At 72.7% G+C, this 57049-nt stretch carries 49 protein-coding genes, 1 tRNA gene, 1 pseudogene and 1 riboswitch (1 of these 52 cut by a window edge); of the genes and pseudogenes, 17 read left to right on the forward strand and 34 right to left on the reverse strand.

All coding sequences use genetic code 11. The features are described 5' to 3' along the window. Positions 1 to 83: 83 nt before the first annotated feature. Positions 84 to 1031 (reverse strand): TraR/DksA family transcriptional regulator, encoded by a 948-nt coding sequence (locus ACS04_RS38785; RefSeq protein WP_342449604.1) that lies wholly within the window; start codon positions 1029 to 1031, stop codon positions 84 to 86. Between the two features lie 747 nt (positions 1032 to 1778). Here ACS04_RS38785 and ileS point away from each other — a divergent pair. After that, positions 1779 to 4937 carry an isoleucine--tRNA ligase gene (gene ileS / locus ACS04_RS32605; protein ID WP_048480479.1) on the forward strand — a complete coding sequence of 1053 codons (3159 nt, stop codon included), beginning with the start codon at positions 1779 to 1781 and terminating at the stop codon, positions 4935 to 4937. 65 nt (positions 4938 to 5002) lie between these two features. On the opposite strand, the gene ACS04_RS32610 is transcribed toward ileS, so the two are convergent. From ACS04_RS32610 to rsmH, 17 genes and pseudogenes are all read right to left on the reverse strand, one after another. After that, positions 5003 to 5076: transfer RNA gene (locus ACS04_RS32610), tRNA-OTHER, on the reverse strand. Positions 5077 to 5178: 102 nt separating this feature from the next. Beyond that, positions 5179 to 6438 (reverse strand): DivIVA domain-containing protein, encoded by a 1260-nt coding sequence (locus ACS04_RS32615; protein ID WP_048480480.1) that lies wholly within the window; start codon positions 6436 to 6438, stop codon positions 5179 to 5181. A gap of 82 nt (positions 6439 to 6520) precedes the next feature. After that, a complete protein-coding gene (locus ACS04_RS32620; protein WP_048480481.1) occupies positions 6521 to 6817 on the reverse strand; it encodes a YggT family protein in 297 nt (98 codons plus the stop codon). 60 nt (positions 6818 to 6877) lie between these two features. Then, a complete protein-coding gene (locus tag ACS04_RS32625) occupies positions 6878 to 7486 on the reverse strand; it encodes a cell division protein SepF (protein ID WP_048480482.1) in 609 nt (202 codons plus the stop codon). A gap of 149 nt (positions 7487 to 7635) precedes the next feature. Next, entirely contained in the window at positions 7636 to 8355 is a 720-nt protein-coding gene (locus tag ACS04_RS32630) for a YggS family pyridoxal phosphate-dependent enzyme (RefSeq protein WP_048480483.1), read from the reverse strand. Next, positions 8342 to 9130: a peptidoglycan editing factor PgeF gene (gene pgeF, locus ACS04_RS32635; protein ID WP_048480484.1), complete on the reverse strand. Its 789-nt coding sequence runs from the start codon at positions 9128 to 9130 to the stop codon at positions 8342 to 8344. The genes ACS04_RS32630 and pgeF overlap by 14 nt, the downstream gene beginning before the upstream one ends. Further along, on the reverse strand, positions 9127 to 10332 hold the full coding sequence (ftsZ, locus tag ACS04_RS32640) for a cell division protein FtsZ (RefSeq protein WP_048480485.1): 1206 nt from the start codon (positions 10330 to 10332) through the stop codon (positions 9127 to 9129). The genes pgeF and ftsZ overlap by 4 nt, the downstream gene beginning before the upstream one ends. Before the next feature lie 280 nt (positions 10333 to 10612). Beyond that, a complete protein-coding gene (locus tag ACS04_RS32645; protein ID WP_048480486.1) occupies positions 10613 to 11464 on the reverse strand; it encodes a cell division protein FtsQ/DivIB in 852 nt (283 codons plus the stop codon). Positions 11465 to 11480: 16 nt separating this feature from the next. After that, on the reverse strand, positions 11481 to 12575 hold the full coding sequence (gene murG / locus ACS04_RS32650; protein WP_030291900.1) for an undecaprenyldiphospho-muramoylpentapeptide beta-N-acetylglucosaminyltransferase: 1095 nt from the start codon (positions 12573 to 12575) through the stop codon (positions 11481 to 11483). A 6-nt stretch (positions 12576 to 12581) separates the two neighbouring features. Continuing rightward, complete coding sequence (gene ftsW, locus ACS04_RS32655; protein WP_048480487.1) at positions 12582 to 13988, reverse strand: putative lipid II flippase FtsW; 1407 nt, start codon at positions 13986 to 13988, stop codon at positions 12582 to 12584. 80 nt (positions 13989 to 14068) lie between these two features. After that, complete coding sequence (gene murD / locus ACS04_RS32660) at positions 14069 to 15496, reverse strand: UDP-N-acetylmuramoyl-L-alanine--D-glutamate ligase (protein ID WP_048480488.1); 1428 nt, start codon at positions 15494 to 15496, stop codon at positions 14069 to 14071. Next, complete coding sequence (gene mraY / locus ACS04_RS32665; protein WP_048480489.1) at positions 15478 to 16548, reverse strand: phospho-N-acetylmuramoyl-pentapeptide-transferase; 1071 nt, start codon at positions 16546 to 16548, stop codon at positions 15478 to 15480. Before mraY ends, murD begins: the two co-directional genes overlap by 19 nt. Next, the gene (locus tag ACS04_RS32670; RefSeq protein ID WP_048480490.1) at positions 16545 to 17969 is read right to left on the reverse strand and encodes a UDP-N-acetylmuramoyl-tripeptide--D-alanyl-D-alanine ligase; all 1425 of its coding nucleotides are present in this window, start codon (positions 17967 to 17969) and stop codon (positions 16545 to 16547) included. Before ACS04_RS32670 ends, mraY begins: the two co-directional genes overlap by 4 nt. Continuing rightward, positions 17966 to 19690, reverse strand: coding sequence for a UDP-N-acetylmuramoyl-L-alanyl-D-glutamate--2,6-diaminopimelate ligase (locus tag ACS04_RS32675; RefSeq protein ID WP_048480491.1), 1725 nt, complete (start codon positions 19688 to 19690; stop codon positions 17966 to 17968). Before ACS04_RS32675 ends, ACS04_RS32670 begins: the two co-directional genes overlap by 4 nt. A gap of 111 nt (positions 19691 to 19801) precedes the next feature. After that, positions 19802 to 21742: pseudogene (locus ACS04_RS32680) on the reverse strand (peptidoglycan D,D-transpeptidase FtsI family protein); the annotation flags it as partial. Between the two features lie 114 nt (positions 21743 to 21856). Beyond that, complete coding sequence (gene ftsL / locus ACS04_RS39875; RefSeq protein WP_048480492.1) at positions 21857 to 22468, reverse strand: cell division protein FtsL; 612 nt, start codon at positions 22466 to 22468, stop codon at positions 21857 to 21859. After that, positions 22465 to 23394, reverse strand: a complete 930-nt coding sequence (gene rsmH, locus ACS04_RS32690; protein ID WP_048480543.1) for a 16S rRNA (cytosine(1402)-N(4))-methyltransferase RsmH — start codon at positions 23392 to 23394, stop codon at positions 22465 to 22467. Before rsmH ends, ftsL begins: the two co-directional genes overlap by 4 nt. 341 nt (positions 23395 to 23735) lie before the next feature. On the opposite strand from rsmH, the gene ACS04_RS32695 reads away from it, so the two are divergent. The 4 genes from ACS04_RS32695 to ACS04_RS32710 all read left to right on the forward strand — a co-directional run bounded on the left by ACS04_RS32695 (position 23736) and on the right by ACS04_RS32710 (position 29277). Next, the gene (locus ACS04_RS32695; RefSeq protein WP_048480493.1) at positions 23736 to 24287 is read left to right on the forward strand and encodes a beta-class carbonic anhydrase; all 552 of its coding nucleotides are present in this window, start codon (positions 23736 to 23738) and stop codon (positions 24285 to 24287) included. A gap of 135 nt (positions 24288 to 24422) precedes the next feature. Beyond that, on the forward strand, positions 24423 to 25466 hold the full coding sequence (locus tag ACS04_RS32700; RefSeq protein WP_048480494.1) for an AAA family ATPase: 1044 nt from the start codon (positions 24423 to 24425) through the stop codon (positions 25464 to 25466). Beyond that, the gene (locus tag ACS04_RS32705; protein ID WP_048480495.1) at positions 25466 to 26839 is read left to right on the forward strand and encodes a DUF58 domain-containing protein; all 1374 of its coding nucleotides are present in this window, start codon (positions 25466 to 25468) and stop codon (positions 26837 to 26839) included. The genes ACS04_RS32700 and ACS04_RS32705 overlap by 1 nt, the downstream gene beginning before the upstream one ends. Further along, positions 26836 to 29277, forward strand: a complete 2442-nt coding sequence (locus tag ACS04_RS32710; RefSeq protein WP_048480496.1) for a transglutaminase TgpA family protein — start codon at positions 26836 to 26838, stop codon at positions 29275 to 29277. The genes ACS04_RS32705 and ACS04_RS32710 overlap by 4 nt, the downstream gene beginning before the upstream one ends. A gap of 394 nt (positions 29278 to 29671) precedes the next feature. On the opposite strand, the gene ACS04_RS32715 is transcribed toward ACS04_RS32710, so the two are convergent. Genes ACS04_RS32715 through ACS04_RS32725 form a run of 3 tightly spaced genes read right to left on the reverse strand, consistent with a single transcriptional unit; the run spans position 29672 to position 33307 of the window. Continuing rightward, complete coding sequence (locus ACS04_RS32715) at positions 29672 to 30298, reverse strand: TetR/AcrR family transcriptional regulator (RefSeq protein ID WP_048480497.1); 627 nt, start codon at positions 30296 to 30298, stop codon at positions 29672 to 29674. Positions 30299 to 30342: 44 nt separating this feature from the next. Continuing rightward, on the reverse strand, positions 30343 to 32430 hold the full coding sequence (locus tag ACS04_RS32720) for a YhgE/Pip family protein (protein WP_048480498.1): 2088 nt from the start codon (positions 32428 to 32430) through the stop codon (positions 30343 to 30345). Then, positions 32402 to 33307 carry an ATP-binding cassette domain-containing protein gene (locus ACS04_RS32725; RefSeq protein ID WP_048480499.1) on the reverse strand — a complete coding sequence of 302 codons (906 nt, stop codon included), beginning with the start codon at positions 33305 to 33307 and terminating at the stop codon, positions 32402 to 32404. The genes ACS04_RS32720 and ACS04_RS32725 overlap by 29 nt, the downstream gene beginning before the upstream one ends. A gap of 194 nt (positions 33308 to 33501) precedes the next feature. On the opposite strand from ACS04_RS32725, the gene ACS04_RS32730 reads away from it, so the two are divergent. The 5 genes from ACS04_RS32730 to ACS04_RS32750 all read left to right on the forward strand — a co-directional run bounded on the left by ACS04_RS32730 (position 33502) and on the right by ACS04_RS32750 (position 37829). Continuing rightward, positions 33502 to 33984, forward strand: a complete 483-nt coding sequence (locus tag ACS04_RS32730; RefSeq protein ID WP_048480500.1) for an SAV_6107 family HEPN domain-containing protein — start codon at positions 33502 to 33504, stop codon at positions 33982 to 33984. Positions 33985 to 34072: 88 nt separating this feature from the next. After that, the gene (locus ACS04_RS32735) at positions 34073 to 34846 is read left to right on the forward strand and encodes a methyltransferase (protein WP_048480501.1); all 774 of its coding nucleotides are present in this window, start codon (positions 34073 to 34075) and stop codon (positions 34844 to 34846) included. Positions 34847 to 35152: 306 nt separating this feature from the next. Then, a complete protein-coding gene (locus tag ACS04_RS32740; RefSeq protein ID WP_048480502.1) occupies positions 35153 to 35554 on the forward strand; it encodes a DUF3040 domain-containing protein in 402 nt (133 codons plus the stop codon). A 165-nt stretch (positions 35555 to 35719) separates the two neighbouring features. Then, entirely contained in the window at positions 35720 to 36355 is a 636-nt protein-coding gene (locus tag ACS04_RS32745) for a DUF4126 domain-containing protein (RefSeq protein WP_048480503.1), read from the forward strand. Positions 36356 to 36416: 61 nt separating this feature from the next. Further along, a complete protein-coding gene (locus tag ACS04_RS32750; RefSeq protein ID WP_209441832.1) occupies positions 36417 to 37829 on the forward strand; it encodes a phytoene desaturase family protein in 1413 nt (470 codons plus the stop codon). A gap of 63 nt (positions 37830 to 37892) precedes the next feature. Here the strand turns inward: ACS04_RS32750 and ACS04_RS32755 are convergent, their stop codons facing one another. The 5 genes from ACS04_RS32755 to ACS04_RS32775 form a co-directional block, all read right to left on the reverse strand. After that, positions 37893 to 38855, reverse strand: a complete 963-nt coding sequence (locus ACS04_RS32755; RefSeq protein ID WP_048480505.1) for a hypothetical protein — start codon at positions 38853 to 38855, stop codon at positions 37893 to 37895. A 51-nt stretch (positions 38856 to 38906) separates the two neighbouring features. Further along, positions 38907 to 39824 (reverse strand): methylenetetrahydrofolate reductase [NAD(P)H], encoded by a 918-nt coding sequence (metF, locus tag ACS04_RS32760; protein WP_048480506.1) that lies wholly within the window; start codon positions 39822 to 39824, stop codon positions 38907 to 38909. Positions 39825 to 39916: 92 nt separating this feature from the next. Continuing rightward, positions 39917 to 40558, reverse strand: coding sequence for a thiamine phosphate synthase (gene thiE / locus ACS04_RS32765; RefSeq protein ID WP_048480507.1), 642 nt, complete (start codon positions 40556 to 40558; stop codon positions 39917 to 39919). 64 nt (positions 40559 to 40622) lie between these two features. Continuing rightward, positions 40623 to 40988: an Rv2175c family DNA-binding protein gene (locus ACS04_RS32770; RefSeq protein ID WP_030863625.1), complete on the reverse strand. Its 366-nt coding sequence runs from the start codon at positions 40986 to 40988 to the stop codon at positions 40623 to 40625. Positions 40989 to 41191: 203 nt separating this feature from the next. After that, a complete protein-coding gene (locus ACS04_RS32775) occupies positions 41192 to 42412 on the reverse strand; it encodes an NAD(P)/FAD-dependent oxidoreductase (protein WP_048480508.1) in 1221 nt (406 codons plus the stop codon). A 104-nt stretch (positions 42413 to 42516) separates the two neighbouring features. After that, positions 42517 to 42629, forward strand: a riboswitch (TPP riboswitch). Between ACS04_RS32775 and thiO the strand changes: the two genes are divergently transcribed. From thiO to ACS04_RS32800, 5 genes are all read left to right on the forward strand, one after another. Next, a complete protein-coding gene (gene thiO / locus ACS04_RS32780; RefSeq protein WP_048480509.1) occupies positions 42627 to 43808 on the forward strand; it encodes a glycine oxidase ThiO in 1182 nt (393 codons plus the stop codon). (Overlaps the previous riboswitch by 3 nt.) After that, complete coding sequence (gene thiS, locus ACS04_RS32785) at positions 43805 to 44005, forward strand: sulfur carrier protein ThiS (RefSeq protein ID WP_030156043.1); 201 nt, start codon at positions 43805 to 43807, stop codon at positions 44003 to 44005. The genes thiO and thiS overlap by 4 nt, the downstream gene beginning before the upstream one ends. Before the next feature lie 5 nt (positions 44006 to 44010). Continuing rightward, complete coding sequence (locus ACS04_RS32790; RefSeq protein WP_048480510.1) at positions 44011 to 44805, forward strand: thiazole synthase; 795 nt, start codon at positions 44011 to 44013, stop codon at positions 44803 to 44805. 125 nt (positions 44806 to 44930) lie between these two features. Next, positions 44931 to 46886: a Stk1 family PASTA domain-containing Ser/Thr kinase gene (gene pknB, locus ACS04_RS32795; protein ID WP_048480511.1), complete on the forward strand. Its 1956-nt coding sequence runs from the start codon at positions 44931 to 44933 to the stop codon at positions 46884 to 46886. Positions 46887 to 46902: 16 nt separating this feature from the next. After that, the gene (locus tag ACS04_RS32800) at positions 46903 to 47760 is read left to right on the forward strand and encodes a deoxyribonuclease IV (RefSeq protein ID WP_048480544.1); all 858 of its coding nucleotides are present in this window, start codon (positions 46903 to 46905) and stop codon (positions 47758 to 47760) included. Positions 47761 to 47871: 111 nt separating this feature from the next. Here ACS04_RS32800 and ACS04_RS32805 read toward each other — a convergent pair whose 3' ends face one another. After that, complete coding sequence (locus ACS04_RS32805) at positions 47872 to 48504, reverse strand: sulfite oxidase-like oxidoreductase (RefSeq protein WP_048480512.1); 633 nt, start codon at positions 48502 to 48504, stop codon at positions 47872 to 47874. Between the two features lie 212 nt (positions 48505 to 48716). Between ACS04_RS32805 and bfr the strand changes: the two genes are divergently transcribed. Next, the gene (gene bfr, locus ACS04_RS32810) at positions 48717 to 49196 is read left to right on the forward strand and encodes a bacterioferritin (protein ID WP_048480513.1); all 480 of its coding nucleotides are present in this window, start codon (positions 48717 to 48719) and stop codon (positions 49194 to 49196) included. Positions 49197 to 49206: 10 nt separating this feature from the next. Here bfr and ACS04_RS32815 read toward each other — a convergent pair whose 3' ends face one another. Together ACS04_RS32815 and ACS04_RS32820 are read right to left on the reverse strand one after the other, a co-directional pair. Next, complete coding sequence (locus ACS04_RS32815) at positions 49207 to 49446, reverse strand: (2Fe-2S)-binding protein (RefSeq protein WP_078865612.1); 240 nt, start codon at positions 49444 to 49446, stop codon at positions 49207 to 49209. A gap of 184 nt (positions 49447 to 49630) precedes the next feature. Next, a complete protein-coding gene (locus ACS04_RS32820; protein ID WP_398025350.1) occupies positions 49631 to 50995 on the reverse strand; it encodes a class II 3-deoxy-7-phosphoheptulonate synthase in 1365 nt (454 codons plus the stop codon). Positions 50996 to 51272: 277 nt separating this feature from the next. Between ACS04_RS32820 and ACS04_RS32825 the strand changes: the two genes are divergently transcribed. Beyond that, a complete protein-coding gene (locus ACS04_RS32825) occupies positions 51273 to 53243 on the forward strand; it encodes an anthranilate synthase family protein (protein ID WP_048480515.1) in 1971 nt (656 codons plus the stop codon). Between the two features lie 33 nt (positions 53244 to 53276). On the opposite strand, the gene ACS04_RS32830 is transcribed toward ACS04_RS32825, so the two are convergent. From ACS04_RS32830 to macS, 5 genes are all read right to left on the reverse strand, one after another. Continuing rightward, a complete protein-coding gene (locus ACS04_RS32830) occupies positions 53277 to 53561 on the reverse strand; it encodes a hypothetical protein (protein ID WP_048480516.1) in 285 nt (94 codons plus the stop codon). A 79-nt stretch (positions 53562 to 53640) separates the two neighbouring features. Further along, a complete protein-coding gene (locus tag ACS04_RS32835; RefSeq protein WP_048480517.1) occupies positions 53641 to 54639 on the reverse strand; it encodes a 2-hydroxyacid dehydrogenase in 999 nt (332 codons plus the stop codon). 98 nt (positions 54640 to 54737) lie between these two features. Further along, positions 54738 to 55766 (reverse strand): 6-phosphofructokinase, encoded by a 1029-nt coding sequence (locus ACS04_RS32840; protein ID WP_048480518.1) that lies wholly within the window; start codon positions 55764 to 55766, stop codon positions 54738 to 54740. 187 nt (positions 55767 to 55953) lie between these two features. Beyond that, the gene (locus tag ACS04_RS32845; protein ID WP_048480546.1) at positions 55954 to 56598 is read right to left on the reverse strand and encodes a response regulator; all 645 of its coding nucleotides are present in this window, start codon (positions 56596 to 56598) and stop codon (positions 55954 to 55956) included. 56 nt (positions 56599 to 56654) lie between these two features. Beyond that, on the reverse strand, positions 56655 to 57049 hold the 3' portion of the coding sequence (gene macS / locus ACS04_RS32850) for a MacS family sensor histidine kinase (RefSeq protein ID WP_048480547.1). The gene runs 817 nt beyond the window's last position; 395 of the gene's 1212 nt are visible here — the last part of the coding sequence; the start codon falls outside the window, past its right edge — the gene reads right to left on this strand; the stop codon is at positions 56655 to 56657.

Consider the following 57049-nt stretch of genomic DNA (forward strand, 5'->3'; position numbering starts at 1 on the left):
TCGCGAGGGTCTCCAGGTTTGTCGTCACACACAAACCAACGAGACCCTCGCTTCATGCGCCCAAGGACTTCGGACTTACTCGTCTAGTGCCGCCGCTCCTGCTTCTGCTTGCAGTCCACGCACAGGGTCGCGCGCGGGAAGGCCTGCATCCTGGCCTTGCCGATGGGCTGGCCGCAGTTCTCGCAGAGGCCGTACGTGCCCGCGTCCAGCCGCTCCAGGGCCCGCTCGGTCTGTTCGAGCATCTCGCGGGCGTTCGCGGCGAGGGCCAGTTCGGACTCGCGGGTGATGTTCTTGGTGCCCGTGTCGGCCTGGTCGTCGCCCGCGCCGTCACCCGAGTCCCGCATCAGGCCCGAGATGGCCTCGTCGGAGGCCTGGAGCTCGTCGCGCAGCCGCAGCACCTCGCTCTGGAGCTCGGCGCGGGCCTCGGCCACCTCCGCGGGGGTCCAGGGGTCCTCACCGGGCCGTACGGCCAGCTCGCCCGGCGCCAGGCCCGCTGCTGCCGTGGCCCTCGCCTTCGGCAGCCCGCTGGTGGCGGCCGCGGCCGTCTTCCTGGCCGTGCCGGTGCTCTTCTTGGCAACCACTTTCCGGGCTCCCGTCTGTTGCGCGGCCTGCGCCGCCCCCTCGCCCGCGGCCGCCTTGGCCGTGGTCTTCCTCGCGGTCGTCTTCCCGACGCCGGTCGCCTTCCCGTCGGCCGCCTTCGGCGCGGCCGCCGTCTTCACGGCCGGGGACTTCTTGGCCGGGGACTTCCCGGCGGCGGTCTTCCCGGCCGCCGCCCTCTTGGCGGGCGCCCGCTCGGCGTCCGCCGCTCTGGCGGGCGCCTTCTTGGCGTCCGCCTTTTTGACGGGCGCCTTCTTGGCCGGCGCCTTCTTGGCCGGCGCCTTCTCGGCCGGAGCCTTCTCGGCCAGCGCCTTTTTGACGGGCGCCTTCTTGGCCGGAGCCTTCTCGGCCGCCGGCTTCACCGCAGTCTCGGCGGCCTTCTCGGCCGGGGCCCTGGCCGCCGCTTTCGCCGGCCCCTTCGTCACGGAGTTCACGGCCGCCCTTTTCCCGGCGGCAGTCGTCCTCTTCCGGGCCGGAGCCGCGTCCACGGCCGTCACGACCTTCCCGGCGGCCTTTCCGACAGCCTTCTCGGCAGTTCTCCCGGCGGTCTTCTTCGCCACCATGGCCGCGGCCCCTTCACATACTGTGATCTTGCGCGCGAATCGTGCCGGAACGATAAATCGACTCCGGGCTCGCGGCAACGGGGCACGCGTCCATCGATGCCAACCTGCATCCGTTGTGCCCAGCGGGGAGCCCGGTAATCCGCCCCTCACGTCCCACCGGATCCCGAACCGGCCCGTCGGCCCGTTCGGGTCACTCCGCGGCCCGCCCGGCCCCACCGCGCGGCCTGCCCCGGAACCGTCGCCGAGCCCCTCCCGAACCCCCGCGCCGACCCCCCGTAAACCGGTCTGCCGAGCACGCCCCCGCCCCGTACACTGGGCGCAGCGAAAGGCATGGACGGGGACGAGTAGCTTCGGACGCAGCCATGAGCGACCCGGGGACGGTGAGAGCCCGGGGGCGAGCGCGATGCGAAGGATCACCCCTGAGCCGCCGGAAGAAAGCCGCACGGATCCCCGTGGGGCCAGTAGACCCGGCTTCGCACCCCAATGAGGGGGCTACCGGATCCCGTGTCCGGCGGCCAAGGAGGGTGGTACCGCGGGAGCAGCGCGGCCTCGGCGACGAGGACGGCTCTCGTCCCTCCGGACGGAAGTGACACCCCGCCGGAGGAAGAGTTCAGCCTCATGACCACACCGCCGCAGTACCGCCCGGTACCCGCCCAGGTCGACCTGCCTGCCCTCGAGCACGCGGTCCTCGACTTCTGGCGGGAGAGCAAGACCTTCGCCAAGACCCTGGAGCAGTCCGAGGGCCGCCCCGAGTGGGTGTTCTACGAGGGCCCGCCCACCGCCAACGGCATGCCCGGCGCGCACCACATCGAGGCCCGCGTCTTCAAGGACGTCTTCCCGCGCTTCCGCACCATGCGCGGCTACCACGTGGCCCGCAAGGCCGGCTGGGACTGCCACGGCCTGCCCGTCGAGCTCGCCGTCGAGAAGGAGCTCGGCTTCAACGGCAAGCAGGACATCGAGGCGTACGGCATCGCCGAGTTCAACGCCAAGTGCCGCGAGTCCGTGACCCGCCACACCGACGCGTTCGCCGAGCTCACCACCCGCATGGGCTACTGGGTCGACCTGGACGACGCGTACCGGACCATGGACCCCGAGTACGTCGAGTCCGTGTGGTGGTCGCTGAAGGAGATCTTCAACAAGGGCCTGCTCACCCAGGACCACCGCGTCGCCCCCTGGTGCCCGCGCTGCGGCACCGGCCTCTCGGACCACGAGCTGGCCCAGGGCTACGAGACGGTCGTCGACCCCTCCGTCTACGTCCGCTTCCCGCTGACCTCCGGCCCGCTGGCCGGCGAGGCCGCGCTGCTGGTCTGGACGACGACCCCGTGGACCCTGGTGTCCAACACGGCGGTCGCGGCCCACCCCGAGGTCACGTACGTCGTCGCGCGCCGCACCGGCGTCGAGGACTCGGAGAAGCTGGTCGTCGCCCAGCCCCTGCTGGAGAAGTCCCTGGGCGAGGGCTGGGAGGCCACCGGCCAGTCCTTCACGGGCAAGGAGATGGAGCGCTGGACGTACGAGCGTCCCTTCGACCTCGTCGAGTTCCCCGCGCCCGCCCACTACGTCGTGAACGCCGAGTACGTCACGACCGAGGACGGCACCGGTCTGGTCCACCAGTCCCCCGCCTTCGGCGCCGACGACCTCGCGGTCTGCCGCGCGTACGGCCTGCCCGTCGTGAACCCGGTCCGCCCCGACGGCACCTTCGAGGAGGACGTCCCGCTGGTCGGCGGCGTCTTCTTCAAGAAGGCCGACGAGAAGCTGACCGCCGACCTCGACGCGCGCGGCCTGCTCTTCAAGCACATCGCCTACGAGCACAGCTACCCGCACTGCTGGCGCTGCCACACGGCCCTGCTCTACTACGCGCAGCCGTCCTGGTACATCCGCACCACCGCCGTCAAGGACGCGATGCTGCGGGAGAACGAGAAGACGAACTGGTTCCCCGACTCGGTCAAGCAGGGCCGCTTCGGCGACTGGCTGAACAACAACATCGACTGGGCGCTCTCGCGCAACCGCTACTGGGGCACCCCGCTGCCGATCTGGCGCTGCGAGGAGGACCACCTCACCTGCATCGGTTCCCGCGCGGAGCTGAGCGAGCTGACGGGCACGGACCTCTCCGCCCTGGACCCGCACCGCCCCTACATCGACGACGTCACCTTCACCTGCACCCACGAGGGCTGCTCGCTGGAGGCCGTGCGCGTCCCCGAAGTCATCGACGCCTGGTACGACTCGGGCTCGATGCCGTTCGCGCAGTGGGGCTACCCGTACAAGAACAAGGAGGTCTTCGAGAAGCGCTACCCGGCGCAGTTCATCTCGGAGGCCATCGACCAGACCCGCGGCTGGTTCTACACGCTGATGGCGGTCGGCACGCTCGTCTTCGACAAGTCCTCCTACGAGAACGTGGTCTGCCTGGGCCACATCCTCGCCGAGGACGGCCGCAAGATGTCCAAGCACCTGGGCAACATCCTCCAGCCCATCCCGCTCATGGACCAGCACGGCGCGGACGCGGTGCGCTGGTTCATGGCGGCCGGCGGCTCCCCGTGGGCGGCGCGGCGCGTGGGTCACGGCACGATCCAGGAGGTCGTCCGCAAGACCCTCCTCACGTACTGGAACACGGTCGCCTTCCAGGCGCTGTACGCCCGTACGTCGAACTGGGCCCCGTCCGCGGCCGACCCGGCGCCGGCGGACCGCACGGTCCTGGACCGCTGGCTGCTGTCCGAGCTGAACTCACTCGTCGTCGAGGTCACCGAGGCGATGGAGTCGTACGACACCCAGCGCGCCGGCAAGCTGCTGTCCTCCTTCGTGGACGACCTGTCCAACTGGTACGTGCGCCGCTCGCGCCGCCGGTTCTGGCAGGGCGACGCGGCGGCGCTGCGCACCCTGCACGACGTGGTGGAGACGGTCACCCGCCTGCTCGCCCCCCTCACCCCGTTCATCACGGAGCGGGTCTGGCAGGACATGGTGGTCCCGGTCACCCCTGAGGCGCCCGAGTCGGTGCACCTGTCCTCTTGGCCGCAGGCGGACACGGCGGCGATCGACCCGACGCTCTCGCAGCAGATGCTGCTGGTCCGCCGTCTGGTGGAGCTGGGCCGCGCGACGCGTGCCGAGTCGGGCGTCAAGACCCGCCAGCCGCTCTCCCGGGCCCTGGTCGGCGCGACCGGCTTCGACGCCCTGTCGGCGGAGCTCCAGGCCCAGATCACGGAGGAGCTGAACGTCTCCTCCCTCGCCTCCCTGTCGGAGGTCGGCGGTTCGCTGGTCGACACGACGGCGAAGGCGAACTTCCGGGCGCTGGGCAAGCGCTTCGGCAAGGGCGTGCAGGACGTGGCGAAGGCGGTGGCCGCGGCCGACGCGGCGGCGCTGTCGCTGGCGCTGCGGTCCGGCTCCGCGGTGATCTCGCTGAACGGCGAGGAGATCTCCCTCTCCCCCGAGGAGGTCATCATCACCGAGACGCCGCGCGAGGGCTGGTCGGTGGCGTCCGACTCCGGCGCGACGGTGGCCCTGGACCTGGAGATCACCCCGGAGCTGCGGCTGGCGGGTCTGGCCCGTGACGCGATCCGCCTGATCCAGGAGGCCCGCAAGAACTCCGGCCTGGACGTGGCGGACCGCATCGCGCTGCGCTGGTCCTCCTCGGACCCGGAGGTCGTGACGGCCCTGACGGACCACGCCTCGCTGATCGCGGACGAGGTCCTGTCGACGGACTACGCCGCGGGCGAGGCCGACACCACGTACGGCGACCCGTTCACGGACGAGTCCCTCGGCCTGACCTTCCGCCTGCGCAAGGCGTAACCGCCGGGAAGACCGAACGGCGCCCCCCGCCGCGGGGGGCGCCGTTCGTCGCTTCGTGCACGCGGCGGGCCGAGCCGGATTCGAACCGGCGTCCTCCCTCCTGCGGAGAATGGCGCGACGACCTCTGCGCCACCGGCCCACCGCGCGGGCCACTGCAACGAAAACGGGCCGGGCCCGGTGCCCCCGTGGGGGAACCGGGCCCGGCCCGTGACTGCCGACGGCGCCGCAGAGGGCGTACCGCCTAGTTGTCGTCCTCGTCGATCAGGAAGCCGCGCATCGGCGACGGCGCCTGCATCGGCTGCGGGGCGGCGGGCCGCACCGGAGCCATCGGCTGCGTCATCGCGGGGGACATCTGCTGCTGGCCACCGTAGGAGGGGCCGCCCATCGGGGACGGGCCACCCATCGGCGAGGGACCGCCCATGGACGAGGGACCGCCCATCGACGGGTTGCTCATCGCGTGGCCCATCGCTCCGGCCGGAGCCATGGAGGGCGTCGGCGACGGCGGGAGCGCCGGGCCGGCCGGGTTGCGCGGCGGGGCCAGCGAGTCGTCCGCCTGGGTCTCCAGCTGGCGCAGCTGCGACTCCAGGTAGGACTTCAGACGCGTGCGGTACTCGCGCTCGAAGCCCCGCAGGTCCTCGACCTTGCGCTCCAGCGTGGCGCGGGCGGACTCCAGGGAGCCCATCGCGACGCGGTGCTTCTCCTGCGCGTCCCGCTCCAGCGCGTCGGCCTTGGCGCGGGCGTCCCGCTCCAGGCCCTCGGCGCGGCTGCGCGCCTCGCCGACGATCTTGTTGGCCTCGGAGCGGGCCTCCGCGATCGCCTGGTCGGCGGTCTGCTGCGCCAGCGACAGGACGCGGGCGGCGCTGTCGCCACCGGGGCCCTGCTGCGGGAGCTGCGGCTGCTGCATCTGCTGCATCTGCTGACCCATGGGCTGCATCTGCTGACCCATCGGCTGCATCTGCTGACCCATGGGCTGCATCTGCTGGCCGAGCGGGTTCTGGCCACCCATGGACTGCTGGCCCATGCCCTGCTGACCCATGCCCTGCTGCTGGCCCATGCCCTGCTGGCCCATCTGCTGCTGGCCGCCCATGGTGTGCATGGGGCCACCCATCGGACCCGGGCCGCCCGGACCCTGCGGTCCGTGTCCGCCGGGGCCGGCCGGGAGCTGCGGCTGGCCGCCGGGCAGCTGGGGCGGACCCATCTGCGGCGGGCCCTGCTGAGCCGGCGGGCCGGATATGGCGGCGGGCACGGGGGCGCCGGGGCCTCCGGGGCCGCGCTGGTCCTGGGGTTCGGGCTTGCGCATGCCCTGCTGCTGCTGGTTCTGCGCGGCGGCACGCGTGGCGGCGGCCAGCTTGGCGCGCAGGTCCTCGTTCTCGCGCAGCAGGCGCGTCAGTTCGGACTCGACCTCGTCGAGGAAGGCATCGACCTCGTCCTCGTCATAGCCTTCTCGGAGGCGGACGGTCGTGAACTGCTTGTTCCGCACGTCCTCGGGAGTCAGCGGCATGTCTTCTTCACCTCTACGTAGTCGTCGGCAGTCGGCAGGACCGTATCGGGACTGTCCCCGCGCTCACGGGGAAGCTCATCGTTCACACGCTTCTCGCAGCGGTGCTCACGAAACTGATGAGGATGTAAACGATGATCATCAGAACGAAGAAGGACAGGTCGAGTGCCACGCCCCCGAGACGCAACGGCGGAATGAAACGCCGGAGAAGCTTGAGCGGTGGATCGGTGACAGTGTAGGTGGCCTCAAGAACGACCACCATCGCCTTGCCCGGAGACCATGACCGTGCGAACTGGAAGACGTAGTCCATCACCAGTCGGAAGATCAGCACGATAAGGAAGCACATCAGCGCGATGTAGACCACCTGCAGTGCGACGCCCATCCCGCGCTTCCCTCTCCCCTGCTCCCACTCGGTCCCCGGCCCCGTGTCTGACGGATCGGTCTAGCTTTGGTTGAAGAACCCGCCCTCCGCGATGCGGGCCTTGTCCTCCGCCGTGACATCGACGTTAGCAGGCGACAGCAGGAACACCTTCTGTGTCACGCGTTCAATGCTGCCGTGCAGGCCGAAGACGAGGCCGGCGGCGAAGTCGACAAGTCGCTTCGCATCCGTGTCGTCCATCTCCGTGAGGTTCATGATCACCGGAGTGCCCTCACGGAAGTGTTCCCCGATGGTACGGGCCTCGTTGTAGGTCCGGGGGTGCAGCGTCGTGATGCGGTACGGCTCCCGCTCGGAGACGACCTTGGGCATGATCACGGGGGCGTTCTTCTCCAGGTTCGAGCGTTCAGGTGTGATGGATGCCACGGGGGCAATTCGCGCAGGACGTCCGTTTTCAACCGGCAATGGGATGGGTTCCCGTTGCGCGGGAGGCTGGGCGACTCGTACCGGTTCGTCCGTTACGGGCGGTTGGTGCACGGCCTGCTGGCGCCGGCGGTCCCGCTCCGGTTCCGGCTCGGGCTCGAACTCGTCGTCGGGGTCGTACCCCGGGTTGTCGTACCGGTCGTCCTCCACGAGGCCGAGGTAGACCGCCATCTTGCGCATCGCGCCGGCCATTCTCTGAATCCTCCGCTCTGTGGTGGATCGCCCTGTCGCAGGTGTCGCTGTGTCACCAAAGTCACCAACTGCCCGCGATCCACGTGGTCTGTCCGCCCGTCAGCGGGAATGACCATATTTTCTGCTGTGGTCCGACTTTCTTCGCGACGTTACCCGAGCCGGGGTCTCGCGCCGAGTACCGCAGTGCCGACGCGTACATGTGTCGCCCCGGCCGCAACGGCCTGTTCCAGGTCTGCGCTCATCCCGGCCGACACCATCGTGGCAGTCGGATGGTCCGCGCGCAGGCGGGATGACAATTCCACCAGCCGCTCGAAAGCGGCCTGTTCGCGTCCCGCGTAGGGCCCGGCCAGCGGGGCGACGGTCATCAGGCCGTCGATCCGCAGTCCGGGCGCCCCGGCCACGAGGTCCGCGAGTTCGGCGAGCTGCTCGGGAGCCGCGCCCCCGCGGGTGCCGCGCTCCCCCGATTCGGCGTCGAGGGCGATCTGCACGAGGCAGCCGAGTTCGCGCCCGGCCCCCTCGGCGGCCGCCGAGAGCGCCGTGACGAGCTTGGGCCGGTCGACGGACTGCACGACATGCGCGTATCCCGCCACGGAACGGACTTTGTTCGTCTGCAACTGGCCCACGAAGTGCCAGGTGAGCGGCAGATCCGCGCAGGCCGCGGCCTTGGGCGCGGCGTCCTGGTCGCGATTCTCCGCCACATGACGGACCCCCAGGTCCGCCAGCAGTCGTACGTCGCTCGCGGGGTAGGTCTTGGTGACGACGATGAGCGTCACCTCGTCGCGCGCGCGTCCCGCGGCCGCGCAGGCGGACGAGATGCGTTCCTCCACCCGCGCGAGGTTCCGCGCGAGTTCCGTCTTACGGTCCGTCATTCTTCTTTTCCCCCGGGAGTCCGGGGGTCGCCCCCCGGTCAAGCTCCGTCAACCAGACATATCCGGCAAGCCGCCCGGTCACCCGGTCGCGGCGGTACGAGTAGTGGTCCCGCGACTCCAGTGTGCAGACCGGCGAACGGTGCCGGTTCACCACCCCCGCCTCCGCGAGCTGTGCGTGCACCCCGGCGACCACGTCGACGGACGGGGTCCCCCAACTCGTCTCGCCGTAGGCGGCCGGCACCGCTTCGGCGACCGCCGCCCGCATCTCGGCCGGCACCTCGTAGCAGCGCCCGCAGATCGCGGGGCCGGTACGGGCGATGATCCGGCCGGGTTCGGCGCCGAGGGCGACCATCGCCTCCACGGCGGCGGGTACCACCGCCGCGACCAGTCCGGGCCGCCCCGCGTGGGCCGCGCCCGCGATCCCAGCGACCGGGTCGGCCAGCAGGACCGGGGTGCAGTCCGCGGTGAGCACCGCGAGGGCGAGCCCCCGGCGGGCGGTCACCACCGCGTCCACCGCCGGGACGTCGGCTGCGGCGCCCCAGGGTCCGGGGACCACCGCAACGTCACGGCCGTGGACCTGGTTCATCCAGACCACCTGGTCCGGCTCGATGCCCAGGGCTCCGGCGGCGGCCGCCCGGTTCGCGAGAACGGCGGTGGGGTCGTCTCCGACCGCGCCGCCGAGATTGAGCTCCTCGTACGGAACGGCGCTCACCCCGCCCCACCGGTCGGTGAAGGCGAAGTGGGCGCCGCTCTCGTCGTACTGGTCCAGCGTCACTTCAAGAAGTCCGGGACATCCAGCTCCTCGGCCGGGCTGTCCTGGTACGGCCGGGCCGTCGGGACCTGCGGCGCGGGGGCCGCGGCCTCGGCCGGGGCCGCCTCGACCGGGGCCGGGGGCTCTTCGCGCGGGGTGACCGTACCCAGTGCGCCGAAGGCCGGGCGGGCCGGCTCGGCCGCGCGGACCGGCGCCGGGGCGGGCTCCTCGCGCTTGGTGGACGCGGCGCCGATGACGTTGTCCCGGCGGGCCGGGGGCTGTCCGCCGTCGAAGCCGGCGGCGATGACGGTGACCCGTACCTCGTCGCCGAGCGCGTCGTCGATGACGGCGCCGAAGATGATGTTCGCCTCGGGGTGGGCGGCCTCACTGACCAGCTGCGCGGCCTCGTTGATCTCGAAGAGGCCGAGGTCCGAGCCGCCGGAGATGGAGAGCAGCACACCGCGGGCGCCGTCGATGGACGCCTCCAGCAGCGGCGAGGAGATCGCCATCTCGGCGGCGGCCACCGCGCGGTCGTCGCCGCGGGCCGAGCCGATGCCCATGAGGGCCGATCCCGCCTCGGACATGACGGACTTGACGTCCGCGAAGTCGAGGTTGATCAGACCCGGGGTGGTGATGAGGTCGGTGATGCCCTGGACACCCGAGAGCAGGACCTGGTCGGCCGACTTGAAGGCGTCCAGGACCGAGACCTGGCGGTCCGAGATGGACAGCAGCCGGTCGTTGGGGATGACGATGAGGGTGTCGACCTCTTCGCGGAGCTCGGCGATGCCGTCCTCCGCCTGGTTCGCGCGGCGCCGGCCCTCGAAGGTGAACGGCCGGGTGACCACACCGATCGTCAGGGCGCCGAGCGAGCGCGCGATGTTGGCGACGACGGGTGCGCCGCCGGTGCCGGTGCCGCCGCCCTCGCCGGCGGTGACGAAGACCATGTCGGCCCCCTTGAGGACCTCCTCGATCTCCTCGCGGTGGTCCTCTGCCGCCTTGCGACCGACTGCCGGGTTGGCGCCGGCGCCGAGGCCCCGGGTGAGTTCCCGGCCGACGTCGAGCTTGACGTCGGCGTCGCTCATCAACAGCGCCTGCGCGTCCGTGTTGATGGCGATGAACTCGACGCCCTTGAGACCGACCTCGATCATTCGGTTGATGGCATTGACACCACCGCCGCCGACACCGATGACCTTGATGACTGCGAGGTAGTTCTGCGGTGCTGCCACGTCGAAGGCCTCTCGCCTCGAGTTACGTGTCGCCGCCTCGCGGGCCTGCGGTGCGACGACTGATGCCGAAATGTGGGACGGTCCGAACGCGCCGACCCGAACCCTAACCCTGAAGTTTAGGGTTAAGCATGTGCCTGTTCCCTGGACTCTTCCGAACAGGACACTAAGTCGACAAGTAGCGCGTGTTCAACGAACACGCCGAACCTCCCGTTTTTCTTTTCACCCTATGTGATCACCCGTATCGGTGGCCAACCAGGGTGCGTCGCTGTTCGACCCGACGTCAACTCCCGGTCACCGCAGGGGCGGTGGGAACGCTCACGTCAAAGTGGTCAGCCTTGGGCGCGGCCTTCAGCAGGGCGGTCAGCGCACGCCCTTTCGCCTCGCCCTGCTCGCCACTGCCCCAGACCACGCTCCGCCCGCGGGTCAACTCCAGTACGACCGAGTCGTACGAGCCCACCCTGACCTGCACGGTCTCCTTGGCGACCGCCTCGGGGAGGTCTCCGGCGACGCCCACGGCCTCGTGCAGCAGCCGCTCCTCGTCGAAGCGGCGGCCGCTCGGCGACTGCGCCGCTGACAATTCGAGGACCGGAACGCCCGCGGGAGCTTTCGCGGCCGTGTCGAATCGCACACCCGACGCGTCCACTTCCACGAACTTGGCGTCCTTTTTGATGAGCAGGACGGGTTTGCGCTCCGTCACCTTCAGACCGATCCCGTGCGGCCAGGCCCGCACCACGTCGACCGAATCGACGCGGGGCAGCCGGTTGCGGACGCGGCCCGCGATCTCGTCGGTGTCCACGGTCGCGAGCGGCGCCCCGACCGGTACGGCCGCGGCGGCCAGCACCTGCTCGGGGGTCAGCACCAGGGTTCCGCTCGTGGTCACCTTCTCGACGCGGAGCCAGGAGGAGCCGTAGAGCACCCAGCTGCCGCCTCCGGCGAGCAGGACGGCGGCGAGGAGCGCGAGCAGCACGGGGCCCCGGTGCCGCAGACGCCCGACGAGGCGCCGGACACCGGGGCCCTGCGGGCCGGATCCCCCCGACGACCCTGGCTGCTCGGGCGGCTTGGAAGAGCCGGAGCCCCCGCCCTTCCGGGCGGACCCGGGGTTGCCGCGCTGTGCGGTGGTCGCTCCGGCCACTCCTGTGCCTCCTGCGCTAGCGGTTCCTGTGTGCGGCGATCGCCTCGTACACCATCGCGACGAGCAGGTCGTCGGCGTCGCGGCGTCCGAACTCGGCGGCGGCGCGGGACATCTCGTACAGGCGGTGCGGGTCGGCGAGCACCGGGAGCACCTGGCTGAGCACCCATTCGGGCGTCAGCTCCGCGTCGTCGACGAGCAGGCCGCCGCCGGCCTTGACCACCGGCTGGGCGTTGAGCCGCTGTTCGCCGTTGCCGATCGGCAACGGGACGTACGCGGCCGGCAGCCCGACGGCGGAGAGTTCGGCGACGGTCATCGCGCCCGCGCGGCACAGCATCATGTCGGCGGCGGCGTACGCGAGATCCATCCGGTCCACGTACGGTACCGGCACATACGGCGGCATCCCGGGCATGTTGTCGACACGCGGCAGTTCGTTCTTCGGACCGACCGCGTGCAGGATCTGGATCCCGGACCGCTGGAGGGTGGGAGCGACCTGCTGGATGGTCTCGTTGAGGCGCCGGGCGCCCTGCGAGCCGCCGGAGACCAGCAGGGTCGGAAGGTTCGGGTCCAGGCCGAAGGCGGCGCGCGCCTCCGGGCGGGCCGCGGCCCGGTCCAGGGTGGAGATGGAGCGGCGCAGCGGGATGCCCACGTAGCGGGCGCCGCGCAGTTTGCTGTCGGGTGTGGAGACCGCGACGGCGTGCGCGTAGCGGGAGCCGATCTTGTTGGCCAGTCCCGGCCGGGCGTTGGCCTCGTGGACGATGATCGGCACCCCGAGCCGCTTGGCGGCGAGGTAGCCGGGCAGGGCCACGTAGCCGCCGAAGCCGACGACGCAGTCGGCCTTGGTGCGCTCCAGGATCTCCTCGGCGGCCTTGATCGTCCCGCGCAGCCGCCCGGGGACGGTGATGAGCTCGGGGGTGGGCTTGCGGGGCAGCGGGACGGCCGGGATCAGCCCCAGCTCATAGCCGCGCTCGGGCACGAGGCGGGTTTCGAGCCCGCGCTCCGTGCCGAGGGCGGTGATGCCCACGGAAGGGTCCTGCCTGCGCAGGGCGTCCGCGAGGGCGAGCGCCGGCTCGATGTGGCCGGCGGTCCCCCCACCGGCGAGTACGACATGCACCGAAATTCACCGCTCTCCGGACGGACGCCTCTTGACGCTCCGTCTCATCGACTTCCATCTCTGCCCGGTCCGCTTCCAGCCGGTCTTCGGCTGGCGCATCGCGAGCGCCGCGCGCGCCGCCGGCTCCTCACGCGCGAAGGCGATGAGCAGTCCGATGGCGAACATGGTCGGCAGCAGCGCGGACCCCCCGTACGAGAACAGCGGGAGCGGGACTCCGGCGATCGGCAGCAGACCGAGCACCGCACCGATGTTGATCACGGCCTGCGCCGTGATCCAGGTGGTCACGCCTCCCGCGGCATAGCGTACGAAGGAGTCCTCCGTGCGTCCGGCCACGCGGATACCCGCATAGCCTAGAGCCGCGAACAGGGCGAGTACCGACAGCGTCCCCGCCAGACCCAGTTCCTCCCCGGTGATGGCGAAGATGAAGTCGGTGTGGGCTTCGGGCAGTTGCCCCCATTTTTCCACACTGGCACCCAAACCGGAACCGAACCATCCGCCCGATGCGAGGGCATAGATCCCGTGCACGGCCTGCCAGCACAGGTCGCCCCGGCCGGGATCCGTGGCGCCGAGGCAGGCGAGCCGGTCCATCCGGTGCGGGCTGGTCTTGATCAGCAGTGCGACGATCACACCCGCGAAGGCCAGCACCGCCACGAACATCCGCGTCGGCGCCCCGGCCAGCCACAGCAGGCCGAACAGGATGGCCCCGAGGATCATCGCGGTGCCCATGTCCCCGCCCAGCATGATCAGCCCGAGCAGCAGGAAGGCCACCGGCACCAGCGGCACCAGCAGGTGCTTCCACTGGCTCAGCAGCTCCTTGTCGCCCTTGCGGGCCAGCAGGTCGGCGCCCCACAGGATCAGGGCCAGCTTGCCGAACTCACTGGGCTGGAGCATGAACGGACCGCCAAGGGAGATCCAATTCTGGTTGCCGTTGATCGCGACCCCTATCCCGGGGACCTGGACCAGGACCATCAGGAACAGGGTTCCGGCGAGCACGGGGTACGACAGCGCCCGGTGCAGTTTGACGGGCATCCGGGAGGCGATCAGCAGCAGTACGGTGCCGATCAGGGCGGCAAGGAACTGCTTCTTGAAGAAGTACGCGTCGCCCAGACCCAGCTGGAGCGCCTTGATCATCGAGGCCGAGTAGACCATCACCAGGCCGAGCACGGTGATGAGCAGCGAGCTGCCGAAAATCAGGTAATACGCGGTGAGGGGCCGGTCCCAGGCCTTGCGCAACTGCCGCTGTGTACGCCGCAGCCGCTCCAGCGGCCCGCGCCCGGCGGGCAGCGGCCCGCCGGAGGCCGGACGCCTGCGGCCCTGCGCCTTGACCGTCCTGGCGGACTTGGCGCCGCCCGCGGGCTTGGCGGCCTTCACGGCGGACGGCCGCCGCCCCGGCAGCACTTGCTTGGCCGGCATGTGTGACCTTCCCCTCCACTCGTACGAGGCGAGCAGCCGGTCGGGGAGGACTCGCCGACCTGGAGCCGGGCCGGCCGTACCTACGCGTTCTCGGCGGCCAGCTCGCGCACCGCGTCCGCGAATGCGTCCCCGCGCTTGTTGTAGTTCGCGAACATGTCCATCGAGGCACAGGCCGGGGCCAGCAGAACCGTGTCGCCGGGCTCTGCGAGCCGGGCCGCCTCGCGGACCGCTGCGAGCATCGCCCCAGTGTCGGTCCGGTCGAGGTCGACGACCGGGACCTCGGGGGCGTGTCGCGCCAGCGCCTCGGCGATCAGCGCCCGGTCGGCGCCGATCAGCACCGCGGCGCGCATCCGCTTCGCGGACTTCTGTACGAGCTCGTCGAAGGTCGCGCCCTTGGCGAGGCCGCCGGCGATCCACACGACGGGCTCGAAGGCCGCCAGGGAGGCCTCCGCGGCGTGCGTGTTGGTCGCCTTGGAGTCGTCGACGTACGTGACCCCCGCGACCTCGTCCACGAGCGCGACGCGGTGCGCGTCGGGGCGGAAGTCCCGCAGCCCGTCGCGGACCGCGCGCGGCGCGACGCCGAAGGCGCGGGCCAGGGCGGCGGCGGCGAGCGCGTTGGCGATGTTGTGCGGGGCCGGCGGGTTGACGTCCTTGACCTCGGCGAGCTCCTGGGCGTTCTTCTGCCGGTTCTCCACGAAGGCGCGGTCCACGAGGATCCCGTCGACCACGCCGAGCATGGAGGGGCCGGGGGCGCCGAGGGTGAAGCCGATCGCCCGGCAGCCCTCCTCCACGTCTGCCTCGACGACCAGCGCCTCGGTGGCCGGGTCGGCGACGTTGTAGACGCAGGCGACGGTGTTGCCCTCGTAGATGCGGCCCTTGTCGGCGGCGTACGCCTCCATCGAGCCGTGCCAGTCGAGGTGGTCCGGGGCCAGGTTGAGCACGGCCGCCGAGTGGGCGCGCAGCGAGGGTGCCCAGTGCAGCTGGTAGCTGGAGAGTTCGACGGCGAGCACGTCGTACTTCTCCTCGCCGAGCACCACGTCGATGATCGGGGTGCCGATGTTGCCCACGGCCGCGGTCCTCAGACCCGCCGCCTTCAGGATCGACGCGAGCATCTGGGTGGTGGTGGTCTTGCCGTTGGTGCCGGTGATCGCCAGCCAGGGGGCCGCGTCCGGGCCGCGCAGCTGCCAGGCGATCTCGACGTCGCCGACGACCTCGACGCCGGCCGCCGCGGCGGCCGCGAAGAGCGGGCTCTCCGGCTTCCAGCCGGGCGAGGTCACCACCAGGTCGGTGCCCTCGGGCAGCGTCTCGGCGTCCGCGAGCCGTACCGCGATGCCCAGCTCGCCGAGTTCGGCGGCGCGAGCCCGGTGGCCCTCGCTGTCACCGCCGTCGACGACGGTCACCGAAGCGCCGAGGCCGGCCAGGGCGCGGGCGGCGCTGATGCCGCTCACGCCGAGGCCGGCGACGGTGATGTTCTTGCCCTGCCAGGACGTCACTTGTCCGCTGCCCATCCCGCGTAGAAGAGTCCGAGACCCACGATCACGCACATGCCCTGGATGATCCAGAACCGGACCACCACCAGGACCTCGGACCACCCCTTCAGTTCGAAGTGGTGCTGGAGCGGGGCCATCCGGAAGACGCGCTTCCCGGTGAGCTTGAAGGAGCCGACCTGGATGACGACCGACATGGTGATGAGGACGAAGAGGCCGCCGAGGAGAGCGATCAGGAACTCCGTGCGGGAGCAGATCGCGAGACCGGCGAGAGCGCCGCCGAGGGCGAGCGAGCCGGTGTCACCCATGAAGATCTTGGCGGGCGAGGTGTTCCACCACAGGAAGCCGAAGCAGGCGCCCATCAGCGCGGAGGCGACGATGGCGAGGTCCAGCGGATCTCGTACCTCGAAGCAGGCGTTGGGGTTCGTCAGGGTCTGCGCGTTGGCGCACGACTCCTGGAACTGCCAGACGCCGATGAAGGTGTACGCGCCGAAGACCATCACGGCGGCGCCGGTCGCCAGACCGTCCAGACCGTCCGTCAGGTTCACGCCGTTGGACATCGCCAGGATCATGAACAGCGCCCAGACCACGAACAGCACCGGGCCGATCGACCAGCCGAAGTCCGTGACGAACGACAGCTTGGTGGAGGCCGGGGCGTTGCCGCGGGCGTCCTTGAACTGCAGCGCGAGCACCGCGAAGGCGATGCCGACGATCAGCTGGCCGGCCATCTTGGCCTTGGCCCGCAGGCCGAGCGAGCGCCGCTTGACGATCTTGATGTAGTCGTCGAGGTAACCCACCAGGCCCATGCCGGCCATCAGGAAGAGCACCAGCACGCCGGAGAAGGTGGGCTGACTGCCCGTGATCACCTTCGTCAGGCCGTACGCGATGATCGTCGCCAGGATGAAGGAGATACCGCCCATGGTGGGCGTGCCCTTCTTCCCGGCGTGGCCGCGCGGGCCGTCGTCGCGGATGAACTGCCCGTAGCCCTTGCGGGCCAGCAGCTTGATCAGCAGCGGAGTGCCGACCACGGTCAGGAACATGCCGATGACACCGGCGAAGAGGATCTGCCTCATCGGTCGGCGACCTCGCCCCCGCCGGCAAGCAGCGCCAGAGCGACCCGCTCCAGTCCGATGGACCTGGAAGCCTTCACCAGCACGACGTCACCCGGGCGCAGTTCACTGCGCAACAGGTCGATCGCCGCCTGCGCGTCGGACACGACCACCGACTCCTCACCCCACGAACCCTCGTTATATGCGCCCAGTTGCAGCCAGGACGCTTCCCTGCCCCCGACTGCGACGAGCTTGCTCACGTTGAGCCGGACGGCAAGCCGTCCCACCGCGTCGTGCTCGGCCAACGATGCGTCCCCGAGCTCGGCCATGGGACCGAGCACCGCCCACGTACGCCCCCCGCCGGCCCTGGCCGGGCCGCCCATCGCGGCAAGCGCGCGCAGTGCGGCCCGCATGGACTCGGGATTCGCGTTGTAGGCGTCGTTGACGATCGTCACGCCGTCCGCCCGCTCGGTGACCTCCATCCGCCACCGGGACAAGGTGCCCGCTCCGGAGAGCGCGGTGGCGATCTCCGGGGTGGACATGCCCAGTACATGGGCGACGGCGGCCGCGGCGAGCGCGTTCGACACGTGGTGCTCACCGTACAGGCGCAAGGTCACTTCGCCGCACCCGGTGGGTGTGTGGAGTGTGAAGGAGGGCTGTCCCGCCGGTGTCATACGGACTTCCGAGGCGCGTACGTCGGCGTCGTCGGCCTCGCCGAACAGCACCGTACGGGCCTTGGTCCGGGCGGACATCGCCCGCACCAGCGGATCGTCGGCGTTGAGGACCGCCACTCCGCCGTCGGCTTCGGCCGGCAGGGCCTCGACGAGTTCGCCCTTGGCCTGGGCGATCTGCTCGCGGCCGCCGAACTCGCCGATGTGGGCGGTCCCGACGTTGAGGACGAGTCCGATGCGCGGCGGGGTCAAGCCGGTGAGGTACGCGATGTGCCCGATGCCCCGGGCGCCCATCTCCAGTACCAGGTGCCGGGTTTCCTCCGTGGCGCGCAGCGCGGTGAGCGGCAGGCCGATCTCGTTGTTGAGGGAGCCCGGCGTCCACACGGTGGGTGCGTGGGTCTGGAGCACCTGGGCGATGAGGTCCTTGGTGGAGGTCTTGCCGGCGGAGCCGGTCAGGGCCACCACATCGGTGCCGAGGCGCTCGACGACGGCCCGGGCGAGGGCGCCCAGGGCCTTCTCGACATCGGCGACGACGATCGCGGGTACGCCGACGGGCCGGGCGGCGAGGACGGCCGCCGCTCCGGAGGCGACCGCGCGCTCGGCGTAGTCGTGGCCGTCGACGTGCTCGCCGGTGAACGCGGCGAACAGGCTGCCGGCCTCCACCTGGCGGGAGTCGATGACCACGGGCCCGGTGATCCGCACGGAGGGATCCGGTATGTCGTGGGGCCGCCCGCCGGTGATGTCGGCGATCTCGGCGAGGGAAAGGGCGATCACTGGTTCACCTCGGCCTGGGGGACGTTGCTGCCTTGCTGGGCTTCGATCGCGGCGCGGAGCACCGCGCGGTCGTCGAAGGGCCGTACGACGCCCGCCGTGTCCTGGCCCTGCTCGTGACCCTTGCCGGCCACCAGCACGGTGTCGCCGGGCTCGGCGCGCGCGACGGCGGCGGCGATGGCCGCGGCGCGGTCGGCGTCGACGAGGACCGTGCCGCGCTCCTCGGCCGGTACGGAGACGGCGCCCCCGAACATCGCGGCGAGGATCGCGAGGGGGTCCTCGGAGCGCGGGTTGTCGGAGGTCAGTACGGCGGTGTCGGCGAAGCGGGCCGCCGCGGCGCCCATCGGGGCGCGCTTGGTGGTGTCGCGGTCGCCGCCGCAGCCGAGCACGATGTGCAGCTTGCCGGTGGTGACCTCGCGCAGCGCGCGGAGCACGGATTCGACGGCGTCCGTCTTGTGCGCGTAGTCGACGACGGCCAGGTACGGCTGGCCCGCGTCCACCCGTTCCAGCCGGCCGGGGACGCCGGGGACCGCGGCGACGCCGTCGGCGGCGGTCTGCGGGTCGATGCCGGCGGCGGCGAGGGTGACGATCGCGGCCACGGTGTTGGCGACGTTGAACGGGCCGGGCAGCGGGGCCGTGGCCCGTACGCGCTGCCCCTGCGGGCCGACCACGGTCAGCGTGGAGTCCATGTGCCCGAACACGACGTCCTCGGCGCGCCAGTCGGCTGCCCGGTCGCCCTCGGCGGAGAAGGTGACCACCGGGATCGTGGCCTCCTTGGCTAGGCGGCGGCCGTACTCGTCGTCCATGTTGACCACGCCGAGGCGGGCGCGGCGCTCGGTGAAGAGCTGCGCCTTGGCCTGGAAGTAGTCCTCCATGTCGGAGTGGAACTCCATGTGCTCCGGGCTCAGGTTGTTGAAGACGGCGACGTCGAAGACGCATCCGTCGACCCGGCCGAGCACCAGGGCGTGGCTGGAGACCTCCATGGCGACCGCCTCGACCCCGCGTTCGCGCATGACCGCGAACAGGGCCTGGAGGTCGGTGGCCTCCGGGGTGGTGCGCTCCGACTTGATGCGCTCGTCGCCGATGCGCATCTCGACGGTGCCGACCAGTCCGGTGGAGCGTCCGGCGCCGCGCAGGCCGCCCTCGACGAGGTAGGCCGTGGTGGTCTTGCCTGAGGTGCCGGTGATGCCGATCTGGAGCAGGTCCTCGCCGGGACGGCCGTAGATCGCGGCGGCGAGCTCGCCCATCCGGCCGCGCGGGTCGGCGACGGCCAGGACCGGCAGTCCGGTCGCGGCCGCGCGTTCGGCGCCCGCCGGGTCGGTCAGCACGGCCGCGGCGCCGAGGGCCGCCGCCTGGGCGGCGAAGTCGGCGCCGTGCAGCTTGGCGCCGGGCAGGGCCGCGTACAGGTCGCCGGGGCGCACGGCACGGGAGTCGTGCGTGATTCCGGTGATCCGCGGGGGCTGCGCCGCGGCGTCCGCGGGGGCCGCGCCGGGGGCTTCGACTCCCAGCAGGTCGGCCAGCTCGCCCAGGGGTGTCGGGCGGGCGGCCTGGGGCCGGGGCGCTCCCGGCGGCGTTGCCGGGGCGTCTTGCTGGGTGGTTCGGGGCTGATCAGCGTGGGGCACGGCGGTGAGCGTACCGGGCGCGGCGGGCCGCTCGCGAAGTGAGGGCCCGGCCGCGTGGTCGTCGGCCGACGGGTTCCCGGGTTTCGGGGTGATCGTTGTCACTGATGGTGCCTCACGGATTTCTGGCGGGCCGGCCGGCCCGCCGGGTCACTGGCCGGGCTGCCGGCTGGGCTGTGCGGAGGGCGCTGCGGAGGGCTGGGTGGCGGGCGGGGGGCCGGCGTCGAAGGTGACGGGGAGCCCGGCGGGGGCGGTTCCGGTCGGGGCGACCTGGAGGGTCTTGAGGGCGAACTCCATGACCTTCTTGTAGATCGGGCCGCAGATCTGGCCGCCGAAGTAGCTGCCCTTGGTGGGGTTCTGAATGGCGCAGTAGACGGTGATCCGCGGGTTGTCGGCGGGGGCGAAACCGGCGAAGGAGGCGGTGTAGCCCTTGTAGCGGCCGGTGGCCGGATCCACCCGGTTGGACGTGCCGGTCTTGCCGCCGACCCGGTAGCCGGGGATCCGGGCCTTGGTGCCGGTGCCCTCCTGGTCGTCCACGACCGACTCCAGCATCTGCGCCAGGGACTTGGCGGTGTCCGCGCTGATCACGGTCGTCTTCTCGGGGGCCGGGGCGGGGGTGAAGCGGCCGTCGGGGCCCTTGGTGCCGCGGACCAGGGTGGGTGCGATCCGTACGCCGCCGTTGGCGATCGTGGAGTACACGGAGGCCGCCTGCATGGCGTTGAGGGACAGGCCCTGGCCGAAAGGGATCGTGTACTGCTGGGAGGTGGACCAGGCCTCGGGCTTGGCCAGGATGCCGCGCGACTCTCCCGGGTAGTTCAGGCCGGTGGGCCGTCCGATGCCGAACTTGTCGAGGTAGGAGTAGAGGACCCGGTTGGCCTCGGGCTGGGTGGCGCCGAGCTGGCCGGTGGCCAGGATGGTGCCGATGTTGGAGGACTTGGCGAGGACCCCGTTGAGGGTCAGGTACCAGGTCGGGTGGTCGATGTCGTCCTTGAACAGCCGGTCGCCGCGGTGCAGCCGGTTGGGGACCTCGACGTGGGTCTCGGGGGTGGCCTTCTTCTCCTCCAGCACGGCGGCCATCGACATCACCTTGGCGGTGGAGCCGGGCTCGTACACGTCCTGGAGGGCCGCGTTGCCCATGGCGGCGGAGCTGGCCCCGGACAGGTCGTTGGGGTCGAAGCCGGGGGCGTTGGCCATGGCCAGCACCTCGCCGGTGCGGGTGTCCTGGACGATGACGTAGCCGCGGTCGGCCTCGGACTTGGCGACCTGCTCGCTGATGGCGCTCTGGGCCGCCCACTGGATGTCGCGGTCGATGGTCAGCTCGACGTCCTCGCCGGGTACGGCGGGCTTCTCGCTGGAGCCGGCGGTGGGCACGCGGCGGCCGCCGGACTGGGCGTATGTGATCGCGCCGTCCTTGCCGGCCAGCTTCTTGTCGAGGGAGGACTCCAGGCCGCCGGCGCCCTTGCCCTCGGCGTTGACGTAGCCCAGTATCCCGGCGGCCAGGTCGCCGCCCGGGTACACGCGCTTGCTGCTGTCCTCGTTGAACACGCCGGCCAGGACGTTGGCGCCGGGTCCGTTGTGCTTCTTGTCGGCGGCGGCCTTGTCGGCGAAGACCCGCTTGAGGTCCTTGATCTGGTTCCAGACCTGGGGGGTCTGGCGGCGGGCCAGGACGACGTAGCGGGTGTTCTTGGTCTTGAGGCGGGCGGAGAGCTCCTTGGCGTCCTTGCCGAGGATCGGCGCGAGGAGGGCGGCGGCCTGCTCGGGGGCGTCGGGGGCCTTGCTGTCCTGGGGGGTGAACATCTTCGGGTCGGCGGTGATGTCGTACGCGTCGACGCTGGTCGCGAGGGCCACGCCCTTGCGGTCGGTGATCTCGCCGCGCTCGGCGGCGAGGGTGTAGCTGGCGAAGCGGTTCTCGGAGGCCTTGGCGGAGTACGCGGAGGCGTCGACGGCCTGCACCTGGAGCAGCCGTACGACGAAGGCCACCATGACGAGGGTCAGCCCGACGCTGACGAGCCGCAGCCGCGGCTTGGGGCTGCCGAGCCGGATGGTGTGCGGCTGCCGGGCCGGGCCGGGCCGCCGGGTGGCGGGCCGCGAGGCGGCGCGCGAGCGCCCCGGCCGGCCGCCGGGCGCGGGCACCCGCCGCCCGCCGGGGGCGCTCACGCGCCCACCGCCGCGACCGTGCGGGGCGCCGGACCCGCGGACGGACCGGTGCGGGGGGAAGCTCCCGCCGGGGGTACCCCCGGCGGGAGCTGGGGGAGGGTCCGCGTCACGACGTCACCTTCCGGAGGTCGGGTTGGGCTGGGGGGCGCCGCCCGGCGCGGGCTGCCCGGCCTGCGGGGCGCCCGCCGGGGCGGAGCCCTGGGCGGCCGTCCGGTCGGGGGCGGGAGTGCCGGCGGAGCCCTGGGCGCCGCCGGGGGCCGAGCCGGGACCGGTGGCCGGGGCGGGGGCCGGGCCGACCGCCTGAGCGCCGCCCGGGGCGGTTCCGGGGGCCGCGGCCGAGGGGCCGGCCGGGGGCGCGGCCGGGCTCGGAGGCGGCGGCGGGGGCTCGGCGACCGCGGCCGTGCCGGTCACCTTGCCGTCCGGGCCGATGAAGACCGGGCTCCCGCCCGGGACCAGGCCGAGCTCGTGCGCCCGCCGCTGCAGGGCGTCCGGCGCCGAGTACCCGTCCACGTCCCGCTGCAGCGCCTGTTCCTCGTCCGTGAGCGCCGTGGTCTCCTTCTTCAACTTGCTCAGCTGGAAGGACCCCTGGTTGAGCGCCGAGTTCAGGAGCAGCAGGCTGATCAGCCCGCCGGCCAGCAACGCCACCACCAGCAGGACGAACGGCGTCAGCGCCGCCTGCCCCGCGGAGCCGCCCCGCAGCCTCCCCAGTCCCCCGGCTCTGCTCACAGCCGCGCCTCCCGGATGCGTTCGACCCCGCGGAAGCGGGCCGGCGCCGCGCGCCGGTTCTCGGCGATCTCCTCCTCCGTGGGCAGCTCCGCGCCCCGGGTGAGGAGCTTCAGCTTGGGCTGGTACTTCTCCGGCACCACCGGCAGCCCCGGCGGCGCCGTCGACGCCGCGCCCGCCGCGAAGACCTGCTTGACCAGCCGGTCCTCCAGCGAGTGGTACGAGAGCACCGCGATCCGGCCGCCCACCGCGATCCGCTCCACGGCCGCCGGGATCGCCCGCTCCAGGACCGACAGTTCGCCGTTGACCTCGATGCGCAGCGCCTGGAAGGTCCGCTTGGCCGGGTTGCCGCCGGTCCGCTTGGCGGCCTGCGGCAGCGCGTCGCGGATCAGTTCGACCAGCCGCGCGCTGTTCGTGAACGGCTCCTTCTCCCGCTCGCGGACGACCGCCGAGACGATCCGCTTGGCCTGCTTCTCCTCGCCGTACTGGCGCAGGATCCGTACGAGCTCGCCCGGCGGGTAGGTGTTGAGCACCTCGGCGGCGCTCATCCCGGTGCTCTGGTCCATGCGCATGTCCAGCGGCGCGTCCTGCGCGTACGCGAACCCGCGGTCGGCCTCGTCGAGCTGCATGGAGGAGACGCCGAGGTCGAAGAGGACGCCCTGGACGGCGGGGATGCCGAGCCGGTCCAGCACCTCGGGCAGCTCGTCGTACACGGCGTGGACGAGGGTGGCGCGGTCGCCGAAGGGCGCGAGCCGTTCGCCGGAGAGCCGCAGGGCCTCCTTGTCGCGGTCGAGGCCGATCAGGTGCGCCTCGGGGAACCGGGTCAGCAGGGCCTCGCTGTGGCCGCCGAGGCCGAGGGTGCAGTCGACGACGACGGCCCCGGGCCTCTCCAGCGCCGGGGCCAACAGGTCCAGGCACCGCTGGAGCATCACCGGGACATGTCGGGACTCGCTAGTCAAAGCGCCCTCTCAGATAACGGCGCGGCAGGCATACGCCGCGCCGCGCACGCGGAGTGTTACCAGGAGGCCGGGCGGCCGGTCAGGGCCGGGCTCCGGCCGGTTCGCGTCACTTTAGTGCAACGGTCGCCGCGGTCAACGAACCGCCCCGCGCGCCGTGCGCCCCGCTCGTACGGAATCCGCAAAAGCCGCTTATCACCCGTATGGTCGCCCCCGCCTCACCCCTGTGGGTTAGCTCACAACAAGGCCGGTTGATGTTCTTTGTCCATCTCCACTCCATGCCTTTACCAGCGGTGACCATTAACGTCGTAGGCATGACGACTTCCGCATCCCTGCCCGCAGAGACCACCCCCCAGGCAGCCAGCGGCGGCTCCGTCACGGACCGGCTGGTCGCGGCGAACCGGGCTTACGCCGCCGACTTCACCGACCCGGGAATGGACGCCCGCCCCGTCCTGCACGTGGCCGTCGTGGCCTGCATGGACGCCCGCCTCGACCTGCACAAGGCCCTCGGCCTGGAGCTCGGCGACTGCCACACCATCCGCAACGCCGGCGGAGTGGTCACCGACGACACCATCCGCTCGCTCACGATCAGCCAGCGCGCCCTGGGCACCCGCACGGTGATACTGATCCACCACACCGGCTGTGGCCTCGAAAGCCTGACCGAGGACTTCCGGCACGAGCTGGAGGACGAGGTCGGCCAGCGCCCCGCCTGGGCCGTGGAGGCCTTCCGGGACGTGGACCAGGACGTCCGCCAGTCCATGCAGCGGGTCCGGACGAACCCCTTCCTGCCGCACCGCGACGATGTGCGAGGCTTCGTCTTCGACGTGCACACCGGACTCCTGCGGGAGATCGATCCCGCCTCGTGAGTGACACAAGGCCGTAACGCCGTCAAGAATGCGGGAAGACGCCGCCCGGAAAACCGTCCGGGCCGGCGTCCCTGTCGGGGTGGGCCGGAGTGCGCCGAGAGCGTCGGCCCTGCGGAAAGGGCCGAGGAGAACCAGGTGACGACGTATGACGACCGAGCGAGCCATGGGGGCACCCCCGGTCGAGCGCACCCGGGCCTCGGGGACCTGACGAGCACCGCGGAGCGGGTGCGCCGCTCCGTCGAGAGCGTGATCGAGGGCAAGCCCGAGGTCGTGCGCATCGCGCTGACCGTGCTGCTCGCCGAGGGGCACCTGCTGATCGAGGACGTCCCCGGCGTCGGCAAGACCATGCTCGCCAAGACGCTGGCGAAGTCCATCGACTGCTCGGTCCAGCGCATCCAGTTCACTCCGGACCTGCTGCCCTCCGACATCACCGGTGTCAGCATCTACGACCAGCAGCGCCGCGAGTTCGAGTTCAAGCCGGGCGCGATCTTCGCGCAGATCGTCATCGGCGACGAGATCAACCGCGCCTCGCCGAAGACCCAGTCCGCCCTGCTGGAGTCGATGGAGGAGCGCCAGGTCACCATCGACGGCACGACGTACGCGCTGCCGAGCCCGTTCATGGTGGTCGCCACCCAGAACCCGGTGGAGATGGAGGGCACCTACCCCCTCCCCGAGGCCCAGCGCGACCGCTTCATGGCCCGCGTCTCCGTCGGCTACCCCAGCCCCGACGCCGAGCTCCAGATGCTCGACGTGCACGGCGGGACCTCCCCGCTCGACGGCCTGCAGGCCGTCGCGAACGCCCTCGACATCGTCAATCTGATAGACGCCGTCCGCGAGGTGTACGTCGCCGAGCCCGTCCGGCGCTACGTCGTCGACCTGGTCTCCGCGACCCGCAGCCACCCGGACCTGCGCCTGGGCGCCTCGCCCCGCGCCACCCTGCACCTGCTGCGCGCCGTGAAGGCCTCCGCCGCCCTGTCCGGCCGGGACTACGTCCTGCCCGACGACGTACAGGCGCTGGCCACCCCCGTCCTCGCGCACCGGCTGCTGCCCACCGCGCAGGCCCAGCTGAACCGGCGCACCGCCGAGCAGGTCGTCCACGACATCGTCCAGCGCACCCCCGTCCCGGCCGCGCACGCCCGCGGCGAGATGCCGCCCGGCGCGGGCGTACGGGGCTTCTGATGAGTGCCGGTGCCCCGCGCGGCGCCGGCGGCGGGAGCACGGGCCGGGGCGCGGGCGGGCTGCGCGCCTCGCTGGCCGGGCTGACCACCCGCGGCCGGTCCTTCCTGGCCGCCGGGGTGGCCGCCGCCCTGTGCGCGTACGTGCTCGGCCAGGGAGAACTGCTGCGGGTCGGGCTGCTGCTCGCCGTGCTGCCGCTGATCTGCGTCCTCGCCCTGCACCGCACCCGCCACCGGGTCTCCGGCAGCCGCCGGCTGACCCCGATGCGGGTGCCCGCCGGCTCCGAGGCCCGGGTGCAGCTGCGGATGGAGAACGTCTCGCGGCTGCCCACCGGACTGCTGATGCTCCAGGACCGGGTGCCGTACGTCCTCGGCCCCCGGCCCGGCTTCGTCCTGGACCGGGTCGAGCCCGGCGGGCGCCGCGAGGTCTCCTACCGGGTCCGCTCCGACCTGCGCGGCCGCTATCCGCTGGGCCCGCTCCAGCTGCGGCTGACCGACCCCTTCGGGCTGGTCGAGCTGACCCGCTCGTTCAGCACGTACGACACCCTCACCGTCATCCCGCGCACCGAGGCCCTGGCCCCGGTCCGGCTGACCGGCGAGACCTCCGGCTACGGCGACGGCAGCCGCCGCTCGCTGGCCCTGGCCGGCGACGACGACGTGATCCCTCGCGGGTACCGGCGCGGCGACGACCTGCGCCGGGTGCACTGGCGCTCCACCGCCCGCTACGGCGAGCTGATGGTGCGCCGCGAGGAGCAGCCGCAGCGCAGCAAGGCCACGGTCCTGCTGGACACCCGCGGGGTCGCCTACGAGGGCGCCGGACCGGACTCCGCGTTCGAGTGGGCGGTCTCCGGGGCCGCCTCGTCCCTGGTGCACCTGCTCGAACAGGGCTTCTCGGTGCGGCTGCTGACCGACTCGGGGACCTCGGTGCCCGGCGACGGCAGCGGCTTCACCTCCGGAGGCCAGGAGTCGGCGGAGGCGGCCGGGCTGATGATGGACACCCTCGCGGTCGTCGGGCACTCCGACGGCGCCGGCCTCACCCGCGCGTACGACGCCGTGCGCAGCGGCGGCGGCCACGGCGCCGGGGGCTTCGGCGGAGCCGGCGGTGACGGGCTCCTCATCGCCTTCTTCGGGGACCTGGACGACGTACAGACGGAGGTGGCGGCCAAGATGCGCGGGCGCTGCGCGGCGGCGGTGGCCTTCGTCCTGGACTCCGGTCAGTGGACCGGGGGCCCCTCGCGGGTGGAGGAACGGTTGGGCAGGCTGCGCGAGACGGGCTGGACGGCGCTGGCCGCGCCGCCCGGGGTGGCGTTCGGGGAGCTGTGGCGGCAGGCAGGGAACGCTCCGCTCGGCACGGGTGCTTCCGGAGGCTGGGGATGAGCGGGCGGGCGCGCGTGACGCTCTTCGCGGCGCTGGCGACGCTGCTCACCTCGTGGTCGCTGGTCGCGCTGGTGGACTCCTCGCTCTGGGTGCTGGAGGCGGGGGTCCTGCTGGCCGTGCAGGGCGCGGTGGGGGCCGGGGCCCGGCGGGTGCCGCTGGGGCGCACGCTGACGGTGGCCTCGCAGGTGCTGGTGTCCCTGCTGGTGCTGGTGTTCCTGTTCGCCGGCAAGGGGGAGTCCACCGGGTCCGGGCCGATGGCCTACCTGGTGACGGACTTCGGCGCCCTGTTCGGGCGGGGCGTCCAGGACGTCGGGGAGTTCGCGATCCCGGCTCCGCTGACGGACGGCATCCGCTTGCTGCTGCTGTCCGGGGTGCTGCTGATCGGGCTGCTGGTGGACCTGCTGGCGGTGACGCTGCGGACCGCGGCGGCCGCCGGGCTGCCGCTGCTCGCGCTGTACTCGGTCGCCGCGGGGCTCTCCGGCGGCGGCGGAGCCTCCTGGATCTCCTTCCTGCTGGCCGGCTGCGGCTACCTGTTGCTGCTGCTGGCCGAGGGCCGCGACCGGCTCGCCCAGTGGGGCCGGGTCTTCGGCGCGGCCCCGAGCGCGCGGGGCTCTTCGGGCCCGGCGTACGGGGGCGTCGGCGCGGGCCGGGGCCCGGGCCGGGCGCTGGCTCCCGTACGCACCGGACGGCGGATCGGCGCGGTGGCGCTGGGGATCGCGCTGGCGGTGCCGGCGGCGCTGCCCGCGCTCGGCGGCGGGCTGCTGGGGGCCCGGGGCGGCGAGAGCGGGGACGGCGGCGGGGTCGGCGGGACGATCTCGGCGGTCAACCCGCTGGTCTCCCTCCAGGGCAGCCTGAACGCCCAGGACAACCGGGTGGTGCTGAAGTACCGCACGGACAGCCCGCAGCTCGGCGAGCAGTACCTGCGGATCCTGGCGCTGGACGAGTTCAACGGCGTCAAGTGGGAGGCCTCGGGGCGGGCCCTGACCGACGTGCCGGAGCGGCTGCCGGCCCCGCCGGGGCTGAGCGAGCGGGTCAGGGCGACGGGCACCGAGGTGCGGACCAGCATCTCGGCGGCCGACACGTACGCCCAGCGCTACCTGCCGATGCCCTATCCCGCCGTGTCCGTGGACATCCCGGGCAAGTGGCGGTTCGAGCCGGCCGGCCGGACGCTGGTCGGGGACCAGCTGGGCCGGGACAGGTACCAGAACGTGCAGGGCGCGGGGTACACCGTACGGAGCCTGCTGCTGCGGCCGACGGCGGAGCAGTTGCAGGCGGCGCCGGAGCCCGATCCGCTCGTCAAGGCCGAGTACACGAAGATTCCCGACAACCTGCCGGCGGTGGTGGCGGACACGGCCCGCCAGGTGACGAAGGGCGCGAAGGACGACTACACGCGGGCGGTGAGGCTCCAGGACTACTTCGCCGTCACCGGAGGCTTCCGCTACGACACGAAGGTGGCCTCGGGTACGGGGCCGCAGGCCATCGCCCGGTTCCTCGCCGACAAGGAGGGGTTCTGCATCCACTTCGCGTTCTCGATGGCGGCGATGTCGCGCTCGCTCGGGATCCCGGCGCGGGTGGCGGTCGGGTTCACGCCCGGCGAGAAGCAGGCGGACGGCAGCGTGAACGTGTCGATGCGCGATGCGCACGCCTGGCCGGAGCTGTACTTCGAGGGCGTGGGCTGGACCCGCTTCGAGCCGACGCCGCGCCAGGGGATCACCCTCCCGGACTACTCCCGGGCCGAGCTCCCGGCGGCCCAGCCGTCCGCGCCGGCGCCGCTGCCCTCGACCGGCGCGGCCCAGCCGTCGGCGGCGCCGTCGAAGGCCGAGGACTGCCCGCCGGAGGCGAAGAAGCTGGGCGAGTGCGGGGCGACGGCGCCGCAGCCCGAGGGGGGTGCCGGCGGCGGCGGGCCGTCGCTGGTCGGCGTGCTGGGCTGGACCCTGCCGATCCTGGCCCTGCTGGCCCTGCCGCTGCTCCCGCTGCTGTGGCGGAGGCGGCTGCGGGGACGCCGGCTGGCACAGGGGCAGGTCCTGGCGGCGTGGACGGAGCTGTCCGACGCGGCCTGGGACGTGGGCATCACCCCCGACGGGGCCCTGTCACCGCGCCGGGCGGCGGCGCGGGTGGTGGAGCTGGGCCGCCTGGAACCGGAGGCGGCGCAGGCGGTGCACCGGGTCGCGGCGGCGGTGGAGCGCTCGCTGTACGCCCCGCCGGGCACGGCGGCCGCGTACGAGGGCCTGGGGGCGGACGTCCTGCTGGCCCGCACCGCGCTGCTGGCTCCGCTGACCCGCGCGGACCGCGTCCGCGCGCTGCTCCTCCCCCGCTCCTCGGCGCGCCTGCGCTGGTCGGCGGCCGCGCGGTGGTCGGCCCTGACGACGGCCGTCGCGGCCCGGCTGGCCCCCCTCTCGGCGCTGCTGTCCCGGCTCCCCCTCCGGGGCCGCGGCTGACGCGGCGGGCCCCGGCCGCAGCCGGGGCCCCGCGGGCGGACGCGAAACGGCGGGGCCCGTTCCCCCAGGGCCCCGCCGTCTCGCGCCGCACACCGGCATAGGTACCCGGTCCGCACCGGCCGCCCCGTGTCGGCGGTCCGGACCGGGTCCCCGTCCGTGTCCCCAGTCTGTCGTCCGCCCAGGTGGGGGCCATCCGCGCAGGTACTCATTTCCGCGCCTAGGTACGCGTACTCACGCGCGGCGGAGGACGCCCCCAGTTCTACGCCGTCCCGGCACCCGGGCGGCACCGCCGATCGGGGGGTCGCCCGGGAGGGCGGGGGCGGGCCCCCGGGCGGCACCGCCGATCGGGGGGTCGCCCGGGAGGGCGGGGGCGGGCCGCCCCGGGCGGTCCCCGTCAGCGGTTGCCGCTGACCCGGCCCCGCAGCAGCAGCGACAGCGCCGAGTGCACGTCGTCCAGCGAGCGCTCGCTCTGGAAGGACTGCCAGTCCAGCGCGGCCACCAGCACCATGCCCACCATCGCGGCGGCGGTCAGCGGCACGTCGATCTCCGCGCTCAGCTCTCCGCGTTCCACGCCCTCGCGCAGCACGGTCTCCACGACGGCCACCGCCTCCCGCCGGACCACCATCAGCGTGGACTGCCAGGCCCGGTTGGTCCGCCACAGCTCGGCGACGTACAGCTGGGTGAAGGCCGGGTACCGGTCGATGAACACCAGCCCCGCCCGGATCATCGCGTCGAGCGCCTCGACCCGGGTGCCGCCGCGCCGCTCCGTCTCCTCGGCCGCGTCGCGCAGGGAGACCGTCAGCAGCCCGACCCCGTGCCGCAGCAGCTCCTCGAAGAGCTCGTTCTTGCTGGCGAAGTTGTAGTAGACGGTGCCCTTGGCGACCCCCGCCCGCTCGGCGATCTCGTCGACCGTGGTCGCGGAGAAGCCCTGCTCGGCGATGAGGGTGACGGCCGCCTCGTAGAGCTTCTGGCGGGTCGCCTGCCGGCGGCCGCCGCCGGTACCGGTGCTGCTGCGTTCCATGGCGCTGATTCTCACAGGTCAACCGATCTCTGCGGGCCCGGTCGCTACAGGCTCAGTTCGGGGTGGAGCCGGTCCATCGTCCACACCTGCTTGCCGCGGGCGGCGAGCGCGGTGAGGGCGAGCGAACCCACCGTGAACGCCGCCAGGACCGCGCAGCCCTGCCAGACCCGGGTGAGGTCTCCGCCGGTGATGAGGCGGCGCAGGCTGTCGACGACGTACGACATCGGCAGGTACGGGTGGATGGCGTTGAAGAACCACGGACTGGTCTGGACGGGGTACGTACCGCCCGCCGAGGTGAGCTGGAGCATCAGGACGGCGAGGACCAGGATGCGGCCGGCGGCGCCGAACTTGGCGTTGAGCCACTGGACGATCGCCGCGAAGCAGCAGGTGACCAGGAAGAGGAAGCCGATGGTGAGGGCGGGGCGCGCCATCTCCAGGCCGAGGCCCCAGTGGAGTACGGACATCAGCGCCCCCACCTGCGCGGCGCCGAGCCCCGCCACGGGCAGCCAGCCGGCCAGGGCGATCCGCCAGGGCGAGGCTCCCGCGGCCAGCGCCCGCTTGTTCATCGGCGCGATCAGCATGTAGGCGACCATCGCGCCGACCCAGAGGGAGAGCGGGATGAAGTACGGCGCGAAGCCGGTGCCGTAGTTGGGCGCCTTGTGCAGGGACTGGTTGGCGAGCTTGACGGGGTCGGCCATGACCTGGGTACGGGCGTCGCGCTGCTGCTGGTCGTAGTCCGGGATCTTGTCGACGCCCTGGTGCAGGCCGTCGGCCAGGGTGCCGTTGCCGTCGACGAGCTTGTAGATGCCGCCGTCGAGGGTGTGCGCGCCGTCGCCGATCTTGCCGACTCCCGCGCCGATGGCCTCGGAGCCGTCGGCGGCCTTGCCGAGTCCGGTGTGGAGCTGGGCCATGCCGGCGGCGACCTTGTGGGCGCCGGTGTTGAGGGCGTTCGCGTCGGAGACGGCCCGGTCCAGCTTGCCGGCGAGGCCGGGGGCGCCGGCGGCGAGCTTGCGGGCCTGCTTCTCCAGGTCGGTGAGCTGGGCGCGCAGGCCGGCCAGATCGCCGCCCGAGTCCTTGACCAGCGTGTCGACGTCGCCGGTGAGCTGGGCGGCCTCGGCGGTGGTGTCCTTCAGCTTCTTCAGGTCGGCGCAGCTGACCGGCAGCGGCTTGGGAGCGGCGCCCGTGCACGTGCGGGTGTACGTGTCGGCCGCCAGGGCCGCGGCCTGCTTGCTCACCCTGGCCGCGGCGGGGGCCTTCTTGCCGATGGTCTCCAGGTGGTTGTTGACGACCCGGGCTGTGTCGGCGACGAGCAGGGCGGCGTCGGCGAGCTCCTTGGGGTTGTCCAGGTAGGGGCGGACCTGGGAGGCCGTGCCGTTGATCTTGTCGGCGATCTGCTGGGTGCCGTCGGCGACGCCCTTCGTGCCGGTCTCCAGCTTGCCCGCGGCCGTGTCGAGCTTCGTCAGTCCGCCGGTCAGCTCGCCGTTCTTCTCCTCGACCTTGTCGAGGTTGTCGGCGATCTCCTTGGCCCCTTCCTGGGCCTTGCTCGCGCCGTCCTTGAGCTTGTCGGCGCCGTCGGCGGCCTCGGCGGTCTTGTCGTGCAGGTCGGAGAAGGAGACGAAGATCTTGTCGAGGAAGCCGCGGGAGGCGTTGGTGGACGCCGCCGAGCGGACCTCGGCGAAGACGGTGCGGGAGATCGAGCCGACGATGTAGTTGTTGGCGTCGTTGGTGCGCACCTGGAGGGCGCTGGTCGCGGGGTCCGCGCCGGAGCTGGAGGCGATCTTCGCGCTGAAGTCGGCGGGCATGGTCAGGGACAGGTAGTACGTCCCGCTCTCCAGTCCCTTGGCCGCCTCCTCGGCGCTCACGTCGTGCCATTCGAAGGTCTTGCTGGCGTGCAGCTTCTTGGTGATCTCGCTGCCGGCGTCGATGCGGTTGCCCTCGACGGTGGCGCCTTGGTCGGCGTTGACGAGCGCGACGGGGACCTTGTCGAGGCGGCTGTACGGGTCCCAGAAGGAGCAGAGGTACAGGGCTCCGTAGAGCAGCGGCAGCAGGAGCAGTGCGACGAGCGCGGCCCGGGGCAGTTTCCCCCGCCCGAACCGCTTCAGCTCAAGCGCGGCCAGCTTCGGCGAGCGCATCGTCCGCCCCCTTCGTGGTGTCTTCGGTCTTCTGGGTCTGCTCGGCCTGTTCGGCCTGTTCGGCCTGTCCGGCCTGTCCGGCCTGTTCGGCCTGTCCGGCCTGTCCGGCCTGTCCGGTCTGTTCGGTCTTCTCGGTGTCTGCGCTCTCCGCGCTCTCGCCGGCCGGGTCCGGCTCGGCGCCCTGACCGCCCGTGCGCAGGACCGTCACGTCGTCCGGCGCCTCGCTGCACACCGCGAGGACGGTGGTCCCGGCGGCGGCGATGGAGCGCAGCAGGCTCCAGGCCTCGGCGCGTTCGGCGTCCGAGAGCTTGAGGTCCAGGTCGTCGAGGGCCAGCAGGCGCGGAGCGCCGAGCAGGGCGATGGCCACGGACAGCCTGATCGCCTCCAGTCGCTCCAGGTCGCGTACCGAGGTGCGCGGGCCCTTGGGCAGGGTCGCGAGGTCCAGCCCGGCGGCGGCCAGGGCGGCGTCGATCCGGGCCCGTGCGGCGTGGCGGCGCTCGCCGCGCGGGCGCAGCAGGGCGCGCACGGGTCCCTCGTAGCGGCGCTGGAGCAGTGCGCCCTCGCGCAGTTGCTCGGCGACGGTGAGGGACTGGTCGAGTTCGTTGACCCCGGTGACCGGGCCGAGTGCGGCGATCCGGCGGACCGCGGCCAGGTGCCGCGGCAGCCGGTGGCCGGCGATCTCGGCATGGCCCTCGGTGGCCTTCATGCGTCCGGTGAGGGCGAGGACGAGGCAGGTCCGGCCGCTGCCGGAGGGGCCTTCGACGGCGATGAGCGAGCCGGGCTCCGCGTCGAGGCGCACTCCCCGGAACACCCAGCCGCGCGGGCCCTTGAGTCCGAAGTCCTCGGCCTTGACGGCCGCTCCGTGCGGGCTGTCCACGCCGCCCCCCTCCTTTTAAACTGACCGGTCAGTTCAAAAACTACCACCTCTGGTCCCACCTCACCTGCCCAGGGGGACAGTTGACAGACGGTCGGCAGCAAAACCGCAGGTCAGCGCGATTGTCAGTGTCGAGCGTCACGATGGGGGCAGGCACAAACACAGACACAGCAGTACGCAACGACAGGAGGTTCGTCATGGCCACACCGTCCCCGTCCCCTGTCCACCCCGTCCCGCGCAGGTCGGCAGCTCCCCCGGCCGCGCTCGATCTGCTCGCCAAGGCCCACGCCGGCCTGGCCGAGGCGGCCCGGCTGGACCGGCCGGGCGAGCGGTACGCCACCGCCCACCTCGCCGCGCTGCGCACCGCCGCGGCCGTGCTCGCGGCGCGCGGGAATCCGGAGCCGGCCGGCGCGCGGCGCCGGCCCCGGATCCGCAGCGCCTGGGAGGTGCTCCCGGAGATAGCCCCGGAGCTGACGGAGTGGAGCGCGCTGTTCGCCTCCGGCGCCGACCGCAGGGCGCGGGCCGAGGCGGGGATCGCGGACGCGGCGACGGTCCGGGACGCGGACGATCTGGTGCGCGCCGTGGCGATGTTCCTGCGGCTGGTGGAACGGATGCTCGCCCTCCGGCCGGTGGCGCCGACGCTGCCGCAGCCCCGTCCGGAGCATCCGGACGCGGGCTGAGCTGGGCGGGGTGAGCGGCACGCCCGCGTGCAGGCAATAGGGTGGGGCTCGCATCTCCCACCCTTGTCGCGCCGAGGAGCCATCAGCCGTGTCGGACACTTCCCGCCCCCGCGCCTCCCTTCGCACCGCCGTGGTGTGGGAGGTCCTCAAGGAGGCCCTCGACCGCCGGGTGAAGGCGACCGGGCGGGATGTGCTGGACGTGCTGGACACCGGCGGCGGCACCGGCAACTTCGCCGTGCCGGTGGCCCGGCTGGGCCACCGGGTGACCGTGGTCGACCCCAGCCCGAACGCACTGTTCGGGCTGGAGCGCCGCGTCGGCGAAGAGGGCGTCGCGGACCTGGTCCGCGGGGTCCAGGGCGACGCCCAGGGCCTGCTGGAGGTCGTCGAGCGCGACGCGTACGACGTGGTGCTCTGCCACGGCGTGCTGGAGTACGTGGACGACCCGGCCGAGGGCGTGGCCAACGCGGTCGCCGCCCTGCGCCCCGGCGGCACCCTCAGCCTGCTCGCCGCGGGCCTCGGCGGGGCGGTGCTGGCCCGCGCCCTCGCCGGCCACTTCACCGAGGCCCGTACGGCGCTCACCGACCCGGCCGGGCGCTGGGGCGCGGGCGACCCGGTGCCGCGCCGCTTCACCGCCGAGCAGCTCGCCGCCCTGGTCGGCGGGGCCGGCCTGGAGGTCGGCCCGGTACACGGGGTCCGCGTCTTCGCCGACCTCGTCCCCGGTGTCCTGGTCGACACCGAGCCGGGCGCGGTCGAGGCCCTGCTGCGCCTGGAGGAGGCCGCCGCCGAGCTGCCCGCCTTCCACGCGGTCGCCACGCAGCTGCACGTGCTGGGCCGCAAGGGTCCCGCCGGCGAGAGCGCCTGATCTGCGGAGTTCCGCTCAGGGAGTACGCCGGACACCCTCCGTTCGGACGCCCGGCCCCGTATGATCGTGCGCAAGGACCGGCATGGTGGACGGGCCAGTGGGGAATAAGCGCCTCAGTGACCCGCCACCCGGCGGTACGGTTCACGCAAGGATGTGTCCGGGCGGCGCCTTTCGGGGCGGCGCCCCTTCCCGACCGTGTTTTGGAACCTGGCGTCGAGGGCGGGTGTCACGGGGGCGATTCCCCGCCTATCCTGAAGGGGACCCCTGGTCGCTACCCCCCGCGACCGACGGATGAGGAGGACTCCCGTGCCGCTCTCGGAGCACGAGCAGCGAATGCTCGAGCAGATGGAGCGAGCGCTGTACGCCGAAGATCCCAAGTTCGCGACAGCGCTTGAGGGAAGCGGACTGCGTACGTACACCCGGCGACGGGTCTACCAGGCAGTCGCAGGCATTGTGGTGGGTATCGCGCTCCTCATGACCGGTGTGATCGTTCCGAACGTACTCTGGGTCAGCGTGGTGGGATTCCTCGTCATGCTCGGCTGTACGGTCCTCGTGGTCACCGGTTGGCGCAAGGCACCCAAGCCTGGCGAGCAGCCCGTCTCCGGCAGTGCAGGCGGTTCGGCCCACGGCCGGAACCGGCAGCGTCGGTCGATGATGACCCGTATCGAGGAGCGGTGGCAGCGCCGCCGCGACGAACAGGGGCAGTAGGCCCCCGCAGACATGGGTGAGGGGACGGCCGCCGCACGGCGGCCGTCCCCTCACCGCTCTGCCGCGCCGATCCGGCTCCCTCACACCGATCCGGCCCCTCACACCGATCCGCCCCGTCTTGCGGATCGCCGCTGCCGCGGCCCGGTCCTGCGGCATGATGGCCCGGTGAGTGTGCTCCCCCTGGTCTTCACCAGCGGCTGGGCCAGCGGGATCAACGCCTACGCCGTGGTCCTCCTGCTCGGCGTCTTCGGCGCGACCGGACTGACCGACGAGGTCCCCGCGTCCCTCCAGCGCACCGACGTGCTGATCGTCGCCGGCGTGCTGTTCCTCTGCGAGGCCGTCGCCGACAAGATCCCGTACGTGGACTCCGTCTGGGACGCGGCGCACACCGTGATCCGGCCGGTGGCCGGGGCGGTGGTCGGCGCCCTGCTGGCAGGCCAGAGCGGCTCGCTCTCCGACATCGCAGCCGGCGCGGTCGGCGGTTCCACCGCGCTGGCCAGCCATTTCGTCAAGGCCGGCACGCGGATGGCCGTCAACACCTCACCCGAGCCGGTCAGCAACATCGTGCTGAGCACCGCCGAGGACCTTGGCGTGGCGGGCATCGTCACCTTCGCGATGTTCAACCCCCAGGCCGCCGCGGTCATCGCCGCCGTCCTGCTGGCGGCCGGTCTGGCCGTACTCGTCTTCCTCTGGAGCCGGATCCGCCGCTTCCTGCGCCGCCGGGCCCAGCGCCGCGAGGAGAAGCGGCTCGCGGCCCAGGAGCGCGAGGCGACCGCGCGGGCCGCGGTACCGCCCCGCTGACCCCGCCCTTCCCCCTGACCTGCTCCAAGCTCCTCCGACCCCGCTCGGTAGGGTCGTGCGCATGGCACGAATTGCGGTGATCGGCGCCGGCATGGGCGCGATGGCCACGGCGGCCCGGCTGGCCGTGGCGGGGCACCAGGTGACGGTGTACGAGCGCGGGTCCACCTACGGCGGCTCCGTCGGCCGCCACGAACAGGACGGCTTCGCCTTCGACACCGGGCCCGGTCTGCTGCACCTGCCCGCCGTCTACCGCGACCTGTTCGTCAAGACCGGCAAGCGGCCCCTGGAGGACTGCGTCGAGCTGGTCCAGGTGGACCCGGCCGTCCGGCACGTCCTCGCCGACGGCACCGTCGTGACCCTCCCGGCCGGCTCGCGCGGCGCCGCGGCCGCCGTCCTCGACGAGGCCTTCGGCCCGGGAGCCGGAGAGCGCTGGAACGAGGTCCTGGGCCGCGCCCGGGACGCCTGGAACGCCACCCGGCGCCCCCTGCTGGAGGAGCCGTTGCGCCCCGACTGGCAGGTGCTGGGCGCGGATCCCTACCCGGCGCTGCGCAAGAGCGGCCTGCTGCGCCGCCGCCCGCCGACCCTCGCCGAAGTGGCCGACCGCGAACTGGGCGGGCGGCTCGGTGAGCTGCTCGCCGCTCGGGTGCGGGCGTACGGCCTCGACCCGGCCACCGCGCCCGCCTCGGCGGCCGTGCTCCCGTACATGGAGCAGACCTTCGGCAGCTGGTACGTGCGCGGCGGGATGCGGGCCCTGGCCACCGCCGTGTACGAGCGCTGCCTGGAACGGAAGGTCGCCTTCGTCTTCGACGCGCCCGTACGGGAGGTCCTGGAGCGGGACGGCCGGGCGGCCGGGCTGCTGCTGGCCGACGGCGTCGAGACGGCCGCGGACTTCGTGGTGTGCGGCGTCGACCCGCGGCAGCTGCGCGCCCCGCTGCCCGCCGGCGGCGTCCCGGCCCGCGGGCCGGAGGCGGCCGGCCGGACCACCCTGCTGCTCGCGCTGCGCGGAGCCCGCCCCGCCGACGCCGTCCACCGGACCCTGGTCCACTCCCCGGAGACCCAGCTGACCGTGCTGCGCCCCGACGACCCGGCCCTACGGCCGGGCGCGGACCACGAGGCGGTCACCGTGAGCGCCCTGTGCGGCCCCGGGGGCCGCCCCGCGCCCCGCGCGGAAGCACTGCTGGACCTCGCGGCCCGGGCCGTGCCCGGACTGCGCGAGCGGCTGCTGTGGAGCCGCGAGCGCACGCCGGCGGACATCGAGGCGGACACCGGCGCGGCGGGCGGCGCGGTGCCCCCGCCGGCGCTCGCCGGGGCCGGCGGCGCGCTGCTCTACCCCGCCAACACCACCGCGCTGCCCGGGCTGTTCCTCGCGGGCGGCTGGGCGCACCCCGGCGGCGGGCTCGCGCACGCGGGGATGACGGGGGCCCTGGTGGCCGGACTGATCGTGGAGGGCGCGCGGTTCCGCGGCTCCCAGTGACGCCGGAGCCCCCGGGGAGGGTCTCCCCGGGGGCTCACCGCGTGCGCCGGTACCCGTCGTGCCTCAGTAGCGGTACTGCTCGTACTCGCCGGTGCCCTGGTACGGGTACTGCTGCGGTTGCTGCTGCTGCGGGTACGGGTTCTGCTCGTCCCCGGGGTAGCCCGGGGCCGCCTCGTCGGTCGAGCGCTGCTGCGGCACCCACACCCCGCCGGGCGGGGTGTCCATCGAGTACTGCTGCTGTGCGCCCGCGCCCGCGTACGGGTCGCCGGCCGCGTAGCCGGCGTACGGGGCGTAGTCGTAGGGCTGTTGCGGGATCACGGCCCCGCCGGTGCCGATGTACGGATCGGAGTAGGCGGCGTAGACCTGCTGTTCACCGCCGGCCGGATAGCCCGCGGAGTAGTCGTAGCCGCCCTGGCCCTGCGGGTCGTAGCCCTGGCCGCCGTAGGAGGCGTACTGGTGCGCGTCCTGCTCGTCCGCGGCGAACGGCGAGGCGAACGGCGCCGTGCGGCCCGCGTCGGCCGTGGGGGCGAAACTCTGTATCCCGTACGAGCCCGTGTCCTCGGGCAGCGGCTCCGGGCTGTAGAACTCCTCGCCCGTGGAACGGAACTGCGGCTCGGGCCGCTCCCGGTCGAACGCCTCGGCCCGGTCGCCGCCCTCGGCGTCGGGGGCCGCGCCCTCGGTCCCGTACTCCAGCCCGGTCACTTCGAGTGCGGGCTCGGGGCGCGGACCGCCCGCCCGCCGGCGCCGGCTCTGCTTGCGGACGGGCTCACCGCCGCGGCGCAGCGCCCAGCCGGCCTCGAAGCCCTTGCGGAAGGAGAGCGTGACCAGGGTCTGGCCCGCGGCGAACGCGGCCGCGCCGAGGCCGATGACCGGTACCGACGGCAGCACCACCCCGGCGACCACGCCCAGGAACCCGGCGAACGCGAGCAACCGCCAGCGCAGCCGGGCCTTGTACTGCATCAGGACCTCGGCAAGCAGCCACAGCGCGACGAAGCCGAACGCGATGTAGAGGACCGTCATTCCCATGCGTGGCACCTCTCGGTACGGCCGACCGCCCAGGAAACGGGAGCCGGCCGATCAGGCCCGCTGGTGCAGGCCCAGGTTCTCGTAGATTTCGAGAGTCGCCGTGGAATTGTTCAGCGTGATGAAGTGCAGCCCCGGGACACCCTCGGACAGCAGCCGCGCGCAGAACTCCGTGGCGAACTCGATCCCCATGGAGCGTACAGCGGCCGGATCGTCCTTGACGGCGAGCATGCGCTCTTTCACGGCTGCGGGGAAGACTGCGTTGCTCAGTTGGGGCAGCCGGTCGAGCTGCTTGATGCCCACAACAGGCATGACCTCGGGGATGATCGGGGTCTCGCAGCCCGCCTTCTGGACGCTGTCGCGCAGCCGCAGATAATTCTCCGGATCGAAGAACATCTGGGTGATCGCGTAGTCGGCGCCGGCGCGGCACTTGTCCACGAAGTGCCGGATGTCCGTGTCCCAGTCCTCCGAGCGCGGGTGCATCTCGGGGAAGGCCGCGACACCCACGCAGAAGTCGCCGGACTCCTTGAGCAGGCGCACGAGGTCGGCCGCGTAGTCCACGCCCTCGGCGTGCTTGACCCAGGGGCCCATGGGGTCGCCCGGCGGGTCCCCGCGCAGCGCGAGCATGTTGCGGATGCCGGCGTCGGCGAACTGGCCGATCACGTGGCGCAGCTCGGCGACCGACTGGTCGACCGCGGTGAGGTGCGCGACGGGGGTGAGGGTGGTGTCGGCGGCGATCTGCTGGGTGGCCTTGACGGTGCCGCCCCGGGTGGAGCCGCCGGCCCCGTAGGTGACGGACACGAAGCTCGGGCCCACGGCCTCGATCCGGCGCAGCGCGTTCCAGAGGTTGCGCTCGCCCTTCTCCGTCTTGGGGGCCCAGAACTCGAAGGAGTACGACTTGCTCCCGGACGCCAGAAGGTCGCGGACCGTGCGTGCACGGTCCGTACGGGTGGAAGCGGTACCAAGGGCCATACGGGCAGGTTAGACGCGCCTTCGCGGTCTCCGAAGCCGTGTCCGCCTTTTGGACACGTTTTTGGACACCCGGACGGGCGGGCGCCGGTGGCCTAGTGGGAAACGCGCTCGCGGACCCGCTTGGCCAGGTCGGCGGCGGCCGCGCCCGGGTCGGAGGACTCGGTGAGCGCGCGGACGACCACGATGCGGGTGGCTCCGGCGTCGAGGACCTCGTCGAGGTTGCCGGCGTCGATGCCGCCGATGGCGAACCAGGGGCGGGCCGGGGCCAGCGAGGCCGTGTACCGGACCAGATCGAGCCCGGGGGCGTGGCGGCCGGGCTTGGTGGGGGTGGGCCAGCAGGGGCCGGTGCAGAAGTAGTCCACGCCCGGCTCGCAGACGGCGGCGTCGACCTCGGACTCGGCGTGGCAGGACCGGCCGACGAGCACGGACTCGCCGAGGATCGCGCGGGCTGCGGGCACCGGGATGTCGCCCTGGCCCAGGTGCAGGACGTCGGAGCCGATGGCGTGGGCGACGTCGGCGCGGTCGTTCACCGCGAGGAGCTTGCCGTGCCGGCGGGCGGCGTCGGCGAACACCCGCAGGTGTTCGAGCTCCTCGCCGGCTTCCATGCCCTTGTCGCGCAGCTGGACGATGTCCACCCCGCCGGCCAGGACCGCGTCGAGGAACTCGGGGAGGTCGCCCTGCCGCTTGCGGGCGTCCGTGCACAGGTAGAGCCGGGCGTCGGACAGCTGCTGCATGGGTGTTCCCCCCTGGTGGTGGCGTACGGGCCCGGGCGGGCCCGTACGCCGGTGGATCAGCCGGTCAGAGGGCGAGCGCCTGAGCGCGGCGCTTCACCTCCGTGCCGCGATTCTCGCTCAGCGCCTGCGCGGGGGTGCCGGGCAGGGTCGGGTCCGGGGTGAACATCCACTCCAGGATCTCCTCGTCGGAGAAGCCGTCGTCGCGGAGCACGGTCAGCAGGCCGGGCAGGCCCTTGACGATCTTGTCGCCGTCGATGAAGGGGGCGGGCACCTGGAGCGAACGGTTCTCGCCCCGGCGTACGGCGATCAGCTGACCTTCCTTGACCAGCTGGCGGACCCGGGTCACCTCGATGTCGAGCATCTCGGCGATGTCGGGGACGTACAGCCAGGCGGGGACAAGGGCGTCGATCTTTGCGTCAATCTCGGTCACGGGCACAAGCCTGCCACCTCCGGCTGACACCCGGTACCCGGGCCGACCCGTCCGGGTCCCCGCGGCCCGCCGGGGCGGCCCCTGCGGGCCGCCGGGGGCGCCGGGCCGCCGGGCCGCCGGGCCGCCTGGGCAGCCTGGGCAGCCGGGCCGCCGCCCGGGCCGGGGACCCGGACCAGCGCCCGGGTGTCGGCCCGGACGGCCCCCTAGACCAGCGCCGACTTCAAGGGGACCGCGGGGTCGGCGATCTTGGCCGGGTCCACCGGGGCGCCCGTCTCGATCAGCTTCCGCCCCTGCGCCAGGTCCCGCGGCCGGCCCACCGCCAGGACGGCGGCCAAGGCCCCGGCCCGCAGCCAGCACACCGACCAGCCCGCCTCGGCCGGGTCCCCGCGCCACACCAGCTCGTCGGCGCCCGCGTGGTGGCCCGCGTACTGGACGAACCGGCCGAACTGCTCCGACCAGAAGTACGGCACCGGGTCGTAGACCTGGAGCGCCTTGCCCGCCACGATGTTCGCCGCGACCACGCGCGGCCCCTGGAGGGCGTTGTCCCAGTGGTGGACCAGCAGCCGCGCCCCGTAGCGGGCCGAGGGGAACGACGCGCAGTCGCCGACCGCGTACACCCCGGGCAGGCCGGTGCGCAGGTACTCGTCCGCCGCGACGGCGCCCTCCGGCCCGAGCCCGACCCCCGAGCCGGCCAGCCACCGGGTCGCCGGCCGGGCCCCGATGCCCACGACCACCGCGCCCGCGGGCAGCTCCCGCCCGTCCGCGAGCAGGACCCGCCCGGCCTCCACCGAGGCGACCTGGGCGCCGGTCAGCAGCGCGGCCCCGGCCTGCTCGTACCAGTGGGCCATGGGGGCCGCGACCTCAGCGGGCAGCGCCCCGGCCAGCACCCGGTCGGCCGCCTCGACCACGGTCACCGCGCAGCCCGCCTCGCGCGCCGCGGTGGCGAACTCGGCGCCGATCCAGCCCGCCCCGACCACCACGGTCGCCGGAGTCCGCGCCAGCACCGGCCGCAGCCGGGCCGCGTCGTCCAGGGTGCGCAGCAGGTGCACGCCGGGGACGCCCTCGGACCCGGGCAGGGTCAGCGGTTCGGCGCCGGTCGCCAGGACGAGGAACTCGTACGGGACCGGCCCCGCCTCGGTGTCCAGCTCGCGCTCGGCGGCCCGCAGCCCGGTGACCTCCACCCCGAGCCGGAGCACGATGCCGAGCCCTTCGAAGTCCACGTCGAACGCGGAGTCCTCGGCCTTGCCGAGCAGCACCGCCTTCGACAGCGGCGGCCGGTCGTAGGGCTGGTGGGGCTCGGCGCCCAGCAGGGTGATGGGGCGGCGCCACCCCTGCTCCCGCAGCGCGACCGCGGTCTGCACCCCGGCCATTCCGGCGCCGACGATGACGACGCCGCTCTGAGTCTGTTCCGTCTGCTCGCTCACACCGCCCACCCTAGCGATCTGACGTTACGTCAGGAACAGCGGCTCGGCGCGGCCGCCGGGGAGGCAGCCTTACCCGCTCCCGGCGGCGGGGTTAGGCTGGCGCCCGTACCTATCGCGGGAGTCCGGGCGCACCGGGCTGAGAGGGAGGCTGAGCGGCCTCCGACCGTACGAACCTGATCCGGGTCATGCCGGCGAAGGGAGGGGCTGGACGCCCATGCACTCGTCTGTGAACGGATCCGACCCGGGATCCGACGTCCTCGTCATCGGGGGCGGGATCATCGGCCTGGTCACCGCCTGGCGGGCGGCCCGGCACGGGCTGCGCACCGTACTCGCCGACCCGGCGCCGGGCGGCGGCGCCGCGCAGGTCGCGGCCGGCATGCTCGCCCCCGTCACGGAGCTGCACTACGGGGAGGAGAGCCTGCTGGGGCTGGGCCTCGCCTCCGCAGCCCGCTACCCGGAGTTCGCCGCCGAGCTGGCCGAGGCCAGCGGCGGCATGGACATCGGCTACCGCGCCTGCGGCACGCTCGCCGTCGCCCTCGACTCCGACGACCGGCTGCACCTGCGCGAACTGCACGCCCTCCAGCGCCGCTGCGGCCTGGAGTCCGAGTGGCTCACCGGCCGCGAGTGCCGCCGCCTGGAACCGCTGCTGGCCCCGGGCGTACGGGGTGGCCTGCGCGTGGACGGCGACCACCAGGTCGACCCGCGCCGGCTCGCGGCCGCCCTGCTGGCCGCGTGCGAGCGCGCCGGGGTGGAGATCCGCCGGGCGAGCGCGGAGCGGCTGCTGACCGCCGCGGACCGGGCCCTCGGCGTACGGCTCGACGACGGTACGGAGCTCCGCGCCGACCAGGTCGTCCTCGCCGCGGGCTCGCTCAGCGGCAAGCTGGCCGGCGTACCGCCCCGGGCGCTGCCTCCCGTACGGCCCGTGAAGGGCCAGGTGCTGCGGCTCGCGGTGCCGGCGGCGTACGCGCCGTTCCTGTCGCGGACGGTACGGGCGGTGGTCCGCGGCAGCCACGTCTACCTGGTGCCGCGCGAGAACGGCGAGCTCGTCGTCGGGGCCACCAGCGAGGAACTCGGCTGGGACACCACGGTCACCGCGGGCGGGGTGTACGAACTCCTGCGCGACGCGCACGAACTGGTACCCGGCATCACCGAACTGCCGCTGACCGAGACCCGGGCCGGTCTGCGGCCCGGCACCCCGGACAACGCCCCGCTGCTCGGCCCGACCGAGCTGCCCGGCCTCCACCTGGCCACCGGCCACTACCGCAACGGGGTGCTGCTGACCCCGCTCACCGGCGACGTGATGGCGCAGCTGCTGACCACCGGCACGCTGGCGGAGATCGCCCGCCCGTTCACCCCCCGCCGGTTCTCCGCCGCACGTCAGGAGTCGTACGCATGACCATCTCCGTCAACGGCGAGCCGCGCGAGATCGCGGCCGGCACCACCCTCGACGCGGTGGTCGCCACCTTGACCGCGGCGCCGTCCGGCGTCGCGGCCGCACTGAACGAGACCGTCGTCCCGCGCGGGCAGTGGCCGCTCACACCGGTGGGCGAGGGCGACCGGGTCGAGGTCCTCACCGCCGTACAGGGGGGCTGAGCGCGATGGCCGACGACGTTTTCCGGCTGGGCGGGCGGACCTTCTCGTCCCGCCTGATCATGGGCACGGGGGGGGCGCCGAGCCTGGACGTCCTGGAACGGGCGCTGGTCGCGTCCGGTACGGAGCTCACGACGGTCGCCATGCGGCGGCTGGACCCGACGGTGCAGGGCTCCGTCCTGTCGGTGCTGACGAAGCTGGGCATCTGCGTCCTCCCGAACACCGCCGGCTGCTTCACGGCGGGCGAGGCCGTGCTGACCGCGCGCCTGGCACGGGAGGCGCTGGGCACCGACTGGATCAAGCTGGAGGTGGTGGCGGACGAGCGGACGCTGCTGCCGGACGGGGTGGAGCTGCTGGACGCGGCGGAGACCCTGGTGGACGAGGGCTTCACCGTCCTCCCCTACACGAACGACGACCCGGTGCTGGCGCGCAAGCTGGAGGACGTGGGCTGCGCGGCGATCATGCCGCTGGGGTCGCCGATCGGGTCGGGGATGGGGATCCGCAACCCGCACAACTTCGAGCTGATCGCCGAGCGGGCCGGGGTTCCGGTGATCCTGGACGCGGGGGCGGGCACGGCCTCGGACGTGGCGCTGGCGATGGAGCTGGGGTGCGCGGCGGTGATGCTGGCCTCGGCGGTGACGCGGGCCCAGTTCCCGGTGCTGATGGCGGCGGCCATGCGCGACGCGGTCTCGGCGGGCCGGCTGGCCCACCGCGCGGGCCGCATCCCCCAGCGCCGCTTCGCGGAACCGTCCTCCCCCACCCGGGGCCGAGCCGCCCTGGACCCGGAACGCCCGGCGTTCTGACGGCGGCGCGGCGCGGGGTGCGGGGCCCGCCCCCGCTGCCCGCGCGGCGCCTCCCACGTCACAGCTGCGCTGCAAGCTCACCGGCCGCTCGTCGGCGGCCGCAGGGACGCTCGTAGAATCGCCGGGTGGATACGACCCTGGATGACCCCCTCGTCGGGCAGACACTCGACGGCCGCTACCGCGTGGAGGCGCGCATCGCGGCCGGCGGCATGGCGACGGTCTACCGGGCCGTGGACACCCGCCTCGACCGCGTACTCGCCCTCAAGGTGATGCACCCGGCGCTCGCCGCCGACGCCGGCTTCGTCGACCGCTTCATCCGCGAGGCCAAGTCCGTCGCCCGCCTCGCGCACCCCAACGTCGTCGCCGTCTTCGACCAGGGGACCGACGGGCCGTACACGTACCTGGCCATGGAGTACGTCTCCGGCTGCACGCTGCGCGACGTGCTGCGCGAGCGCGGGGCGCTGCGGCCCCGTGCGGCCCTCGACATCCTGGAGCCGGTCCTGGCCGCCCTCGGCGCCGCCCACCGCGCGGGGTTCGTACACCGCGACATGAAGCCCGAGAACGTCCTGATCGGCGACGACGGCCGGGTCAAGGTCGCGGACTTCGGCCTGGTCCGCAGCGTGGACACCGTCACCAGCACCACCGGCGCCGTCCTCGGCACCGTCTCCTACCTCGCCCCCGAGCAGATCGAGAACGGGGCCACCGACACCCGCGTGGACGTCTACGCCTGCGGCGTCGTCCTGTACGAGATGCTCACCGGCTCCAAGCCGCACACCGGCGGCACCCCCGCCCAGGTGCTCTACCAGCACCTCCACGAGGACGTACCGCCCCCGTCGGCGGCCGTTCCGGGGCTGCCCGGGATCCTGGACCAGCTCGTCACGTACGCGACCGCCCGCGACCCGGAGCTGCGGCCCACCGACGCCGCCGGACTGCTCGGGCTGACGCTCGACGCCCGCGCCCTGCTCGGCGACGCCGAGCTGGACGCGGTGCCGCCGCAGGCTCGGGCCGAGCAGCGCGACGCCGGCGAGGACCGCACCAGCGTGATCCCCCGGCCCGTCACGGCGCAGCCGCCCGTGCACCAGACGTCCCGGCTGGAACGCCCGGAAGCCACGCCCGCCGCGGCGGCGAACGCCCGCCCGGCCCAGACGCTCGCCGAGGCGCCGCTGCCGCCGCGATCGCGCGGCCCGCGCGCACCGCGCCGCGGGACCCTGCTCGTGATCGCCGGCGTCCTGCTCGCGCTCGGCCTCGGCACCGGGGTCTGGTACATCAACGCCGGCCAGTTCACCAAGGTCCCCAACCTGCTCGGCAAGACCGAGGCGCAGGCCAAGTCCGACCTTTCGGCGGCCGGCCTGGGCGTGAAGCGGGTCGACCGGAAGTTCAGCGACACCTTCGACCGGGGGACGGTGATGGACTCCGACCCCGAGAGCGGCAAGCGCATCCGCGGCAACGGTGCGGTGGCGCTCACGGTCTCGCGCGGCCCTGAGGTCGTCGTCGTACCGGACGTGACGGGCAGGCCGCTGGAGGAGGCCAAGGCCGAGCTGGTCAGGAGCGGGCTGGCGCCCGGCATGGTCACGCAGGCCTTCAGTCAGGACGTCGCCCAGGGCTCGGTGGTCTCCACGAACCCGCCCGGCGGGCAGAAGCGGTCGCCCGACACGGCGGTCGCGCTCGTGGTCAGCAAGGGCCGGCCGGTGCAGGTGACGAGCGTGGTCGGACGGCCCCTGGACCAGGCGCGGGCCGCCCTCCAGGACCTCGGCCTCAAGGTCGAGACGGCCGCCGAGGAGGTCAACTCGCCGTTCCCGGCCGGTACGGTCGCCAACCAGTCGATCGGCGCCGGCTCCCAGGCCGCGACCGGCGACACGGTGACGCTCACCGTGTCCAAGGGCCCCCGGCAGATCCCGGTGCCGAACGTGACCGGCCAGGAGGCGGACGTGGCCCGCAAGACGCTGGAGGGGGCCGGTTTCAAGGTGAAGGTGGAGCGGCCGCTCATCTCCTTCGGCAACACGGTGGACGCCCAGTCGGTGCCGGGCGGCCAGAGCGCCCCCGAGGGCAGCACGATCGTCCTGCGGACCAAGGGGCTGTAGAGCGATGGACCACATCATGCGCAATCCCGTCGGCGGGCACGTGCCGGTCGCCGGCGGCCTCGCCTCGGTGGGGCTGACGTACGCGCGGGAGATGGGGGCCGAGGCCGTACAGGTCTTCGTCGCCAATCCGCGCGGCTGGGCCACCCCGGTCGGGAACCCGGCGCAGGACGAGCTGTTCCGCAGCCAGTGCGCCGAGGGGTCGATCCCGGCGTACGTCCACGCCCCCTACCTGATCAACTTCGGCTCGCACACCGAGGCGACCGTCGAGAAGTCCGTGGAGTCGTTGCGGCACTCGCTGCGCCGCGGCCGGGAGATCGGCGCGCTCGGGGTGGTCGTACACACCGGCTCGGCGACCGGAGGACGGCCGCGCGAGGCGGCGTACGCGCAGGTCAGGGAGCATCTGCTGCCGCTGCTGGACGAGCTGACGCACGCGGACGACCCGTTCCTGCTGCTGGAGTCCACGGCCGGGCAGGGCTCCTCGCTGTGCTCGCGGACCTGGGACTTCGGCCCCTACTTCGAGGCGCTCGACCACCACCCCAAGCTGGGGATCTGCCTGGACACCTGCCACGTCTTCGCCGCCGGGCACGACCTGGCGGAGCGGGGCGGGGCGAAGCAGACGCTGGACCTGCTGGTGGACACGGTGGGCGAGGGGCGGCTGAAGCTGATCCACGCGAACGACTCGAAGGAGGGCGTGGGCTCCCTCAAGGACCGCCACGCCAACATCGGGCAGGGCCACATCGGCCGGGACGCCTTCGCCGAGCTCATCGCCCACCCCGCGATGGAGGGCGTCCCGCTGATCACCGAGACGCCGGGCGGGAAGGAGGGCCACGCGGCGGACGTGGCCCTGCTGAAGGAACTGCGCGAGCTCCCCTGAAGCGTACGGCCGTCCGGGCGGCGTCGGCCGCGGGCACTCGGCCGCGGCACGGGCCAGGCGGTCGTCCCCCCCGTACCACTCGCCCGAGGCACCACTGACCCGGGGGCGGGCCTACAGCTCGGGGCCGTCCCCCGGCTCCTCCTGGTACGAGTAGCGCTGCTCCCGCCAGGGGTCGCCGATGTTGTGGTAGCCGCGCTCCTCCCAGAAGCCGCGGCGGTCGGCGGTCATGTACTCGATGCCGCGGACCCACTTGGGGCCCTTCCACGCGTAGAGGTGCGGGACGACGAGCCGTACCGGGAAACCGTGTTCGGCGGTGAGCAGTTCGCCGCCCTCGTGGGTGGCGAAGACGGTCCGGTCGGAGGCGAAGTCGGCCAGCCGCAGATTGGAGCTGAAGCCGTACTCGGCCCACACCATCACATGCGTGACCTGCGGCGACGGCGGCGCCAGGGCGAGTATCTCGCGGGCGAGGACTCCGCCCCACTCGGCGCCCGGCATGCTGAACTTCGTCACGCAGTGCAGGTCCGCCACGACGGATTCGAACGGCAGGGCCGTGAACTCCTCGTGGTTCCAGCAGTGCTTGTCACCGTCGGCGGTGGCCCCGAAGACACGGAACTCCCAGCGGTCCGGCTTGAACTTGGGGACCGGGCCGTAGTGGGTGACCGGCCAGCCGCGCTGCAGCCGCTGTCCCGGAGGAAGCTCCAGGTGCTCTGCTCCCGGAGATTCCCGGCTTTCCGGCTGGCCCATGTCTCCATGGTGACAGACGCGGCAGGGTGGTCACGACCAGGTGTGCCCCGATACGGGCAAGTCACGCCAACTCACACTAAGGAGGCACTTACTGGACGGCCCCCTGCGGCGGTGCGAGGATGCGCGCACTCCCCCGGTCACGGCTGGGGGCGGTAGCGCGATACCCCCCAGCCCCGTCACACAGCTGACATTGCCTGGAAGGAGCCTCTGCGATGCAGGGCGACCCCGAGGTCCTCGAGTTTCTGAACGAGCAGTTGACCGGCGAGCTCACGGCGATCAACCAGTACTGGCTCCACTACCGGATCCAGGACAACAAGGGTTGGACCAAGCTCGCGAAGTACACGCGTGAAGAGTCCATCGATGAGATGAAGCACGCGGACAAGATCACCGAACGCATCCTGATGCTGGACGGGCTGCCGAACTACCAGCGGCTCTTCCACGTGCGGGTCGGCCAGACCCTGACGGAGATGTTCCAGGCGGACCGCCAGGTCGAGGTCGAGGCCATCGACCGCCTCAAGCGGGGCATCGAGGTGATGCGCGGCAAGGGCGACGTGACCTCGGCGCGCCTCTTCGAGGAGATCCTGGGGGACGAGGAGCACCACATCGACTACCTCGACACCCAGCTGGAGCTCATCGAGAGCATCGGGGAGCCGCTCTACATCGCGCAGCTGATCGAGCAGCCGGAGGGCTGAGCCGCGGGCCCTACGCGGCTTCCGCGAGCTCCGGGTCGGCGGCGAGCACGGCGGCCGCGCCGCCCTTCTCCAGCAGCTCCCGGCGCGGGCAGGCCCCGCGGCCCAGGATGCCCTGGATGGTCCGTACGCAGGATCCGCAGTCGGTGCCGGCCTTGGTGACCGAGGCGATCTGGCGAGGGGTGCAGGCCCCGGCGGCCGCGTGGTCCTTGACCTGCTTGTCGGTGATCCCGAAGCAAGAGCAGACGTACACGCGGTTCACCTCCCGGAAGGAATGGTCTCTCCAGCCATCCCGTATTCGGTGAGGCTTACCTAACCGTACCTAAAGTGAGGCTTGCCTAAAACCCCTGGATACGACGGTGGGGCACGGATCACATCGATCCGTGCCCCACCGTCGTAGGTTTCTCCGTGAGGATCCGCCCTGCGTACTGATCCGCTTACTGGTCGCGGTACATCTCGGCGACGAGGAAGGCCAGGTCCAGGGACTGGCTGCGGTTGAGCCGCGGGTCGCAGGCCGTCTCGTAGCGCTGGTGCAGGTCGTCGACGAAGATCTCGTCGCCGCCGCCCACGCACTCGGTGACGTCGTCACCGGTGAGCTCGACGTGGATGCCGCCCGGGTGGGTGCCCAGCGCCTTGTGGACCTCGAAGAAGCCCTTGACCTCGTCGAGCACGTCGTCGAAGCGGCGCGTCTTGTGGCCGGAGGCGGCCTCGAAGGTGTTGCCGTGCATCGGGTCCGTCACCCAGGCGACCGTCGCGCCCGAGGCCGTGACCTTCTCGACCAGCTCGGGGAGCTTGTCGCGGACCTTGTCGGCGCCCATGCGGACGACGAAGGTCAGCCGGCCCGGCTCGCGCTCGGGGTCCAGGCGGTCGATGTACGTCAGCGCCTCGTCGACCGTGGTGGTCGGGCCGAGCTTGATGCCGATCGGGTTGGCGATCTGCGAGCAGAACTCGATGTGCGCGTGGTCCAGCTGGCGGGTGCGCTCACCGATCCAGACCATGTGGCCGGAGGTGTCGTACAGCTTCCCGGTGCGGGAGTCCGTACGGGTCAGGGCGCCCTCGTAGGCGAGCAGCAGCGCCTCGTGGGAGGCGTAGAACTCGACGGCCTTGAACTCGGCCGGGTCGGTACCGCACGCCTTCATGAAGTTCAGCGCGTTGTCGATCTCGCGCGCGAGCTGCTCGTAGCGCTGCCCGGAGGGGGAGGACTTCACGAAGTCCTGGTTCCAGGCGTGCACCTGGCGCAGGTCGGCGTAACCACCGGTGGTGAAGGCGCGCACCAGGTTCAGCGTCGACGCGGACGCGTGGTACATGCGCTTGAGCCGCTCGGGGTCCGGGATCCGGGCCTCTTCGGTGAAGGCGAAGCCGTTGACGGAGTCGCCGCGGTAGGTCGGCAGGGTGACGCCGTCGCGGGTCTCGGTGTCCTTGGAGCGCGGCTTGGAGTACTGGCCGGCGATGCGTCCCACCTTGACGACGGGCACGGAGGCCGCGTACGTCAGGACGGCGCTCATCTGGAGCAGCGTCTTCAGCTTGGCGCGGATGTGTTCGGCGGACACGGCGTCGAAGGCCTCGGCGCAGTCGCCGCCCTGCAGCAGGAACGCCTCGCCCTTGGCGACGGCTCCCAGACGGGCGCGCAGCTGGTCGCACTCACCCGCGAAAACGAGGGGAGGATACGACTCGAGGTCCGCGACGACAGCGCGCAGGGCCTCGGCATCGGGGTACGAAGGCTGCTGCGCCGCGGGAAGGTCTCGCCAGGTCGCCTTGGCGGCGGGGGCTTGGGTTTCAGCGTTCACGGTCACTCCGTACACATTACGGCGTCTCAGGCCAGGTCCAGCCCGGTGCCCACGGTATGAGACGGGTGTCTCCGCGATGGCGCGGACTCGCAGGCGGGCTCGCCGGTGGGCTATCGTCGGCGGCGTGTACGCGCCCTCGAACCAGAACTGGTGGTGGCCCGCTCCCGGCGGCCCACTTCTCGCGCGTACCCACTGACACGCACGACGCGAAGGCCGCCCGAGGGGCGGCCTTCGGTGTTTTCCGGGCCCGGCCGTTCCTCCTCACTCCCGTGACGAAGAAGGACGCCCGCCCATGGAACCCAGCCGCACCCCCGCTCTGGTCAGCAGCACGCCCGCTCTGGTCAGCCGCCTGCTCGACGGGGACTGCCCGCCGTTCGCCCTGCTGCGCCGCCGCACCCCCGGTCGCGACCACGACACGGTCGAGGTGCTGATCGGCCCGGTCCACGAGGCCGGGCGCCTGGCCGAGCTGCCCGTACGATCGCTGCCCACCCTCGCCCTCGTCCCGTTCCGGCAGATCCGCGAGCGCGGGTTCGACGTGCGCGACGACGGCACGCCGCTGGCCGTGCTGAGCGCCGAGGAGGCGTACGAGATCCCGCTCGCGCAGGCGCTGGCCGCGCTGCCGGACCACCCGGTGCGGGTCGAGGACGGCGGCTTCGACGTGCCCGACGAGGAGTACGCGGCCACCGTCGAGCGCGTGGTCCGGGACGAGATCGGGCGCGGCGAGGGGGCGAACTTCGTCATCCGGCGCACGTACCGGGGCCGGATCGAGGGCTTCGGGCGGGCCGACGCGCTCGCGCTGTTCCGGCGGCTGCTGGTGGGCGAGCGGGGCGCGTACTGGACGTACGTCGTCCACACCGGGGACCGGACGCTGGTGGGGGCCAGTCCGGAAGTACACGTACGGATGTCGGGCGGGAGGGGCGGGCGCGAAGCGCCCTCCGTCGAGGGTGGTGGCGGGAGACGGGCGGGCGGCACGGTGGTGATGAACCCGATCAGCGGCACGTACCGCTACCCGGCCGGGGGCCCGACCCCCGAATCCCTCCTGGCCTTCCTCGGCGACCGCAAGGAGACCGAGGAGCTGTCCATGGTCGTGGACGAGGAGCTCAAGATGATGTGCACGGTCGGCGACAGGGGCGGGGTGGTCGTCGGTCCGCGGCTGAAGGAGATGGCGCACCTCGCGCACACCGAGTACGAGCTGCGCGGCCGCTCCTCCCTCGACGTCCGGGAGGTGCTGCGCGAGACCATGTTCGCGGCGACGGTGACGGGGTCACCGGTGCAGAACGCCTGCCGGGTCATCGAGCGGTACGAGGCGGGCGGGCGCGGCTACTACGCGGGGGCGCTGGCCCTGCTGGGCCTGGACGCCTCGGGGTCCCAGACGCTGGACTCGCCCATCCTGATCCGGACCGCCGACATCGCGGCGGACGGCGCGCTGCGGGTCCCGGTGGGGGCGACGCTGGTGCGGCACTCGGACCCGGCGGGGGAGGTCGCGGAGACGCACGCGAAGGCGGCCGGGGTGCTGGCGGCGCTCGGGGTCCGCCCGGCGGCGCCGCGGGCGGCCTTCGAAGGGGCGCGGCTCGGGGAGGACCCCCGGGTGCGGGCGGCCCTGGCGGCGCGGCGGGCGGACCTGGCGCCGTTCTGGCTGCGGATGCAGGAGCGGCCGGCGGCGCCGGCCGGGCACGCGCTGGTGGTGGACGGGGAGGACACGTTCACGGCGATGCTGGCGCACGTGCTGCGGGTGACCGGGCTGGAGGTGACCGTACGCCGCTACGACGATCCCGGGCTGCGGGAGGCGGCGCTGGCGTGGGCCGGTCCGGTCGTCCTGGGCCCGGGGCCGGGCGATCCGGCGGACGCGGCCGACCCGAAGATGCGGATGCTGCGCGGACTGGCCGCGGAGCTCCTGGCCGGGCACCGCCACGGGCTGCTGGGCGTCTGCCTGGGCCACGAGCTGCTGGCGGCGGAGCTGGGCCTGCCGCTGGTCCGCAAGGCGGAGCCGGCGCAGGGGGCGCAGACGCGGATCGACTTCTTCGGGAGCCGGGAGGTGGTGGGCTTCTACAACACGTACACGGCCCACTGCTCCGACGAGGTCGCGGCCCGGCTGGCACGGCGGGCGGTGGAGGTCTCCCGCGACGCGGTGACGGGGGAGGTCCACGCCCTGCGGTCCCCGGCCTTCGCGGGGGTCCAGTTCCACCCCGAGTCGGTCGTCACCCTGAACGGCCCGTCCCTCGTGCGCGGGCTCCTGCTCGGCATGACCCCGGCGGCACTCTGACGGGCCCGGACCCGAGCCCGCCGCGCGGGGCCGTCAGGCCGGGGTCGGCTTCGTACGGCGGGCGAGGAAGGAACGGAGCAGCCGGCAGGTCATGAGCGGGCCCAAGGCGGCCAGGCCGGCGAGGAACGCCGGGAGGTTCCCCCAGGCCAGCGCCAGGGTCACCGGGACGCCGACCGCCGGATCTGCGAAAGCCAGCCAGCCGTCCAGCCGCTTCCCCGGCCGGGAGCGGAGCGCGGGCCGCAGGGCCCGTACGGCGTACACGAACTGAGCGGCGGCTGCGGCCAGCAGGAGCCAGCGGGCCGCGGAAGGTATGTCCACGGGGCTGAATCTAAACCCCTGTGATCCCGGCGGCAGCACCGCCCGCATGACCGGTGTCCGAACTCGGGGTGAACTCGCGTCACGCGGGGGACAGCGTGTTCTGCGAGCTGCGGCCCGCCAGGTAGTCCTGCACGTTGCGGACCGTCGCCTCGATGATCTGACCCACCGCGTCGTGCGTGTAGTACGCCTGGTGCGAGGTCACCACGACGTTCGGGAACGTGACCAGCCGTGCCAGGGTGTCGTCCTCGACGGCCTCCAGGGACTTGTCCAGGAAGAAGAGGCCGGTCTCCGCCTCGTACACGTCCAGGCCCACCCCCTCGAACCGCCCCGCCCGCAACTCGGTGACCAGTGCCTCCGAGTCGATCAGCCCGCCCCGGCTGGAGTTCACCAGGATCGCGTCGTCCTTCATCGTGCGCAGGGCCGCCGCGTCGACGATGTGGTGCGTGGACTGCGACAGCGGGAGGTGCAGGCTCACCAGGTCCGCCGAGGTGAACAGCTCCTCCTTGTCGACGTACTTCATGCCCAGCTCCACGCACGCGGGGTTCTCCGCGACGTCCCAGCCCAGCAGGTTCATGCCGAACCCGTGCGCGATCCGCGTGAACGCCTCGCCGATCCTGCCGGTCCCGAGCACCCCCACCGTACGGCCGCGCATGTCGCGGCCCATCAGTCCGGTCAGACGGAAGTCGAAGTCCCGGGTGCGGTTCGAGGCCCGGACGATCCTGCGGTTCACGGCCATCGCCAGGGTCCACGCGAACTCGGCCACGGAGTAAGGGGAGTAGTACGAGACCCGGCTCACCGTCATCCCGAGCCGCCGGGCGACGTCCAAGTCGATGTTGTTGAAGCCCGTGGAGCGCTGGGCGATCATCTTCGTCCCGCCCCCGGCCAGGGTCCGCAGCACGCGCCCGCTCAGATCCGCGTTCACGCTCGACGAAACGATCTCGTAGCCGGCCGCGATGGGGGCGGTGTCCTCGGTGAGGAAGACGTCCAGGCACCGCACCTCGTGCTGTCCGGCGGCCGCGAACGCCTCCTCGATCAGCGGCCTCTCGTCGCCCTGCACCCCGAATGCCAGGATTTCCACGTTCGCTCCCGTGCTGTGCCGCGCAAAACAAACCGGACCATGGGTCGTTCCGGCACTTTACGTCCGATACCGCCCATGGCCCGGTCACCCACTCCGGCTCAGCCGAAGAAGACCCCGACCTCCCGGTACAGCGCCGGGTCCACCGTCTTCAGCTTCGCCGTCGCGTCGGCGATCGGCACCCGCACGATGTCCGTGCCCTTCAGGGCGACCATCTTCCCGAAGTCGCCCTCGTGCACGGCGTCGATGGCGTGCAGCCCGAAGCGCGTCGCCAGCCACCGGTCGAACGCGCTCGGCGTGCCGCCGCGCTGGATGTGCCCGAGCACCGTGGTCCGGGCCTCCTTGCCGGTCCGCGCCTCGATCTCCTTCGCCAGCCACTCCCCCACGCCCGACAGCCGGACGTGCCCGAACGAGTCGGTGGTGGCGTCCTTCAGCACCATCTCCCCGTCCCTCGGCATCGCGCCCTCCGCGACCACCACGATCGGCGCGTAGCTCGCCTTGAACCGGGAGGTCACCCAGGCGCACACCTGGTCCAGGTCGAAGCGCTGCTCGGGGATGAGGATGACGTTGGCGCCGCCCGCCAGTCCCGAGTGCAGGGCGATCCAGCCGGCGTGCCGGCCCATCACCTCGACGACGAGCACCCGCATGTGCGACTCGGCCGTGGTGTGCAGCCGGTCGATGGCCTCCGTGGCGATGCCCACCGCCGTGTCGAAGCCGAAGGTGTAGTCCGTGGCCGACAGGTCGTTGTCGATGGTCTTCGGGACGCCGACGCACGGGATGCCGTACTCCCCGTGCAGCTTGGCGGCGACGCCCAGGGTGTCCTCGCCGCCGATGGCGACGAGGGCCTCGACCTCGTACTTGGCGAGGTTCTCCTTGATCCGGCGGACCCCGTTCTCCTCCTTGAACGGGTTGGTCCGCGAGGAGCCGAGGATGGTCCCGCCGCGCGGCAGGATGCCGCGGACCGCGGGGATGCCGAGGGGGACGGTGTCGCCCTCGACCGCGCCGCGCCAGCCGTCCTTGAACCCGACGAACTCGCACCCGTACTCCTGGGTGCCCTTGCGGACGACGGCCCGGATGACCGCGTTGAGACCGGGACAGTCGCCGCCGCCCGTCAGCACTCCGACCTTCATGTCAATCTCCCTTCGCCACAGGGCCCACTGAGCAGACTGAGCCCGCATGGCGGTCACGCTAGTGGTGACTCAGGTCACAGCAAGTGCCTGGGAAGGGTCAATTCCGGTGGATTACAGGGGTGTTGCACGCCACCGTTCACTCGTACGAGGACATGCGTGCGAGGTGCGAGACGGTGGACGTCCCTCGTCACGCGTCGTCGAGGCCGCGCTCTATCGCGTACCGGACGAGCTCCACCCGGTTGTGCAGCTGGAGCTTGCCCAGGGTGTTCTGCACGTGGTTCTGCACCGTGCGGTGCGAGATGACGAGGCGCTCCGCGATCTGCTTGTACGAGAGCCCCTTGGCCACCAGCCGCAGCACCTCGGTCTCCCGGTCGGTCAGTTGGGGGGCCTTCGGCTCGTCGGGGGCGGCGGGCGCCGGGTCGGTGGCCAGGCGCCGGTACTCGCCGAGCACCAGCCCGGCCAGGCCGGGGGTGAAGACCGGGTCGCCGGCCGCGGTGCGGCGGACGGCGTCGATCAGCTCCTGGGCACCCGCGGACTTCAGCAGGTAGCCGGTGGCGCCGGACTTCACCGCCTCCAGGACGTCCGCGTGCTCGCCGCTCGCGGACAGGACCAGGACGCGCAGCGCGGGGTTGGCTCCGACGAGTTCCTTGCAGACCTGCACCCCGGGCATGCCGGGCAGGTTGAGGTCGAGGACCAGGACGTGGGGGGCGGCGGGCACGGCCCGGCGGACGGCCTCGGGGCCGTCTCCGGCCGTGGCGACCACGTCGAAGCCCGCCGCGGCGAGGTCGCGGGCGACCGCGTCCCGCCACATCGGGTGGTCGTCGACGACCATCACCTTGATCTCGTGCGGCTGCGGCTGCGTCTGCTGCTGCGGTTCGGCGGTGCGGCTCACTGGGTCCTCCCCCTCGGTACTTTCAGTTCCACTTCGGTGCCCTGTCCGGGGACGGACACCAGCTCGGCGCTGCCGCCGAGGTCCCGCAGCCGGCCGCGGATGGACAGGGCCACGCCCATCCGGCCCTCGCCCTCGGCCTGGTCGAGGCGGCCGGCCGGGATGCCCGGGCCGTCGTCCCGGACGGTCACGATCACCTCGTCGCCCCAGTCCTCGACCAGGATCCAGGCCCTGGCGCCATCGCCGGCGTGCTTGCGCACATTGTCGAGTGCCGCTCCGACGGCGGCGGCCAGCTCCTTCGCCGCGGGCGCCGGCAGCGGCACCGGGGTGCCCGGCTCGGCGAAGCTGACCCGGGACCCGGCGTGCGGGGCCAGCAGGCTCCGCAGGTCCAGCT

This window comes from Streptomyces roseus (assembly GCF_001044425.1).
GTDB classification, from domain to species: Bacteria; Actinomycetota; Actinomycetes; order Streptomycetales; family Streptomycetaceae; genus Streptomyces; species Streptomyces roseus.

Bases quoted from the DNA above. Each gene is read 5' to 3' on its own strand.
- ileS (WP_048480479.1), top strand. From the start codon at position 1,779: ATGACCACACCGCCGCAGTACCGCCCGGTACCCGCCCAGGTCGACCTG.
- ACS04_RS32615 (WP_048480480.1), bottom strand. From the start codon at position 6,438: ATGCCGCTGACTCCCGAGGACGTGCGGAACAAGCAGTTCACGACCGTC.
- ACS04_RS32620 (WP_048480481.1), bottom strand. From the start codon at position 6,817: ATGGGCGTCGCACTGCAGGTGGTCTACATCGCGCTGATGTGCTTCCTT.
- ACS04_RS32625 (WP_048480482.1), bottom strand. From the start codon at position 7,486: ATGGCCGGCGCGATGCGCAAGATGGCGGTCTACCTCGGCCTCGTGGAG.
- ACS04_RS32630 (WP_048480483.1), bottom strand. From the start codon at position 8,355: ATGACGGACCGTAAGACGGAACTCGCGCGGAACCTCGCGCGGGTGGAG.
- ftsW (WP_048480487.1), bottom strand. From the start codon at position 13,988: ATGCCGGCCAAGCAAGTGCTGCCGGGGCGGCGGCCGTCCGCCGTGAAG.
- murD (WP_048480488.1), bottom strand. From the start codon at position 15,496: ATGGGCAGCGGACAAGTGACGTCCTGGCAGGGCAAGAACATCACCGTC.
- mraY (WP_048480489.1), bottom strand. From the start codon at position 16,548: ATGAGGCAGATCCTCTTCGCCGGTGTCATCGGCATGTTCCTGACCGTG.
- rsmH (WP_048480543.1), bottom strand. From the start codon at position 23,394: ATGCTCCAGCGGTGCCTGGACCTGTTGGCCCCGGCGCTGGAGAGGCCC.
- ACS04_RS32695 (WP_048480493.1), top strand. From the start codon at position 23,736: ATGACGACTTCCGCATCCCTGCCCGCAGAGACCACCCCCCAGGCAGCC.
- ACS04_RS32705 (WP_048480495.1), top strand. From the start codon at position 25,466: ATGAGTGCCGGTGCCCCGCGCGGCGCCGGCGGCGGGAGCACGGGCCGG.
- ACS04_RS32710 (WP_048480496.1), top strand. From the start codon at position 26,836: ATGAGCGGGCGGGCGCGCGTGACGCTCTTCGCGGCGCTGGCGACGCTG.
- ACS04_RS32715 (WP_048480497.1), bottom strand. From the start codon at position 30,298: ATGGAACGCAGCAGCACCGGTACCGGCGGCGGCCGCCGGCAGGCGACC.
- ACS04_RS32720 (WP_048480498.1), bottom strand. From the start codon at position 32,430: ATGCGCTCGCCGAAGCTGGCCGCGCTTGAGCTGAAGCGGTTCGGGCGG.
- ACS04_RS32730 (WP_048480500.1), top strand. From the start codon at position 33,502: ATGGCCACACCGTCCCCGTCCCCTGTCCACCCCGTCCCGCGCAGGTCG.
- ACS04_RS32750 (WP_209441832.1), top strand. From the start codon at position 36,417: ATGGCACGAATTGCGGTGATCGGCGCCGGCATGGGCGCGATGGCCACG.
- ACS04_RS32755 (WP_048480505.1), bottom strand. From the start codon at position 38,855: ATGGGAATGACGGTCCTCTACATCGCGTTCGGCTTCGTCGCGCTGTGG.
- metF (WP_048480506.1), bottom strand. From the start codon at position 39,824: ATGGCCCTTGGTACCGCTTCCACCCGTACGGACCGTGCACGCACGGTC.
- thiE (WP_048480507.1), bottom strand. From the start codon at position 40,558: ATGCAGCAGCTGTCCGACGCCCGGCTCTACCTGTGCACGGACGCCCGC.
- thiO (WP_048480509.1), top strand. From the start codon at position 42,627: ATGCACTCGTCTGTGAACGGATCCGACCCGGGATCCGACGTCCTCGTC.
- thiS (WP_030156043.1), top strand. From the start codon at position 43,805: ATGACCATCTCCGTCAACGGCGAGCCGCGCGAGATCGCGGCCGGCACC.
- ACS04_RS32790 (WP_048480510.1), top strand. From the start codon at position 44,011: ATGGCCGACGACGTTTTCCGGCTGGGCGGGCGGACCTTCTCGTCCCGC.
- ACS04_RS32800 (WP_048480544.1), top strand. From the start codon at position 46,903: ATGCGCAATCCCGTCGGCGGGCACGTGCCGGTCGCCGGCGGCCTCGCC.
- ACS04_RS32805 (WP_048480512.1), bottom strand. From the start codon at position 48,504: ATGGGCCAGCCGGAAAGCCGGGAATCTCCGGGAGCAGAGCACCTGGAG.
- bfr (WP_048480513.1), top strand. From the start codon at position 48,717: ATGCAGGGCGACCCCGAGGTCCTCGAGTTTCTGAACGAGCAGTTGACC.
- ACS04_RS32825 (WP_048480515.1), top strand. From the start codon at position 51,273: ATGGAACCCAGCCGCACCCCCGCTCTGGTCAGCAGCACGCCCGCTCTG.
- ACS04_RS32840 (WP_048480518.1), bottom strand. From the start codon at position 55,766: ATGAAGGTCGGAGTGCTGACGGGCGGCGGCGACTGTCCCGGTCTCAAC.
- ACS04_RS32845 (WP_048480546.1), bottom strand. From the start codon at position 56,598: ATGGTCGTCGACGACCACCCGATGTGGCGGGACGCGGTCGCCCGCGAC.